This window comes from Streptomyces antarcticus (assembly GCF_026627255.1).
Lineage (GTDB): Bacteria > Actinomycetota > Actinomycetes > Streptomycetales > Streptomycetaceae > Streptomyces > Streptomyces antarcticus.
Genome location: NZ_JAPNLM010000035.1, coordinates 1 through 54,042, shown reverse-complemented (window position 1 = coordinate 54,042; position 54,042 = coordinate 1). Strand labels below are relative to the sequence as shown.

40 protein-coding genes and 1 pseudogene are annotated in these 54,042 nt (G+C 74.7%); 26 read left to right on the top strand and 15 right to left on the bottom strand.

The window, feature by feature from the left end:
* Positions 1–201: 201 nt before the first annotated feature.
* On the top strand, positions 202–402 hold the full coding sequence (locus tag OTB16_RS34345; protein WP_267726185.1) for a hypothetical protein: 201 nt from the start codon (positions 202–204) through the stop codon (positions 400–402).
* Positions 403–459: 57 nt separating this feature from the next.
* Here OTB16_RS34345 and OTB16_RS34340 read toward each other — a convergent pair whose 3' ends face one another.
* The gene (locus OTB16_RS34340; protein WP_267726183.1) at positions 460–861 is read right to left on the bottom strand and encodes a hypothetical protein; all 402 of its coding nucleotides are present in this window, start codon (positions 859–861) and stop codon (positions 460–462) included.
* A gap of 121 nt (positions 862–982) precedes the next feature.
* On the opposite strand from OTB16_RS34340, the gene OTB16_RS34335 reads away from it, so the two are divergent.
* Positions 983–1,354, top strand: coding sequence for a VOC family protein (locus OTB16_RS34335; protein WP_267726181.1), 372 nt, complete (start codon positions 983–985; stop codon positions 1,352–1,354).
* Between the two features lie 179 nt (positions 1,355–1,533).
* Positions 1,534–1,716, top strand: a complete 183-nt coding sequence (locus OTB16_RS34330; RefSeq protein ID WP_267726179.1) for a hypothetical protein — start codon at positions 1,534–1,536, stop codon at positions 1,714–1,716.
* A 30-nt stretch (positions 1,717–1,746) separates the two neighbouring features.
* On the opposite strand, the gene OTB16_RS34325 is transcribed toward OTB16_RS34330, so the two are convergent.
* Together OTB16_RS34325 and OTB16_RS34320 are read right to left on the bottom strand one after the other, a co-directional pair.
* Positions 1,747–3,114 carry a mycothione reductase gene (locus tag OTB16_RS34325; protein ID WP_267726177.1) on the bottom strand — a complete coding sequence of 456 codons (1,368 nt, stop codon included), beginning with the start codon at positions 3,112–3,114 and terminating at the stop codon, positions 1,747–1,749.
* Between the two features lie 94 nt (positions 3,115–3,208).
* The gene (locus OTB16_RS34320) at positions 3,209–3,439 is read right to left on the bottom strand and encodes an acyl carrier protein (protein ID WP_267726176.1); all 231 of its coding nucleotides are present in this window, start codon (positions 3,437–3,439) and stop codon (positions 3,209–3,211) included.
* A 180-nt stretch (positions 3,440–3,619) separates the two neighbouring features.
* Between OTB16_RS34320 and OTB16_RS34315 the strand changes: the two genes are divergently transcribed.
* Positions 3,620–3,793 (top strand): CsbD family protein, encoded by a 174-nt coding sequence (locus OTB16_RS34315; RefSeq protein WP_267726174.1) that lies wholly within the window; start codon positions 3,620–3,622, stop codon positions 3,791–3,793.
* Between the two features lie 147 nt (positions 3,794–3,940).
* Complete coding sequence (locus OTB16_RS34310; protein WP_267726172.1) at positions 3,941–5,134, top strand: MFS transporter; 1,194 nt, start codon at positions 3,941–3,943, stop codon at positions 5,132–5,134.
* Between the two features lie 73 nt (positions 5,135–5,207).
* Here the strand turns inward: OTB16_RS34310 and OTB16_RS34305 are convergent, their stop codons facing one another.
* Entirely contained in the window at positions 5,208–5,663 is a 456-nt protein-coding gene (locus OTB16_RS34305) for a hypothetical protein (RefSeq protein WP_420717855.1), read from the bottom strand.
* Between OTB16_RS34305 and OTB16_RS34300 the strand changes: the two genes are divergently transcribed.
* The 3 genes from OTB16_RS34300 to OTB16_RS34290 all read left to right on the top strand — a co-directional run bounded on the left by OTB16_RS34300 (position 5,647) and on the right by OTB16_RS34290 (position 7,959).
* Complete coding sequence (locus OTB16_RS34300) at positions 5,647–6,210, top strand: WYL domain-containing protein (protein ID WP_476470178.1); 564 nt, start codon at positions 5,647–5,649, stop codon at positions 6,208–6,210. The genes OTB16_RS34305 and OTB16_RS34300 overlap by 17 nt on opposite strands.
* A 171-nt stretch (positions 6,211–6,381) precedes the next feature.
* Complete coding sequence (locus OTB16_RS34295; protein WP_267726170.1) at positions 6,382–7,140, top strand: hypothetical protein; 759 nt, start codon at positions 6,382–6,384, stop codon at positions 7,138–7,140.
* 147 nt (positions 7,141–7,287) lie between these two features.
* Entirely contained in the window at positions 7,288–7,959 is a 672-nt protein-coding gene (locus tag OTB16_RS34290; protein ID WP_267726168.1) for a sigma-70 family RNA polymerase sigma factor, read from the top strand.
* A gap of 88 nt (positions 7,960–8,047) precedes the next feature.
* Here the strand turns inward: OTB16_RS34290 and OTB16_RS34285 are convergent, their stop codons facing one another.
* Positions 8,048–8,263, bottom strand: coding sequence for a hypothetical protein (locus OTB16_RS34285; protein ID WP_267726166.1), 216 nt, complete (start codon positions 8,261–8,263; stop codon positions 8,048–8,050).
* Positions 8,264–8,350: 87 nt separating this feature from the next.
* The gene (locus OTB16_RS34280) at positions 8,351–9,199 is read right to left on the bottom strand and encodes an aldo/keto reductase (RefSeq protein ID WP_267726164.1); all 849 of its coding nucleotides are present in this window, start codon (positions 9,197–9,199) and stop codon (positions 8,351–8,353) included.
* A 188-nt stretch (positions 9,200–9,387) separates the two neighbouring features.
* Between OTB16_RS34280 and OTB16_RS34275 the strand changes: the two genes are divergently transcribed.
* A complete protein-coding gene (locus tag OTB16_RS34275) occupies positions 9,388–9,921 on the top strand; it encodes an IPT/TIG domain-containing protein (protein WP_267726162.1) in 534 nt (177 codons plus the stop codon).
* 18 nt (positions 9,922–9,939) lie between these two features.
* Here OTB16_RS34275 and OTB16_RS34270 read toward each other — a convergent pair whose 3' ends face one another.
* Positions 9,940–10,305, bottom strand: coding sequence for a VOC family protein (locus tag OTB16_RS34270; protein ID WP_267726161.1), 366 nt, complete (start codon positions 10,303–10,305; stop codon positions 9,940–9,942).
* A gap of 56 nt (positions 10,306–10,361) precedes the next feature.
* Here OTB16_RS34270 and OTB16_RS34265 point away from each other — a divergent pair, with 56 nt between their 5' ends.
* The gene (locus OTB16_RS34265; RefSeq protein ID WP_267726159.1) at positions 10,362–12,647 is read left to right on the top strand and encodes a SpoIIE family protein phosphatase; all 2,286 of its coding nucleotides are present in this window, start codon (positions 10,362–10,364) and stop codon (positions 12,645–12,647) included.
* Here the strand turns inward: OTB16_RS34265 and OTB16_RS34260 are convergent.
* The 3 genes from OTB16_RS34260 to OTB16_RS34250 all read right to left on the bottom strand — a co-directional run bounded on the left by OTB16_RS34260 (position 12,625) and on the right by OTB16_RS34250 (position 15,363).
* A complete protein-coding gene (locus OTB16_RS34260; protein WP_267726157.1) occupies positions 12,625–12,885 on the bottom strand; it encodes a hypothetical protein in 261 nt (86 codons plus the stop codon). The two genes, OTB16_RS34265 and OTB16_RS34260, sit on opposite strands and share 23 nt — an antisense overlap.
* 118 nt (positions 12,886–13,003) lie before the next feature.
* On the bottom strand, positions 13,004–14,032 hold the full coding sequence (locus OTB16_RS34255; protein ID WP_267726156.1) for a hemolysin family protein: 1,029 nt from the start codon (positions 14,030–14,032) through the stop codon (positions 13,004–13,006).
* On the bottom strand, positions 14,029–15,363 hold the full coding sequence (locus OTB16_RS34250) for a hemolysin family protein (protein WP_267726154.1): 1,335 nt from the start codon (positions 15,361–15,363) through the stop codon (positions 14,029–14,031). Before OTB16_RS34250 ends, OTB16_RS34255 begins: the two co-directional genes overlap by 4 nt.
* A gap of 431 nt (positions 15,364–15,794) precedes the next feature.
* Here OTB16_RS34250 and OTB16_RS34245 point away from each other — a divergent pair, with 431 nt between their 5' ends.
* On the top strand, positions 15,795–16,340 hold the full coding sequence (locus tag OTB16_RS34245; protein ID WP_267726152.1) for a TlpA family protein disulfide reductase: 546 nt from the start codon (positions 15,795–15,797) through the stop codon (positions 16,338–16,340).
* Positions 16,341–16,452: 112 nt separating this feature from the next.
* Here the strand turns inward: OTB16_RS34245 and OTB16_RS34240 are convergent.
* The 3 genes and pseudogenes from OTB16_RS34240 to OTB16_RS34230 all read right to left on the bottom strand — a co-directional run.
* A pseudogene (locus OTB16_RS34240) lies at positions 16,453–16,849 on the bottom strand (M56 family peptidase); the annotation flags it as partial.
* A 24-nt stretch (positions 16,850–16,873) separates the two neighbouring features.
* On the bottom strand, positions 16,874–17,275 hold the full coding sequence (locus tag OTB16_RS34235) for a BlaI/MecI/CopY family transcriptional regulator (RefSeq protein WP_267726151.1): 402 nt from the start codon (positions 17,273–17,275) through the stop codon (positions 16,874–16,876).
* A 230-nt stretch (positions 17,276–17,505) separates the two neighbouring features.
* The gene (locus OTB16_RS34230) at positions 17,506–18,093 is read right to left on the bottom strand and encodes a histidine kinase (protein ID WP_267726149.1); all 588 of its coding nucleotides are present in this window, start codon (positions 18,091–18,093) and stop codon (positions 17,506–17,508) included.
* Positions 18,094–18,318: 225 nt separating this feature from the next.
* Between OTB16_RS34230 and OTB16_RS34225 the strand changes: the two genes are divergently transcribed.
* Both OTB16_RS34225 and OTB16_RS34220 read left to right on the top strand, forming a co-directional pair.
* Positions 18,319–19,611, top strand: coding sequence for an SAM-dependent methyltransferase (locus OTB16_RS34225; RefSeq protein ID WP_267726148.1), 1,293 nt, complete (start codon positions 18,319–18,321; stop codon positions 19,609–19,611).
* A gap of 35 nt (positions 19,612–19,646) precedes the next feature.
* Positions 19,647–20,327, top strand: a complete 681-nt coding sequence (locus tag OTB16_RS34220; protein ID WP_267726146.1) for an alpha/beta hydrolase — start codon at positions 19,647–19,649, stop codon at positions 20,325–20,327.
* Here OTB16_RS34220 and OTB16_RS34215 read toward each other — a convergent pair.
* The gene (locus OTB16_RS34215; RefSeq protein WP_267726144.1) at positions 20,306–20,638 is read right to left on the bottom strand and encodes a nuclear transport factor 2-like protein; all 333 of its coding nucleotides are present in this window, start codon (positions 20,636–20,638) and stop codon (positions 20,306–20,308) included. The genes OTB16_RS34220 and OTB16_RS34215 overlap by 22 nt on opposite strands.
* 298 nt (positions 20,639–20,936) lie before the next feature.
* Here OTB16_RS34215 and OTB16_RS34210 point away from each other — a divergent pair, with 298 nt between their 5' ends.
* Positions 20,937–24,266 carry an AfsR/SARP family transcriptional regulator gene (locus OTB16_RS34210; protein ID WP_267726142.1) on the top strand — a complete coding sequence of 1,110 codons (3,330 nt, stop codon included), beginning with the start codon at positions 20,937–20,939 and terminating at the stop codon, positions 24,264–24,266.
* A 41-nt stretch (positions 24,267–24,307) separates the two neighbouring features.
* Here the strand turns inward: OTB16_RS34210 and OTB16_RS34205 are convergent, their stop codons facing one another.
* A complete protein-coding gene (locus OTB16_RS34205; RefSeq protein ID WP_267726141.1) occupies positions 24,308–24,490 on the bottom strand; it encodes a hypothetical protein in 183 nt (60 codons plus the stop codon).
* 331 nt (positions 24,491–24,821) lie between these two features.
* Between OTB16_RS34205 and OTB16_RS34200 the strand changes: the two genes are divergently transcribed.
* From OTB16_RS34200 to OTB16_RS34145, 12 genes are all read left to right on the top strand, one after another.
* Positions 24,822–26,282 carry a helix-turn-helix domain-containing protein gene (locus OTB16_RS34200; RefSeq protein WP_267726139.1) on the top strand — a complete coding sequence of 487 codons (1,461 nt, stop codon included), beginning with the start codon at positions 24,822–24,824 and terminating at the stop codon, positions 26,280–26,282.
* Between the two features lie 148 nt (positions 26,283–26,430).
* Positions 26,431–32,892 carry a non-ribosomal peptide synthetase gene (locus OTB16_RS34195; RefSeq protein ID WP_267726137.1) on the top strand — a complete coding sequence of 2,154 codons (6,462 nt, stop codon included), beginning with the start codon at positions 26,431–26,433 and terminating at the stop codon, positions 32,890–32,892.
* Complete coding sequence (locus tag OTB16_RS34190) at positions 32,889–33,686, top strand: thioesterase II family protein (protein ID WP_267726135.1); 798 nt, start codon at positions 32,889–32,891, stop codon at positions 33,684–33,686. Before OTB16_RS34195 ends, OTB16_RS34190 begins: the two co-directional genes overlap by 4 nt.
* Before the next feature lie 51 nt (positions 33,687–33,737).
* The gene (locus tag OTB16_RS34185) at positions 33,738–34,778 is read left to right on the top strand and encodes a TauD/TfdA family dioxygenase (protein WP_267726133.1); all 1,041 of its coding nucleotides are present in this window, start codon (positions 33,738–33,740) and stop codon (positions 34,776–34,778) included.
* A gap of 5 nt (positions 34,779–34,783) precedes the next feature.
* On the top strand, positions 34,784–36,619 hold the full coding sequence (locus OTB16_RS34180) for a non-ribosomal peptide synthetase (RefSeq protein ID WP_267726131.1): 1,836 nt from the start codon (positions 34,784–34,786) through the stop codon (positions 36,617–36,619).
* 13 nt (positions 36,620–36,632) lie between these two features.
* Positions 36,633–41,930: a condensation domain-containing protein gene (locus tag OTB16_RS34175; RefSeq protein WP_267726129.1), complete on the top strand. Its 5,298-nt coding sequence runs from the start codon at positions 36,633–36,635 to the stop codon at positions 41,928–41,930.
* 337 nt (positions 41,931–42,267) lie between these two features.
* The gene (locus tag OTB16_RS34170) at positions 42,268–49,386 is read left to right on the top strand and encodes a non-ribosomal peptide synthetase (protein ID WP_267726127.1); all 7,119 of its coding nucleotides are present in this window, start codon (positions 42,268–42,270) and stop codon (positions 49,384–49,386) included.
* A complete protein-coding gene (locus tag OTB16_RS34165) occupies positions 49,383–49,589 on the top strand; it encodes an MbtH family protein (RefSeq protein WP_267726125.1) in 207 nt (68 codons plus the stop codon). Before OTB16_RS34170 ends, OTB16_RS34165 begins: the two co-directional genes overlap by 4 nt.
* Positions 49,590–49,757: 168 nt before the next feature.
* Positions 49,758–50,174: a cobalamin B12-binding domain-containing protein gene (locus OTB16_RS34160; RefSeq protein WP_267726123.1), complete on the top strand. Its 417-nt coding sequence runs from the start codon at positions 49,758–49,760 to the stop codon at positions 50,172–50,174.
* The gene (locus OTB16_RS34155) at positions 50,171–51,598 is read left to right on the top strand and encodes a methylaspartate mutase (RefSeq protein ID WP_267726121.1); all 1,428 of its coding nucleotides are present in this window, start codon (positions 50,171–50,173) and stop codon (positions 51,596–51,598) included. Before OTB16_RS34160 ends, OTB16_RS34155 begins: the two co-directional genes overlap by 4 nt.
* A 77-nt stretch (positions 51,599–51,675) precedes the next feature.
* Positions 51,676–52,659 (top strand): asparagine synthetase A, encoded by a 984-nt coding sequence (locus tag OTB16_RS34150; RefSeq protein ID WP_267726119.1) that lies wholly within the window; start codon positions 51,676–51,678, stop codon positions 52,657–52,659.
* Complete coding sequence (locus OTB16_RS34145) at positions 52,656–53,990, top strand: glutamate synthase-related protein (protein ID WP_267726117.1); 1,335 nt, start codon at positions 52,656–52,658, stop codon at positions 53,988–53,990. The genes OTB16_RS34150 and OTB16_RS34145 overlap by 4 nt, the downstream gene beginning before the upstream one ends.
* Positions 53,991–54,042 lie beyond the last annotated feature (52 nt).

The window sequence follows — 54,042 nt, the reverse complement described above, 5'->3', positions numbered from 1 at the left end:
GTTTCTGGGTGGGGGGGCCCCCGTTGGGGCGCCGCCCACCGCCGTGACCTGCCGGAACGGTCCGGGCGCGGGGCGCTCCCCGGGACCGGCGGCGCCCGGCGCACTCGGGCCGGGGGCGTGCGCCTGGAGCCGGGGTTCCCCCCCGGCGGAGCGGGGCAGGTGCGCTGAGGACCGTTCCTCCGCCCTGCCGAAGGACCCGTTGTGATCTTCGCCGTGCTGCTCGTGCCGCCTTTCCTCCTGTGCGTCCTGCTCGCGCTCGACCGCTACGAGGAGCGCATGCTCGACCCGCGGGGCGCCGGGTCCGCGCCCCGCAGGCGGCACCTGCGGGCCTTACCGGCTTCCGGCGGCCGGCACGCCGCCGAGCCGGCGCGGCGGGGGCGCCACGGCCGCCACGCGGCCTGAGGCCCGCACCGCAGGCTCACACCGGCAGGCTTACACCGGAGGCCTACACCGAAGGGCTCATACCGGCAGGTCGGGGGCGATCTTCTCCGCGTGCACGGTCAGCCGGTCGATGCGGGTCTCGTGGTTGGACGCCGTGGTGCTGTAGTCCCCGATGGCGCCCGGCCGGGCGTCACTGAGGTACCAGGTGGCCAGCGGGGCGGCCGCTTCACCGGCCGTGTCCCCGGCCGTCTCCTCGATCTTCACGTGCCGCACGACGGGGGACGCGTCGGCGGACAGCGCCCACTCCTGCGCCCTGGGTGTGTCGGTGAGAACGCAGTCGGTCAGGGTCACCGTGAGTACCTGTCCGGGCAGGTCGCCGTCCCCCTGCGGCCCCAGCCCGGACACCTCCCGACAGGTGAACCGTTCGCCGTGCACGGTGACGTGGTATCCGCTGGTCGTCTTCGTCTCGGAATCAGTCATGCCTGCCGCCTGCCCAGCCTCAGCCGCGCCAGACACCCGGGCCCGGGCCTTCGCTGGTCGCGGAAACCGGCCGCGGCGGGGAGCCCGGCCGGAGCGACGGCGGGTTTGCCAGAATCGGGTCATGCTGACCATCGGAACCATCGTCATGGGCGCCGCGGACGTGCGGCGGGCGGCCGACTTCTGGGGCGCGGCGCTGGGGTACGTCCCCCGCGACGGCGCCGTCGACGCCGACTGGGCCGTCCTGGTGCCCGCCGAGGGGCCCGGGCCCGGGCTGGCCCTGGGCCTGAGCACCTCGCCGGTGCAGGACCGTCCGCGCGTCCACCTCGACCTCTACGCTGCGGACGCGGCCGAGCAGGAGGCGGAGGTGGCACGCCTGCTGGCGCTCGGGGCGCGGCACGTGGACTGGGACTCGTATCCCGAGGACCCCGACTTCGTGGTGCTGGCCGATCCCGAGGGCAACCGGTTCTGCGTCATCGACGCCACCCACGGCTGAACTCCTCCCGCGCGGACGGGAATCAGAGCGGGAACCGGGGATGAAACCGGGGATGGAACCGGGGCGGGAACCGGGGCGGGAGCCACGGCGGAAACCCCGGCGGGAATCAGGCGGTCCAGCCGCTCATGGTCCGGCTCTGGCGGGGCACACGCCCCTCACCTACTGAGAGGGGCACCACCATGCTGGGCATAGCCGCCGCCGCACTGTTCTTCATCGCGTTCCTGATCAACGCGGCCGAGATCTCCACCAACAACATCTTCACCTCCACCAACTTCATGCTGATCGGTCTCGCCCTGCTGGCGCTGCACGTCGCCGGGGTCGCGAGCGGGCTGGCCGCGCGGGGCCGTGGCCGCAGACGATGACACTGCCCGCGGCCCGGCCGGCCGCCGCGCTCAGAGGCCGAGGTCGAGGAGGGCGTTCTCCACGACCTCGGTGAGCGCGGGGTGGATCCAGTACGGAGCCCGGGCGAGGGTGGACGCGTCGGTCCCCAGGGCCATCGCGAGGACGAGGGGCTGGATGAGCGTGGGGGCCTGGGGCCCCATCAGGTGGGCGCCGAGCAGCCGGCCGGTGCCGGGCTCGGCGAGCACCTTGCAGAACCCGGTGGCGTCCTCCATGGCCCAGCCGTAGGCGACGTCGGCGTAGCGCGCCGTGCCCGCCAGGTAGTCCACTCCCCGGTCCCGGCAGTCCTGTTCGGTCGCTCCGACCGAGGCGATCTGCGGGCGGGTGAAGACCGCCGCCGGGACGTTGCCGTGGTCGGCCGACGCGAGGTCGTGCGGGTGGCGGAGGTTGTGCGACACCACCTCCGCCTCCCGGTTGGCCACGTGCTTCAGCTGGACCGGCGTACAGATGTCGCCGAGCGCGAACACTCCGTCCGCGGTGGTCCGCTGGTGGGCGTCGACGACGATCCGGCCGTCGTCGTGGGTACGGATGCCGGCCGCTTCGAGGTTCAGCCGGTCGCTGTTGGGGACGCGTCCCGCGGCGATCAGCAGCATGTCGGCCTCGACGGTCGAACCGTCGTCCAGGGTCAGCCGCAGGGCGCCCGGCCGGCCGCCGACCGTCGTGACCTCCCGGCCGAGCCGCAGGTCGTAGCGGGAGCGCACCAGTTCGGTGAACCGTTCGGCGACCGTCTCGTCCTGCGGGCCGAGAAGCCGGTCCTCCTTCTCGACGATGACGACGGAGCTTCCCGCCGCCGCGAAGACCTCGGCGAGTTCGGCGGCGATGTAGCCCCCGCCGAGGACGGCCAGGCGCCGGGGCGGGGCGTCGACGCGCATGACGGTGTCGGACGTTTCGTACGGCAGGCCCGATGCGGCCACCGGCGCGGGCACCAGCGGGCGTCCGCCGGCCGCGACGACGATCTGCTCCGCGCTGATGTCGAGGGCGCCGTCGGGAAGCCCGATGCGCAGCTGCCGGGGTCCGGTGAAGTGCGCCCGGCCCTCGTACACGGTCACGAAGCCGGATTCCACACGGCCGCGGCGGCCCTCCTCGCGGTCGGCGTCAAGCCGCCCGAAGACCCGGTCGCGCAGCTCGCGCCAGCGGACGGCCCGCAGTTCGGCGTCCACGTCGTAGGTACCGGCCCCGCGGACGGTCTCGGCGACGTGTGCCGCGTAGGCGAGCATTTTGCTGGGGATGCAGCCGGCGTTCAGACAGGTTCCGCCGAACCACTTCTCCTCGACGACGGCCACGTCGAGGCCGGCGAACGACTCGTCGATGACGGCGTTGCCGGAACCCGCTCCGATGACGACAAGATCGTGATGACGCATCGGCTCAGCTACGAGGCCCGGCCCCGCCGTGGCGGGCCGCCGCGCTGGCGGTCGCGGCGCCCGGCTCACGGCCGGGGGCGGGGGGCCTGCGGGGTCATGACGTCGGGCTGACCGCGTCGATCAGGGCCTGCACCGTGGTGAGCCGGCCCAGGTCCACCCCGTCCCGGACGTGGAACCCGGCGGCCTTCAGCTCCCCGAGCATCCCGATCACCGCGGCGTCGTCGAGCCCCAGGTCTTCCGCCAGGTCGGTCTGCGGTTCCAGCTCCTCGACCGTGCGCCCGCTGCGTCTGGCCACGATCTGCCCCACCACGCTGTCCCACTCCACGATGTCTCCTCTGACCGGTCCGTTGTCGTCCCCCGCCCCTACCCCCGATGCGGGCCCGCACAACCGGGCGGGCCGTCGCTCTGGCCGACAACCGTCTCTTCCGTCCGCTCCGTTTGCGGGCCGGGATCCCGGTCAGACGGGAGGCGTACGTTGTTCCCATCCCCCAGGGAGTGATCAGCTGTGTCGGAGAACGAGAAGAGCCAGGCCAAGACCGAGCAGGCCAAGGGCAAGCTCAAGGAGACGGCCGGCCGCGCGGTGGGCAACGAGCAGCTGACGGCCGAGGGCCGCGCCGAACAGGCCAAGGGTGATGCCCGCCAGGCCAAGGAGAAGATGAAGGACATCTTCAAGCGCTGACCGGCACCCCGCACGAGCGCCGGGGACCAGGGTGACAGGGGCGCCGGGCCGGGCGCCCCGGGACGGACCGGCCGCTCCTCCCCCGCTCGCGGCGCGCCGGGCACGCCGCGCCGAGCCGCGGTGGGGCGCGGCGTTACCGTCGGCGGCATGGACGATGATCACCGGGGCTGGCGCCCGTGTGTGCTCGCCGCCGCGGTGTTCGCCGTGTGCATGGCCGGCACCACGCTGCCGACCCCGCTCTACGGCCTCTACCAGGAGAAGTTCGGGTTCTCCGAGCTGATGGTGACGGTCGTGTACGCCGTGTACGCCTTCGGGGTCATCGGGGTGCTGCTGCTGGCGGGCAACGCCTCGGACGCCGTGGGCCGGCGTCCGGTGCTGCTGGCGGGCCTGGCGTGTGCGACGGCGAGCGCCGTCTGTTTCCTGTGCGCCACCGGGCTGGGCTGGCTGTACACGGGCCGGCTGTTGTCGGGTTTGTCCGCCGGCCTGTTCACGGGGGCCGCAACGGCGTACGTGATGGAGCTGGCGCCGTCCGGCGGCGCCTCCCGGGCCACCTTCGTGGCGACCGCCGCCAACATGGGCGGCCTGGGCTGCGGTCCGCTGCTCGCCGGGGTACTGGCGCAGTACGCGCCCTGGCCGCTGTACCTGCCGTACGTGGTGCACCTCGTCCTGGTGGCCGGGTCGGCCGCCGTGCTCCTGTGGCTGCCGGAGACCGTACGGAAGCGGCGGCCGCTGAGCACGGTGCGTCCGCAGCGGCCCGGCCTGCCCGCGGGGGTGCGGGCGGTGTTCGCACCGGCGGCGATCGCCGCGTTCGTGGGGTTCGCGCTGTTCGGGGTGTTCACGTCGGTCAGCCCGGCGTTCCTCGCGGAGTCCCTGGACGTCCACAACCGCGCCGTGGTCGGGCTGATCGTCGCGCTGGCCTTCTTCGCCTCGACCGCCGGGCAGCTGGCGGTCGGCAGGATCGGGGTGGGGCGCTCGCTTCCGCTCGGCTGCGCCGTACTCCTCGGCGGGCTGGCGCTGCTCGCGGGAGCGCTGTGGTGGGACCTGCTGTCGCTGGTGGTGCTGAGCGCGCTGGTGGGCGGGGCCGGGCAGGGTCTGGCGTTCCGCGGCGCGCTGTCCGCGGTGGCCGGGGCCGCTCCCCCGGACCAGCGGGCGGCGGTGATCTCGACGCTGTTCGTGGTGGCGTACACCGGGATCTCGGTACCGGTGATCGGGGTCGGCGTGCTGTCGGGCCCGATGGGCCTGGAGGGAGCGGGGCTGGTGTTCATCGCCTGCATGGCCGTCCTGGTCACGGCCGCGGGCGCCTACCTGCTGCGCCGGCCGGTACGCGCCGCCGGGGCCTGAGCCCGTACGCCGCCACCTGAGCCCGTCCTCCTGGGGACGGGGCCCCACTCCGGCGCCCCGGCGCCTCCCGGCGCTACGCGTCCCGGGCGAGGCCGGCGAAGGACGCGCGGACGTCCTCGATCAGCAGGCCGGGCTCCTCCAGGGCGAGGAAGTTCCCGCCGCGCTCGAACTCGGTCCAGCGCACGACGTGGTGGTCGCGTGCGGCGTACCGGCGGATCGCGACGTCGGTGGGCAGGGCGACGGCCACGGCGGTCGGAACCGTTCCGGGGTCCTTGGGTGCCCAGGCGGCGGGGTCGTGGGCCGTCTCGTAGTAGAGGTGGGCGGAGGAAGCGGCGGTTCCGGTGAACCAGTAGACACTGACGTTGGTCAGCAGGGTGTCGCGGTCGACGGCGTCCTCGGGGAGTTCGTTCGCGGGGTCCGTCCACTCCTTGAACTTCTCGACGATCCAGGCGAGCTGGCCGACCGGCGAGTCGTGCAGGGCGTGTCCGACCGTCTCGGGGCGGGTGGACTGGATGGCGTTGAAGCCCATCTTGTCGTCGCGGAAGTCCTGGACTACCGCGGGGACGGCGACCCGGCGGCTGGTGGAGCCGCAGCGCGTCGTCAGCTGGGGGCGCCGCTGGTACCTCGTGGCCTGGGACGTCGACCGCGACGACTGGCGCCTGTTCCGGGTCGACCGCCTGATGCCCCGCAGCCCGGCGGGCGCCAGGTTCGCGCCCCGCGAGGACCCGGAGGGCGACGCCGCCCGGTACGTCGCGGGCAAGGCCTCCGCCGCCGCGTGGCGGCACCGGGCCCGGGTGACCGTACACGCGCCGGCCGCGGCCGTCCTGGAGCGCGTCAACCCGGCGGTGGGGGTGGTGGAGCCGGTGGACGCCGGCACGTGCGTACTGGAGACCGGGGCCGATTCGCTGGACAGTATCGCCGTGCACCTCGGGATGCTCGGGTACGAGTTCACGGTGACCGGTCCGCCGGAACTGGTGGCCCACCTGGAGGAACTGGCGGGACGTTACGCCCGGTCGACGCGCCCGCCGTCGCCTCCGGGGCCGGCTCCGCAGAAGTCCCCGTTCCCTGGACGTTGAACGTCTCGGCCGACCGGGTAGGCAGTCGGGTGGAGCGGCGGGTCGCCGCCCTCCGGCCGCCCCACCCCGCGCCCTCGCTCTTCGTTCAACACGAGCTCCACCACGGGAAGTTGTCCGGACGTGCGCACGACCGTGCGCGGCTCGAGAGGCTGGTGCGAGGATGAGCCCGCCATGAAGCCGGGCCGCTGTCTGCGCGGGTTACGGGCTGCGATGTTCGCGGCCCTCTGCGTGCTGCTCGCCGTCACCGGCCACCTCCTCATGTCGGGAATGGCGGTGCCCTGGTGGGCGATGGGCGCCGGGTTGGCGGGCACGGCGGGCACGGCCTGGGCGCTCGCCGGCCAGGAGCGCGGACCGCTCGCCGTCAGCGCGGTGGCCGTCGCCGTCCAGGCGGTGCTCCACACGGCGTTCTCGCTGGCCCAGTCGCTCGTCCACCCCTCCCTGCCGACCGGGACGTCACTGGCCCGCCAGTGGGCCGAGTACGTGACCTGCGGCAACGGGGCGCGGACCGCGCTCGGCGGCTTGGCGGCCCACCCGCTGGCGGTGTCCGCCGCCCACGCGCACCACACCGCCCCGCACGAGCCGGCGTCCGCCCTGACCGCGGGTGTCGCACTACTGCCGGGTACCGCACTGCCCGGCGGCGGCCACGGGGTGACGGCCCTGTCACCGGCCGGGATGCTCACCGCCCATCTGCTGGCCGCGGTGCTGTGCGGCCTGTGGCTGGCGTACGGGGAGCGCGCCGTGTTCCGCGTGCTGCGCGCCGTCGCCGGGCGGCTCGGTTCACCGCTGCGTCTGCTCCTCCACCGGTCGGCGACGCCGCTCCGGGCCTGCCCGTACGCCCGTCGCACCCACCAAGGCCGCGCGCCGCGGCGGCTGTTCCTCGTCCACGCCATCACCTCACGGGGTCCCCCGACGGGAACCGCTGTCACCTGACAGCCGGCTCCCCGAGCGCACACCGACGGCTCCCGTCCACCGCGCCTCGGGCATCGGCCCCGCCCCACGGCGGGCCGTACCCCCTTCACCGGCCCCGCGCCCCGCGCGCGACGCCGGACACCCCCCTGCCCGTGAGGACCTGTGGCGATGACCCCTGCCCTGACCACGCAGCACTGCCGGCACACCCCCGACTCCGACGCGGAAACCACCCGCCTCGCCCTCGACGCCCGCGACGGCGACCCCGAAAAAGCCGACCGCTTCGCCCGCGCCCTCCACCGCGACGTCTGGCGCTACGTCGCCTACCTCAGCGCCGACACCCAAGCCGCCGACGACCTCACCCAAGACGTCTTCCTCCGCGCACTCGGCAGCCTCCACCGCTTCGAAGGCCGCTCCTCCGCCCGCACCTGGATCCTCTCCATCGCCCGCCGCACCGTCATCGACAGCCTCCGCCACGCAGCCGCCCGCCCCAGACTCTCCCACCACCACGACTGGCAGACCGCCGCCGAACAAACCCAGCACCGCGACATCCCCGGCTTCGAAGACGGCATCGCCCTCGCCGAACTCCTCACCACCATCACCCCCGAACGCCGCGAAGCCTTCATCCTCACCCAACTCCTCGGCCTCCCCTACGCCGAAGCCGCCACCACCATCAACTGCCCCATCGGCACCGTCCGCTCCCGCGTAGCCCGCGCCCGCACCACCCTCATCACCCTCCTCACCGACACCACACCCCCGACCGTTCCACCCCCCACCACCCCGCACCGGAACCGGGGCGACCGGACAGCGCCCGGGCCCCGGCTGGTCGCATCACCGGTCTAGGGGGGTGTCGGCCCGCGCACATCGCGGGAGGGAGCGCCGGGTGCCGGCGGCTTTGGCCCCCTCCCGCAGAGGGCCCCGCGGGCGGGGGTCAGGCCCCGTCGTCCGCGCTGCCCGAAGAGCTCCGCGCGGAGCCGATCGCGCTGATCGCCGCCCCGGCGGAGAGCCCTATGGCGAGCCCGAGTCCCACGTTGTCGAGGAACACGCCCACCACCACTCCGGCCAGCAGGCCGAGCGGGATCGCGATGACGGACATGCCGCCGTCGTCCTGTCCGCCGTCTTCACCGCTGTCATTCCCTTGGGTCACGGGCTCATTATGCGACGCTACGTCAACAGGTACGCCACCCCTGGCCAGGGGTTTGCCGCCGGTGGTCGCCACACGGCGGCACGGGGGTCAGCCGTCCAGGGTGTGGGTGCCGAGCCGGCTGACCATGGCGGGGTCGCGGTGGTCGAAGAACAGCGACTGACCCGTGTCCAGGGCGGCGATGGCCGCCATCTCCCCGGCGGCGAGCTCGAAGTCGAAGACGTCGAGGTTCTCGGCCATGCGCTCGGCGCGCACCGACTTGGGGATCACCACGACGTCACGCTGGACGAGCCAGCGCAGGACGACCTGCGCCACGGACTTGCCGTGTGCGGCCGCGATCCCGCTGAGCTCGGGGTGGGTGAAGAGGTCGTTGCGACCCTCGGCGAAGGGGCCCCACGACTCGATCTGCACCCCGCGTTCGCGCATCAGCTCCTGGTCGGTGGTGCGCTGGTGGAAGGGGTGGGTCTCGACCTGGTTGACGGCGGGGGTGATCTCGTTGTGGTCGATCAGGTCGACGAGCCGGTCGCCGTGGAAGTTCGAGACTCCGATCGCCCGGACGAGGCCCTGATGGTGCAGGGCTTCCATGGCGCGCCAGGAACCGTACACGTCGCCGTAGGGCTGGTGGATCAGGTACAGGTCGAGGTGGTCCAGGCCCAGCTTGCGCAGTGAGGTGTCGAAGGCGCGCTTGGCCTTGTCCTCGCCGGCGTCCGAGACCCACAGCTTGGTGGTGACGAACAGGTCCTGGCGCGGGATCCCGCTGGACCTGATCGCACGGCCGACGGCCTCCTCGTTGCCGTAGGCGGCCGCGGTGTCCAGGGAGCGGTAACCGGCGGCGAGGGCGTCGCTGACGGCCCGCTCGGTCTGCTCGGCCTGGATCTGGTACACGCCGAAACCGAGGACGGGCATCTCTACGCCGTTGTTCAGGGTGACGGTCCGCATGCGGGGTTCCTTCCGTGCGGTGTGGAGTGGATGGGCGCGGGGACCGGCCTCGGGGCACGTGCCGTGCGGCTCCCGGGGTGGGTCTCGCCCGCGGCCGGGGCTTGTGCACCCGTACCCGCCACAGCGCGTAGCCTCCCGGACCGGTGCTCCATACGAGGCCCCGCGGGACCGTGGGCGACATTGGCGATTTGTCCTGGATTCACACGGTGCGGCTTCCCCATGATGGGGCGGGCCCGGGCTCCTCCGGTTCCGACCCCTCCCCGGAAGGCTCCGCCCTGACGACGCGTACCCGCCGCCGCACCGCGCTCCTGCTCGCCGCGCTGGCCCTGTGCACCCTGCCGCCGGTCCACTCGGCCCCGCGCGCCGAGGCCGCCGAACCCCTGCGCTGCGCCCCCGGCGCGTTCCCCGTCCGCCCCGGCACCCCGGACGGAGCCCCGCGGGGGCAGTTCGTCGCGCTCCTGCCGGACGCCGGCCCCCGCGGCGGCGGCACCCAGCTCACCCTCACCGGGACCGGCCTCACGCCGTACACCCGGGTGCTCTTCGGCACCCTGGGACCCGACGGCTGCTTCAGCGGACGGGAGGCCGCGGACGTGGTCGTACTCGGCGACACCTCCGTCTTCGCCGTCACTCCCCCGTGGCCCGCGGCAGCGACCGTCTCCGTCTACGCGGCCACCCCCTGCGGGCAGTTCACGAACCCGCTCCCCTTCACCTACCTCGACTGAGGGACCCCCACCGGCGCTTCAGGCTCCCGGCGGCGGCTGGTGCAGTCCGAACGGGGTCCCCTGGTCGTCCTGGCAGAGCTGGAAGCGGCCGAACCGGGCGACCGACTCGTCGCCGCCACCCAGCTCGACGTCGTCGACCGAGCCGCCGAGCTCGCGGACCCGGACGATCGCCGCCCGCATGTCGTCGACCCGGAAGAACAGGTAGGGGCTCGCGCCGGAGTCGTTGCCGTGCAGCCCGCCAGGCACGTTGGGCGTCCGGATCGCGAAACCGCCGCCGTCGGTCGTACCCGGCTCGAAGTCCCAGCCGAACAGCCCGCCGAAGAACGTACGGGCCTGCTCGGCATCGCCCACGCCGAGCTCGAAGAAGGAGACCTCACCGGCCATGTCGGACTCCCGTCACCCTGCGCGGAGGCTGCCGTCCCCACCGTACGCCGGGCCCCGTGCCCCTGCACCCGGCCGTACGGCGGCACCCGGCCGCGAGCGGCACCGCGCCGGAGCGCGGCCGGTGGAGCGTCTCCGCATACTGGATGGGACAGAACGACGGCTGGAAGGGGCGTCTCGTGCCATCGGTCCGGCGGGGGGACGACGCCCGCGGCGGGCCGTTCCGGTCCGAGCCGGGGACCCTGCTCGAGCACGTGGCGGTGGCCGTCTTCGGCCTCGATGACGACGGCCTCGTCTGCTACTGGGGGCCCGGCGCCCGGGACCTCTTCGGCCACGAGGCCGCCGCCGTCCTGGGACGGCCCGGCGCCCTGCTGTTCGCCGGCGGTCCGGCGGAGGCTGCCGTGACGGCCGCCGCCCTGGCGGAACGGGCCCGGGCGCAGGGGTACTGGCGGGGTCCGCTGACGGCGCGGCACCGGGACGGCACGGACTTCGCGTGCGGCTTCCGGGTCTTCCCCGTACAGGGCGCCGCAGGGCGGTCGGTGGTGATGGGCCTGGCGAGCCGGAGCAGCGAACTCGACCGGGTCAAGACCAATCTGGCCTTCCTCGACGCCCTCTTCGAGACCTGTCCCGTCGGACTGGTCATGCTCGATCAGGAACTGCGGTACGTCCACCTCAACCAGGCGCTGGCGGACATGGACGGGCTCCCCGTGGAGGAGCACATCGGGCGGCCCGTGGACGAGGTCATGATCATGGCCGACGGCGGCGAGTACCGGCGCATGGTCCGGGCGGTCGCCGAGGGCGGGGGCCCGGTGGTGGGAACGCTGGTGGGCCTGCGCCCGAAGGGGCATCCGGACCGTGACCAGGTGCGGTCGGTCACCTTCTTCCCGCTCAGCGGGGTGGCCGGCTCCCGCCCGGGAGTGGGCGGGCTGATGGTGGACGTGACCGACCGCGAGCGGGCCATTCTGGAAGCCACCGCCGCACGCCGGCGCCTCGCTCTGCTGGACCGGGCCTCCGCGCGCCTCGGCACCACCCTGGACGTGCGCCGCACGGCGCAGGAGCTGGTCGACGTCGTGATGCCCGACTTCTGCGACGGCGCCGTGGTCGAAGTGGTGGAGTGGATGGACGAGACGGAGCGGTTCGACCCCGACCGCCCGCTGATCACCCGACGGATCGCCTCGGGAACCGTCCTGCCGCCCCCGGCCACCGAACTCGTCAGCGGAGTGGAGCGGGTGCGCTACCCGCCCGGCTCGGTCATCCACGACATGCTGCGCACGGGCCGGCCGGTGTCCGCCGTGGTCGACGCGGACTTCCTCGCCCGCACCGTCCTCATCGAGTCCCGCGCCCGGCTGCTGTCCGACAGCGGGGTGGCCTGCCTCCTCGTCGCACCGCTCATCGCCCGGGACACGGTGCAGGGGCTCGCCGTCTTCGGCCGGTCCGCGGACCGGCCCGCCTTCACCGAGGACGACCTCGGCCTGGGCGGCGAACTCGCCTCGCGCGCCGCGATCTGTCTGGACAACGCCCGCCTCTACAGCCGCGTCCAGGACATATCGCTCACCCTCCAGCGGGCCCTGCTGCCCAGTGCCCTGGCCACGAGCCCGTACGTGGAGGTGGCCCACCGGTACCTGCCCGGCAGCCGCATCACCGAGGTCGGCGGCGACTGGTACGACGTGATCAGCCTGCCGGGTGACCGGGTCGCCCTCGTGGTCGGCGACGTGATGGGCCACGGCGTTCCCGCCGCCACCGACATGGGCCGGCTCCGCATCACCACCAAGGCGCTGGCCTCGCACCACGCCCGGCCGGACGCCCTGCTCGCCGAGCTCGACGCCTGCGCCCAGGAGTCCGGCATCGAGCTGGCCACGTGTCTCTACCTCGTCTACGACGCGACGACCGGCCGCGCCCGGATCGCCGGAGCCGGCCACCCCCCGCCGCTGGTCCTGCGGCCGGACGGGACCGTCGACACCGTCGACGAGGTCCTGGGCATCCCCCTCGGCGTGGGGGGCCTGCCCTTCCGGACGGTGGAGCGGGAACTGCCCGACGGCGCGGTCCTCGTCCTCTACACGGACGGCCTCATCGAGTCCCGCGGCCAGGACATCGACGCGGGCCTTGAGGCACTGCGCACCGAAGTCCGCCGGGCGGGCGGGCCGTTGGAGGTGATGGCGGACCGCATCCTGACGAACCTGCTGCCCGACCCGCCCACCGACGACACCGTCCTCGTCCTGGCCCGCGTCCACCGCGCGGGGGCCCGCCCGGAAGCGGGCCCGGCAGCAGGCCCGGAAGCGGGGCCGACAGCAGGCCCGGACGCGGGGCCCGGCGCGGGCGCGGCTACAGGCTCAGCCGGGCGTTGACCAGGTAGCGGACCTGCTCGGACAGCTCCTCCCGGCGGGCACCCCCCTCGACGCACCGCAGCTCACCCTGGAGGGCCTGCTCGGTGCGCAGCACCGTGTTGCGGGGCACCGGCACGCGCTGTCCGGGCTTCTCGGTGAACGGCTGGAGCTCCGCGGCCACGACCTGGGCGTCGTCGGAAGCGCCGTGGCGGAGCGAGAGGAACACCCGGGAGAGCCAGTCGGCCGGGATCTTCACCATGAAATCATCCATGGCGGCACAACGACCGACCGACGTGCGCGTGACGCACCGGTCCCCGCTCGCCGGTACGGCCGACGGCCGGCACCGCGGGGGCGGTACCGGCCGTCGGGCGGCAGGGTCAGGCGTCGCCGTCCTGGGCGGCGGCGCCGACGAGCTCTTCGAGCAGGTCTTCCATGGTGACGAAGCCGATCACGGCGTCGGCGTCGCCCGTGACGGCGGCCAGGTGCGTGCCCGCCGTCCGCATCGCGGTCATCGTGTCGTCGAGCGGGGTGCCGAGGGACACCTTGGTGATCGGGTGGAGGGCGCTGCGCGGGAAGGGCGCGGTGCGGTCGGCCGCCGCGAGGGCGTCCTTGATGTGCAGGTAGCCCAGGATCTCCGCGTCGGGTCCGGCGACGGGCAGACGGGAGTACCCGTACTGTGCGGCGGTCCGTTCCAGGGCGCGGGGGGTGATGTCGTGGCCGACCGTCACGACGCGGTCCAGCGGGACCATGATGTCGCCCACCGGCCGGGTGCCGAGTTCGAGCGCGTCCCGCAGGCGCTCCCCGTCCTCAGGGCCGAGGAGGCCGGCGGCGCTGGAGTCCTTGACGAGGCGGGCGAGCTCGTCGTCGGTGAAGACCGCGCCGACCTCGCCCTTCGGCTCGACCTTGAGCAGGCGCAGCAGGACGTTGGCGAAGGCGTTGATGCCGAAGACGAACGGACGCAGCGCCCTGGTGAGGGCGACCAGCGGCGGGCCCAGGAGCAGCGCGGTGGGCGCCGGAGCAGCGAGCGCGATGTTCTTGGGGACCATCTCGCCGACCAGCATGTGCAGGTACGTCGCCACGGTGAGCGCGATGACGAACGCGATGGGGTGGATCAGCCCCTCGGGTACGCCGAGGGCCTCGAAGGGGGGTTCCAGCAGGTGCGCGATGGCCGGTTCGGCGACGGCGCCCAGGACCAGTGAGGAGACGGTGATGCCGAGCTGGGCGGTGGCCATCACCGCGGAGAGGTGTTGGAGCCCCCACAGGGTGGTCCTCGCGCGGAGGTCGCCCTTGACCGCCGCCGGTTCGATCTGGCTGCGGCGTACGGAGATGAGGGCGAACTCGGCGCCGACGAAGAAGGCGTTGGTGATCAGGGTGAAGGCACCGATCAGCAGTTGGATCGCGGTCATCGGCCCTGCTCCTCGGTGGCGGCGGCATCCGCCGGGGGCGCCATGACGGTGACCCGGTCGGCGCGGTGGTGGTCGACGTCGAGCACGGACAGCCGCCAGCCGTCGACGGTGACGGTGTCGCCTTCGGCGGGGATCCGCGCCAGCTCGGTGGCGATGAGCCCGGCGAGGGTCTCGTAGGGGCCCTCGGGTACGTCGAATCCGATCTCTTCGAGCTCGTCGAGCCGGACGCTCCCGTCGGCCTCCCACACGCGGCGGCCGTCGTGTTCCGGGGCTTCGATGAGGTCGGGGACCTCCATCGGGTCGTGCTCGTCGCGGACCTCGCCGACGACCTCCTCGACGATGTCCTCGACCGTGGCGACGCCAGCGGTGCCGCCGTACTCGTCGATGATCACGGCCATGGTGCGGGACCTGCGCAGCCGCCCGAGCAGGGTGTCGACCGGCAGGGAGTGCGGCACCATCAGCGCGGACGTCATGAGGTCGGCGACCGGGGTGACCGGGCGCATGTCCTCGTCCAGGGCCAGGACGTCGCGGATGTGGACGGTGCCGACCACCTCGTCCAGGGTGTCGCGGTAGACGGGGAACCGGGACAGGCCGGTGGCCAGCGTCAGCTTCGCGGCGTCGGAGGCAGCCGCGCGCAGTTCCAGGGCCTGGACGTCGACGCGCGGGGTCATCACGTTCTCGGCGGTCAGGTCGGCCAGGTGCAGGGTCTTCACGAAGAGCTCGGCCGAGTCCGCCTCGATCACGCCCTCGCGGGCGGAGTGCCGGGCGAGGGCCACCAGCTCCTCCGGGGTGCGGGCGGAGGCCAGCTCCTCGGCGGGCTCCAGGCCGAAGCGTCGTACGAGGCGGTTGGCGGTGTTGTTCAGGTGGCGGATCAGCGGGGCGAAGGCGGCCGTGAAACCGCGCTGCGGGCCCGCGACGACCTTGGCGACGGCCAGCGGGCGGGAGATCGCCCAGTTCTTCGGAACCAGCTCGCCGATCACCATCAGGACGACGGTGGACAGGGCCACTCCGAGCAGGGTCGCCGTGGTCGCCACGGCCCCCTCGGGCAGGCCGAGCGCGGTCAGCGGGCCGCGCAGCAGCGCGGAGACGGACGGCTCGGCGAGCATGCCGATCACCAGGGAGGTCACGGTGATGCCCAGCTGGGCGCCGGACAGCTGGAAGGTGAGGCGCTTCGCGGCCTTCAGGGCGCCTTCGGCGCCGCGCTCGCCGGCCTCGGCGGCGCGTTCGAGTTCACCGCGCTCGACCGTGGTCAGCGAGAACTCGGCCGCGACGAACACCGCGCACATCAGCGTCAGGGCGAAGGCCAGGAGCAGCAACAGGATCTCGGTCACCGTGCCACCCCCGTTCCCGTCGCGAGAATCTGCGGGCAGGTCGTGGCACGGCTCGGACTGGGAGGTTCACCCATTGCGGGTCTGCTGCTCCTTCTTCACTCGGCGGGCGCCGTACGGCGGCCCCGCGGGGTTGCGTGGCGGGGAGGGCCCCCCGCCACAATCGTAAAGGGCGGGCAAAGGTGCCCCGTCAGGCACCCCGCTCCGGCCCATGTTTCTACAGCTGTGTAGAAAAGGCGAGAGCGGATCGGGTTCCCTGTCCGCCGACCGGGTGAAGCGGGCCCCGGAGTCGCGTCTCATAGCATCATATTTTCTTCATATGACTACATTCTCTGCTTGTCCGGGCACCCCGGGCCGAGGGCCGGCCGGGACGGCGGCGCCCCGGCCCTGGTTGCCGGTGTTGCGGTCCGAACCCGACCGGGAGAGTGCCACCCATGCGTTCCCGTATCGCCGCGGCTGCCCTGTTCGCCGCCCTGTGCCTGCCCCTCACCGCGTGCACGTCGCCCGAGACCACCGGCCCCCTTCTGGGGGCCGCGGGGCCTCAGGCCCGGCCGGCGGAGCGGGCCGTCCCGGACGCGCTCCGCTTCGCGGCCAAGACCGTCGACGGCTCGGACTTCGACACCGCGTCACTGGCGGGCAAACCCGTCCTGCTGTGGTTCTACGGGGCGACCTGCGCGGAGTGCCCCGCCCAGGCCTTCGAGACCGCCGCACTGGCCGACCGCCACCTGGGCCGCGTCCACGTCGTCGCCGTGGCCGGGCCGGGCGCCGGTGCGGGGCTCCAGGGCTTCGCCGCCCCCGCGGCGGGCGGCCCCCTGACCCACCTCGCCGACGCGCAGCACGCGCTGCGCGACCGGTTCCGCGCCGCTGGCGTCAACACGTACGTGCTCCTCGACGAGGACGGGGAGGACGTCTACCGGGGCAGCGGAGCGGACACCGGGAGCCTGGACCGCGAGTTGGCCGCCCTCGTCGGCGAGGACTGACCGCGCGAAGCCGTCCGTACGGGGCAACCGCTGCCGGTAATTTCTACAGTGTTGTAGAAACCGGCGGCCCGGACCGGCACCCCGGCTCGGGACCGCCACCGGCGAACACGGAGACGGCATGGCCCTGTGGGCCCGGGAGCGCGTACGCGTACGCCGCGTCTTCGGGCAGCACGGCCACCGCGCGGTCGGGCAGCCCGGCGAGGGCGCGCAGCGCGTCGCGGCGCACGCGGAAGTGGCGCCAGGCGATGGCGGCGCGTCCGGCCAGTACGGCGAGGAGCGCCGGGATGGCGTCCATGCCGGCCACCTCGTCGTACGGCACCGCGTCGCGCACCTCCGGGTCCGACCAGCTGGGCGGTGCCGACCACCATCAGCAGCGCGAGGCACAGGGTGCTGCACACCGCGAGGACCGCGGCGATGGCGGACAGCAGCCGGGTCGCCGTCCGCGGGTGGAGGTGGTGCTCGGCCAGCCGGGCGATGGGCCAGGCGGTGAAGGGCAGGACCAGGGGCAGGAAGACGAAGACTCCCCTGGGAGTTCAGCCGCCCCCTTCGTCGTCGGTCTGCGCGAGCAGGCCGCGCAACAGCTGCTCGTCCCCGGGCGGGAGCAAGGAGACGAAGCTGGCGAGCACCGCCTGCCGGTCGGCCCCGCCGTCGAGCACCTTGCGCATCCGCAGGGCCGCAAGCCCCGCCTCGTCGGCCACGGGAACCCACTGGAACGAACGGCCCGCGCGCTCGCGGTCGACCGCGCCCTTGACGTGCAGGCGGGTCAGGATCGTCATCACCGTGGTGTAGGCGAGGGTTCCGGGGAGGCGCTCCTGCACCCAGCCCGCGGTGACCGGCCCCGGCGCGCCGCCGAGTACGGCGAGGACCTGGGCCTCCAGCTCGCCCTGACCCCGTCGTGGGGGCAGCGCGTCCCCCGTGCCGTGCCGGGTTCTCATCCTCAGGCCTCCCGTCCGGGGATCGCGTGTCCCACGTGAAGTGCGGCCCATCGTACGGAGCCCGCGGCGACCGGCCGCCCGTACGGAGCCCGCGGCGACCGGCCGCCGGACCGCGGGCACGGACGCGCGGCCGGGCTCTCCCGGCGCCCCGAGCCCCGGCACCCCGAGCCACGACGCCCTGGCTCCCATGCTCCCGCGCTTCCGTACCCGTACGGCGTGCCGGGCGGGGGTCAGGAGGGCCGCTCCTCCCCTTCGGCCGGCTCGCCGTCGGCCGGCCGGCCCGTCTGCCCTGCGGTCCCCCCGTCCGTCCTCGCCGCCCGCCCCTCGCCGGGCTCCTCCGCCGCTTCCTCCGCGGCGCGGACCTGCGCCGCGAACTCCTTCTCCGAGACGCGCTCCAGCGTGCCGCCGTGGCGCCGCGCGAGGTCGTCTCCGGGCTGCGGCGAGGACTCGCGCAGGTCCACCACGAGCAGCGACGCCCCCTCTTCGACCCGGCTGCTCAGCATGATCAGGCCCGCACCGCCCTCCAGCCGCTGCTGGTTCTCGGCGGCGCCGCCGAGGGCCGCGCCCGCCGCCGTTCCCAGCAGCACGCCGAGCGGGCCGCCCAGCAGGCCGACGAGACCGCCGACCAGCCCGGCGCCCGCCGTCGCGACCCCGGCGCCGCTGACATGGCTCTCCGGTACGTCGAGCAGGCCGTCGGCCGAGCGTTCCACCACCGCCGCCTGCCGCAGCCCCGGCAGGTCGAGCGCCTCCCGGAACGCCGCACGGCCGGTGGCCGGCCCCGTGAACGAGATCAGCAGCACCTGATGGGTCTCCGTCATGTCGCCTGTCCTCCCGCACTGCCCGCCGACGCACTCCCTGGTCCCCCCAGTGGAACCCGCGTCCGCGCCGCCCGCCTCCCGTGACGTGCCACCGGCCTTCCCGGCCGGCCGGGGTCTGCCCGCGGCATCCACCAATCCGCGGCGTCCGGCGCTACGAAGAACGGAGGAACGGGCCGCCGGGCATCCGGCAAGGCGACAGCCGCCCCGGATGCTGGAGGACGTGTGATGAGGGCCGTTGCCGACCGGTTGGCGGAGCTGCTGGACCACTTCTTCGCCGGTCCGCTCCCCGTGCGCCTGCGCGCGTGGGACGGGACGGAGGCGGGCCCCGCGGACGCCCCCGTGATCGTCCTGCGTTCGCCGCGGGCCCTGCGCCGGCTGCTGTGGCAGCCGGGTGAACTGGGTCTCGCCGAGGCCTACATCACCGGCGAGCTCGACATCGAGGGGGACCTGGCCGAGGGCCTCGGCGCTGCCTGGCAGTCCGTGCGCGACCACGGCCGCGTCAAACCCACCGCTGCCGGATGGGCGCAGGTCACCAGCCTCGCCGTGGGACTGGGGGTGGTCGGCCTGCCTCCCCGCGCGCCCGACGCCCCGCGGGCCCGGCTCGGCGGGCGGTTGCACAGCTCCGCGCGCGACCGGGCCGCGATCAGCCACCACTACGACCTGTCGAACGAGTTCTACGCCCTCCTCCTCGACCCGTCGATGGCCTACTCGTGCGCCTACTGGACCCGCCCCGAGGAACCCGGCTACGGCCTGGAGCAGGCGCAGCACGACAAGCTGGAGCTGGTCTGCCGCAAGCTCGGCCTCCACGAGGGGTCCCGGCTCCTCGACGTCGGCTGCGGCTGGGGCTCCCTGAGCCTGCACGCCGCCCGCGCCCACAAGACGCGGGTGACGGCGGTGACCCTGTCCCGACAGCAGCGTGACTTCGTGGCGGACCGGGTGGCCCGGGAGGGGCTCGGCGACCTCGTCGACGTCCAGCTGCGCCACTACCGGAACATCGACGCCGGCGGGTACGACGCCGTCACGGCCATCGAGATGAGCGAGCACGTCGGTGACGCCGAGTACCCGGCCTTCGCCTCGCTGCTGCACGGCGCCCTGCGGCCGCGGGGCCGCCTGCTGGTCCAGCAGATGTCCCGGGGTGCCAACGCTCCGGGCGGCGGCGCGTTCATCGAGGCGTACATCGCCCCCGACATGCACATGCGCCCCGTGGGCCGGACCGTGGGCGTCCTGGAGGAGGCCGGTCTCGAGGTCCGCTCGGTCGAATCCCTGCGCGAGCACTACACCCGTACCATCGACGCCTGGCGCGACACCCTCGAAGAGCGGTGGAGCGCGTTCGACTCCCTGGCCGGCGAGACGACCGCCCGCGTCTGGCGGCTGTACCTGGCGGGCAGCTCGCTGGCCTTCGCCGAACGGCGCATGGGGGTGGACCAGATCCTCGCCGTACGGCCCGCGCGCGACGGCGGGTCCGGCATGCCGCCCACACCGGCGGACTGGTACCCGGCCGCGGAGGGGGCGAGTTGAGACGTACGGGAACACGGGAGAACGGAGCGGGGCCCATGACGGCGGACGCGCACGACACCCTGGCAGTCCGCTGGGCGCCCTTCACGCCGCGGGCCGCCGTGCTGGTGCTCAACGGCGGACGGGCGGACGCCCTGGAGGCACCGCCCCGGCTGAACCTGCCCGCCCTGCGGATGCGGCCGTTCGCGACCGGCGTCATCCGCGCCACCGCGCACGACCACGTCCTGGTCGGGCACGTCCGCTACCGGCACCGGGGCTGGAACGGCGGGCGCGAGGACGCCCTCCAGGACGCCCGGGAGGCCCTGCGGGCCCTGCTGCGCGCGGCGGGCGACGTCCCGGTGGTGCTCGTGGGCCACTCCATGGGGGGCCGCGCGGCCCTGCGGCTGGCCGGCGACCCGCACGTGTGCGGTGTCGTCGCCCTCGCGCCCTGGTGCCCGCCCGGCGAACCGGTCGGCCGGCTGCGCGGCCGGCGGGTGGCCGCCCTTCACGACCCGGCCGACCGGGTGACGTCGGCGCGGGAGACCTGGGACTTCCTCGACCGCGCCGAACGGGCCGGCGCGCACACCCTCGCGGTTCCCATGACTGCCGGGGGCCACGCCATGCTGCGCGACGCCCGGGCCTGGCACCGCACCGCCACCTCCCTGACCCTCGGGTTCCTCGGCCTGGCCCCGCTGCCGGCCGCCCTGGCCGGCCGGGTTCAGCGGGGCAGCGCGGAGTAGTAGCGGCGGCAGGCCCGGAGCATCCCCTCGTCGGAGAGGGTGAACACGTCGACGAAGTCCCGCTGCTGCGGCGAGAGCCGGCCCATCGCGACGACGCAGTCCCCCTCCGCGACGATCCGGATGATGTCGTGGCGCGCGCCGCGGGCACCGGGGCCCTCCAGGTCGGGCCCCAGCGGACCTGCGTGCAGGAGGGAGCCGTAGCCGTCGAGGTCACCGTTGTCGAGGTAGTGGTACGCCAGGCGCACGTGGTCGACCCCTGAGTCGGTGATGACGGAGCTGGGCGGGATCCGCCTGGTGTACCGACCGTTCATGGGACGTCCTTTCGTACGGCCGCGTCCCCTCCGGGAGGCGGCAGGTACACCCTGCGCCAGGCGCGCAACCCGGGGCTATCCCCGCCTTATCACCGAAGCGGGCGCTCGCGGAGCCGCCCCTCGGCCACGATGGCCGGAACTGGTGCCTCCTGTCGGCCCCCACGGAATCTCCACACCATGGACAACCGGAGACGTGTTCGGGAAGACTGAGCCCCCGCTCCACCCGTGTTCCCTCCCGGCTCGACCGTGTCGTGCACACGGTGCGAGCGGGATCAGGCATGCCCCAGCTGGGAGACTCATGACCGTTTCGCCCGGCGGGGGTGCGCCGACCCCGGACGCGGTGGTTTTCCGGATCCTCGGACCGTTACAGGTGACCGGCCACGCGGGGCAGGTCCGCATCCCCCCGGGCCGGCAGGAAGTCATCCTCGCCGCGCTGCTCCTCGAGGCGAACCGTGTGGTGAGCACGGACTACCTGGTCGACCTGATCTGGGACGACGAACCCCCGGACACGGCACGCACCCAGGTGCAGATCTGCGTGTCCCGGCTGCGCAAGCTGTTCAGCTCGGCGGCCATCGCCGCCGCCATCACCACCCGGCCGCCGGGGTACGTCCTCAAGACCGAGGGCGACCTCGTCGACGCCGCGCTGTTCGCCCGTACGGTCGCCGACGCCCGGACGCTGGCCAAACAGGGCCAACTGGCCGGAGCGGCGGAACTGCTGCGCGCGGCCGCCGAGTTGTGGCAGGGCGACTGCCTGAGCGGGGTGTCCAGTGAGACGCTGCGCAGCAAGGCCCTGCAACTGGACGAGGAACGGCTCACCGCGACCGAGACACGGATCGAGCTGGAACTCGACCTGGGCCGCCACCACCAGCTGGTCGGGGAGATCCAGCTGCTGGTACGGGTCCATCCGCTGCGGGAGCGGCTGCGCGGGCAGCTGATGCTGGCCCTGTACCGGTCGGGCCGGCAGGCCGAGGCCCTGGAGAGCTACCGGGTCGGGCGCGAGCTGCTGGTGGAGGAGCTCGGCCTGGAGCCGGGCGGTGAGCTGCGGGCACTGGAGTCGGCGATCCTGGCGGGCGAGGTACCGCCGCCGTCCCGTCCGGCCGCCGGCGGCTACGGCCGCGCGGTGGAGGCCGCGGGCACCGACGCGGAGCCGGGAGCGGGGGCTGGGCCTGGGCCGGGGCCGGCCTCCGAACCGGGCCCGGGCGCGGGTTCCGCGGGGGCGGCCGCGGAGCCGCGGCGGCCCGCCGCCGCGGGTGAGCCGTCCGGTGCGGAGCCGGGCCGGGCGTCCGCGCCCCCGGCGCCGGACGGGGCGGCCGCGTACCGGGAGGAGATCCCGCGCCAACTCCCGTCCGACACCTCCGACTTCGTCGGAGACGAGGCACAGATCGCCCGGATCGAGCGGACGCTCCTCGGCGACGGCGGACAGCGGGCGGTCGGGCTGGCCGTGGTGGTGGGCAAGCCGGGCACCGGCAAGTCCACCCTGGCCACGCACATCGCCCACCGGCTCAGCGAAACCGGCTTCCCCGACGGCCAGTTGTACTGCGACCTGCGCGGTACGGGCTCTCCCGCGACCTCGGCCGAGGTACTGGGCCGGTTCCTGCGGGCGCTCGGCATTCCCGGTGCGGTGATCCCCGAGTCGCAGGACGAGCGGGCCGAGATGTACCGGACCCTGCTGGCCTCCCGCCGGATGCTGGTGGTGCTGGACGACGCGGCGTCCGAGAGCCAGATCCGGCCGCTGCTGCCGGGCAGCCGCAACTGCGCGGTGCTGGTCACCAGCCGGGTCCGGCTCACCGGGCTGCCCGGTGCGCACCGGATCGAGCTCGACGTCATGAGCACCGAGCACGCGCTGGAGCTGCTGGTCCGGGTGATCGGCGCGGACCGGGTGGAGCGCGAGGGGGCGGCGGCCGAGGCGCTGATCCGGACCGTGGGCGGGCTGCCGCTGGCGCTGCGGATCGTGGCCGCCCGGCTGGCGGCCCGCGCGCACTGGACACTGGCCTCGATGGTGCACCGGCTCGCCAACGAGCGGCACCGGCTGGACGAGCTGACCCACGGCGAGATGACGATGCGGGCCAGCCTCTCGCTCACCCACGACGGGCTGGCCGCGCCGGACCGCCGGCTGCTGCGGCTGCTGAGCCTCGCGAAGGGACCGACGCTGCCGGGCTGGCTTCCCGGGGCGCTGCTCGACGACGACCGGCCCTTCCCCTCCGACCTCCTCGAACCGCTGGTCGACGTACAGATGCTGGACGTCGTCGGGGTCGAGTCCACCGGCGGCTTCCGCTACCGGTTCCACGAGATCATCCGGGTGTTCGCGCGGGAGCAGCTCGCCGAGCACGACGAGCCGGCCGCTCAGACGGCGGCGCTCGGCCGGATGCTGGGCGGCTGGCTGTCGCTGGCCGAACAGGCCCACCGGCGCATCTACGGCGGGGACTTCACGGTGCTGCACGGCAGCGCTCCGCGCTGGGAGCCGCCGCCCGCATGCGTCGACGAGTTGCTGGTGGACCCGCTGGAGTGGCTGGAGAGCGAGCACGCCAACCTGGTCCAGGCGGTCGAGCACGCCGCCGAGGCCCGGATGGACGAGCTGTGCTGGGACCTGGCGACGACCCTGACGACCCTGTTCGAGGGCCGGGGCTACTTCGACGAGTGGGAGCGTACGCACCGGCTGGCGCTGGAAGCCGTCCGGGCCGCCGGGAACAAGCGCGGCACGGCCGCTCTGCTCAGCTCGCTCGGCGTCCTCCACCTCGGCCGCAGCCAGAAGGAGGAGTCGCGGACGGCGCTGACCTCGGCGCTCGGGCTGTTCCGGGAACTCGACGACCGCCACGGGCTGGCGCTGTGCCACCGGGACCTGGCGCTGCTGGAGCGGATGCGGGGCAACGAGGAGCACGCACTCACCCTGTACGACCGGGCGCTGCGGGATTTCGACCGGGTCGGTGACGTGGTGGGCCGGGCCATCGTCCTGACGCAGAGCGCGCAGATCTGGATGGTGCGCGGACAGTCCTCGGCCGCGCAGGACCGGCTGGACGAGGCGCTCGGCATCTACCGTTCGGTGGGGTACACGGGCGGCCAGGCACGGACGCTGCGCCGGGCGGGGCAGCTGTCGCAGTCCCGGGGCGAGCACGAGCGTGCGGTGCGGACGTTCAGCGAGGTGCTGGAGCTGTGCCGGGACAGCGGTGACGTGATCGGCGAGGGGCACCTGCTGCGGGACCTGGGTCACGCGCACGCGGAGCTGGGGCGGGGAGAGTCCGCCCGGGGGTTCTACGCGCAGGCGCTGTCGGTACGCGAGCAGATCATGGACCAGGGCGGCGCGGCGGTGGTGCGGCTGGACCTGGCGCGGCTGCTGCTGGCGGGGGGCAACTCCCGTGAGCGCTCCCGCTCCCGGGAACTGCTGGAGAGCTCGGTCCGGGTCTTCCGCGAGCGGCGGATGGACGCTGAACTGGCCGAGGCGGAGCGGCTGTTGGGTTCCGACCCGCTGCCCTCTCGGGTGATCGGTCCGGTGCTGGGCCAGGCGTTCGTCCCGCTCGTGGGGTCGGCGCCGGCTGCGGCCCTGGGCTCGGCGTCGGGTCCGTCCGTGAACCCTGCCCCGGGCTCGGGCGCCGTCCGCGCACCGGCTGCGGGATCCGCGGCCGGGGTGTGACGTCGGGGGTGTGTCGTCAGGGGACCGGGTCGGGGGTTGCGTCAGTCCCACGGGTTGGTGTCGGTGGAGGTGCTCGGCGACGGGGTGGCCGTCGGTCCGGTGACGCCGGCCGTGGTGGCGGGGGTGGCCGTGCCGTCGGCCTGGGCGACCTGGGTGCCGAGCACGGCCGCTCCGGTGATGGCGACGGTGACGAGGGCGGTGCGGAAGGCGGCGGCGAGCGTCATTTCTGATTCCCTTTCATCGGTGCGCTCCGGGTTTTCCGGGGCGCTTCCTTCGTTCTGGGCATCACGTTAGGAACAGCCGGAATCCCCGCACCGGCCCCGCTCCTATCCCCGCGCTATCACGCTTCTGGAGAGGTGATGGGGACGGCGTAGACCGGTGATAGCGGCGTCGTAGGCGGGTGGGGAGCGGGGCTCCGGGGGTGATAGGAGCGCCTGCCGGGGGCTGTTCGCGCGGGGATGCCGGGGCGATAGCGCGCTGCCGACGATGGGAAGCAGGAACCGGGCCGGGCCACGCGGGCCCAGCCGTTCCCCACCACCACCGCCGGGAGCGCACATGAACAGCACGGCCGCCGTCGACGCCGCCCTCACTCCGGTACGGGACACCCCCCGCCTGGGCATGCTGATCAGGACCCACAGACTGCGGATCGGCCTCACCCAGCGGGAGCTGGCCGACCTCTCCACGATCAGCGTGCGGGCCATCCGCGATCTGGAGCAGGGCAAGGCGAGACGGCCCCGCCCCGACACGGTCCGTCTGATGGCCGACGCGCTGCGGCTGGGCGCCCGGGCCCGGACCGCTCTGGAGGCCGCCGCGCAGCAGGGCCGGGCGACCGGAGCGGGCTGGGAGCGGCCGCCGGCGCCGCCGACCGCCCTGCACCCGATGGTGGGCCGGGACGCCGAGGCATCGCTACTGGAACGGGAACTCGCCTCGGGGGCGGAACGGCTGGTGCACCTGGTGGGGCTGACCGGGGTGGGCAAGACGCGGCTGGCGCTGTCGGTCGCCGAACGGCTGCACGGCGCCGGGATACCGGTGCTCTGGTACGCCTTCCCCGGCGCGGCGGCCGATCACCTGGGCTGCGCCGAGGGCGAGTCGGCGGTCCTGGTCGCCTCGGCGGTGGCCGAGCTGTACTCCCCCGCCTCCGCACCGTGCGGAGACGGCGGCACCTCTCCGCTCGACGGCGGCCGTGCGGACGGCTTCGGCGGCGGCACCGCCGACAGGTCCCCCGTCGCGGGTGCGGTCGACCCCCTCGCCGGCGGCGTCGACTCCCTCGCCGAACTGCTGGGAGACCAGACGGCGTTGCTGGTGCTCGACGGCGCCCCCACGGGCCCGCTCCGGTTCGACCGGCTGACCGGGCTGCTGCGCGCTTGCCCCGGGCTGCGGCTGCTGGTGACGTCGGACCAGCCGTGGGAGGTGCCCGGCGAGCGGATCTTCCTGCTGGCGCCGCTGGAGGTGCCGGCCGACGGATCGGTGGACCCGGCGGCCCCGGCGGTCCGGGTCTTCCTCGACCATGTCCGGCGGGTGCGGCCGGAGTTCGCGCCGACGGCGGCCGACGCGGAACGTGCCGCGTGGGTCTGCCGGCGGCTGGACGGACACCCGGGGGCACTGGCCGCGGCCGCCTCCTGGCTGGTGGTGTGCGACCTGACCGCCCTGTGCCGTGGTCTCGACGAGGACCCGGTGGCCCTGCTCGACCACCTCGGCGGGCGGGCGGGCACGGCCGGCTTCCGGGGTGCCCTGGGGCGCCGACTGGACCGGCTCTCACCCGGCGCCCGCGGGCTGCTGGAGGCACTGTGCGAAGGCGCCGGGGACGAGTTCGACCTGGCCGGGATCACCGCCCTGGCCGATGCCACGGGCAGACCGGGCACCGGTCTGGCGGAGGCCGGCCGGATGCTGCGCGAGCTGCTGATCAGCGGTGTCGTACGGGCCGCGCACGAGGGCGGCAGCTCCCGCTTCCGGGTGCTGGGCCTGGTCCGGGCCGCCTGCCGGGCGCCGCGCGCGGCTGCCGCCACTGCCGCCTGAACTGCTCGCCGAGTGCCGGAGCAACTGCCGCAGGGCCGGGGGGCCCGCCGGTTGGATGACGTAGGGCCGGACCACGCAGCAGATCTCGTACCAGCACGTGAACAGATCTCGACCGCCCGCCACGGAGACCATTTTGAGGAGCCCGCGCATGTCCACCGAGCCGTCTGAACAGAGCAGCACCGCGCACGGGCCGGCCGCTGTGCGGCTGCCGCTGTCGGCGGCGCAGCGCGACATCTGGATGGCCCACGGGCTGGACGCGTCCGGCTGCCGCTACAACATCGGGGAGTACCGGGAGATCCTGGGCGATCTGGACCCGGGGCTGCTCGCCCGGGCCTGGTACCAGCTGGCCCGCGAGGCGGACTGCCTGCGCATCCGCGGCACCGGTTCGGACGAGGACGGGAGCGGAGGCGGGAACCGCGCCGGGGACGGCACGGGCAACGGTGACGGCACGGGGAACGGTGACGGCGGCCTGTGGCAGCTGGTCCACCCCGAACCGGGCTCGCGGGAACTGGAGTTGCTGGACCTGAGCGGAGAGGCGGACCCCGCCGCGGCCGGCCGGGCCTGGATGGCGGCGGAGCTGGCCCGCCCGTTCGACCTGGAGGGCGGCTGGCTGACCCGGCACGTCCTGATCGCCGTGGGCACGACGGAGCGGGGCGAGCGCCGCTGGTTCTACTTCCACGCCTTCCACCACCTGGCCGTCGACGGCATGGGCATCGCTCTGATGGACCGGCGGCTGGTGGAGCTGTACGAGCGGGCCGCGGCCGGTGAGCCGTGGGGGCCGAGCCCGTTCGGGTCGATGGCGGAGCTGCTGGCCGAGGACGAGGCGTACCGGACGTCGCCGGAGGCCGCCGCGGACCGGGCGCACTGGGCGGCGCACCTGGCCGTGCTGCCGCAGACGCCGCGGCTCGGCGAGGGCCGCAGCGGCCGTACGGCGCCGGGCGCGCTGCCGTTCGTACGGCGCACGGTGGTACTGCCGGCGGCGCGGGCGGACCGGCTGCGCGAGGTGGCGCGGGCGCACCGGGCACCGTGGACGATGCTGGTGATCGCGCTGGTCGGGGCCTACGTGCACCGGGTGGGCGGGAGCACCGAACCGGTGCTGGGCCTGCCGGTGACGGGCCGGCGTACGGAGCTGGCGCGGCGCACGCCGGGCATGATGTCGAACGTGGTGCCCCTGCGGGTGCCGGTGGCGCCGGACGGGACGCTGGCCGAGCTGCTGTCGGCGGTGGTCGCGGAGACCCGGCAGGGGCTGGCGCACCAGCGCACCCGGTACGAGGACATCTGCCGGGACCTGGGTCTGGGCGAGGCGGAGCGGCGGATCTCGGCTCCGCTGGTCAACATCATGGCGTTCACGCCCGGGATGCGTTTCTGCGGGTTCCCGACCACGCAACACAACCTCAGCAACGGTCCGGTGGAGGACCTGGCGGTCGGCGTGTACGACCTGGGTCCGGAGGGCGGGCTGCGGATCGACTTCGACGCGGCTCCGGAGGTGTGCGACCTCGCGGCCGTGGCCGGGCATCAGGACCGGTTCCTGCGGTTCGTGGAGCAGGCCATGGAGTCGGTGGAACTGCCGCTGTCGGGGCTGGAGTTGCTGGGTGAGGCCGAGCGGCGCCAGGTGCTGGAGGAGTGGACGGGCACGCGGGCGGACATCGGCGCGGCGACCCTCGTGGACCGGTTCGAGGAGCAGGTACGCCTGCGCCCGGACGCCCGCGCCGTCGTCTTCGGCGACGAGGAGCTCACGTACGCGGAGCTGGATTCCCGCGCCAACCGGCTCGCCCGCCACCTCGCCGGACACGGCCTGGGCCGGGGGGACTTGGCGGGGGTCCTGCTGGACCGCGGCACCGACTTCGCCGTCGCCCTCCTCGCCGTCGTCAAGACCGGCGCCGGCTACGCCCTCCTCGACCCCGAGTTCCCCGACGAACGCCTGGCGGGGACGGCCGCCGAGGCGGGGGTGCGGGTGCTGGTGACCGACGCCGCCCACCGGGGGCGGATCTCCGGCCCGTGGGCCACGGTGCCGGTCGATGCCGACCGGGCAGCCGTCGCCGCCCGCGCGGACGGGCCCCTGCGGGTCCGGCTGACCCCGGCGGACGTGGCGTGCGTGATGTTCACCTCCGGCTCCACCGGACGCCCCAAGGGCATCCTGTCCTCCCACCGCAACCTCGTCTCCACGCTCACCGCCCAGACCTACGCCGACTTCGGCCCGGGCGAAGTGTTCCTCCAATGCTCCCCCGTCTCCTGGGACGCCTTCAGCCTCGAATTCTGGGGAGCCCTCCTCCACGGCGGCACCACCGTCCTGCAACCCGGACAGCGACCCGAACCCGCGCTCATCGCCGCACTGTCGCCGCGGTGGGGCGTCACCATGCTCCAGCTGTCGTCCAGCCTCTTCAACTTCCTCACGGACGAGCACCCGGAGTCCTTCACCACCACGCGAATCGTGTACACGGGCGGCGAACCCGCCTCACCCACCCACGTCCACCGCCTCCACACCCTCTACCCGGCGCTCGCCGTCACCAACGGCTACGGCCCCGCCGAGTCCATGGGATTCACCACCACCCACCCCATCCCCGTCTCGGACCGGCCGACCGCCACCGTGTCCATCGGGCGCCCGCTCACCAACAAGCAGGCGTACGTCCTCGACGGCCACCTGCGCCCCAGCCCACCCGGCGTCACCGGCGAGCTGTACCTCACCGGCGACGGACTGGCCCACGGCTACCTCGCCCAACCCGCCACCACCGCCGCCAGCTTCATCCCCAACCCGTACGGCACACCCGGCTCACGCCTCTACCGCACCGGCGACCAAGCCCACTGGGACACCCACGGAAACCTCCACTACACCGGCCGCACCGACACCCAGATCAAAATCCGCGGCTTCCGCATCGAACCCACCGAAATCGAAACCGTCCTCACCACCCACCCCCGGGTCGCCCGGGCCACCCTCGTCCACTCCACCGACCTGACGGCCTACGTCACCCTCACCCCCGGCCCGGGTCTCGCCCCCGCCGCCCTGCGCAGCTGGCTGCGCGAGCAGCTGCCCGAGCACATGGTGCCCGCGCGGTTCGCCGTACTGGACCGGCTGCCGCTCACCGCCAACGGGAAGATCGACAAGCGGGCCCTGCCCGCCGTCGAAGCACCGCTCACCACGGGGGGCCGCCAGCCGCGGACCGAGCTGGAGGAGATCGTACGGACGCTGGTCGGCGAGGTCCTGGAGGCCCCCGTACCGCTGTCGGTCGACGACAGCTTCTTCGACCACGGCGGCCACTCCCTGCTCGCCGCCCGCCTCGCCAACCGCATCGGCGCCACCCTCGGCGTCACCCTCACCCTCCGCGACGTCTTCCAGCACCCCACGCCGGCCGCGCTGGCGCGGCAGATCGGCGCCGCGTCGGGCCGGCCCGTGCTTCCGCCGCTCACCCGTGCCGCGGTGCGGCCCGAGCGGCCGCCGCTCTCCTTCGCCCAGCAGCGCCTCTGGCTGGTGTCCGGGCTCCAGGACGGGGGGACCTCGTACAACGTGCCGATGGCGGTCCGGCTGGACGGGGTCGCGGACGTCGGGGCGCTGCGCGCCGCCTTCGCCGATCTGGTGGGCCGGCACGAGCCGCTGCGGACCCGGTTCACCACCGTGGACGGCGAGCCGCGGCAGGTCGTCGACCCGGTCGGCGAGCCGGTCTTCGAGGTCCGTACGGTCGCGCCGTCGGAGCGGGAGGCCGAGCTGCTGGCGGCCGCCCGGCACCCGTTCGACCTGGCCGCGGAGCATCCGCTGCGGGTGACGCTGGTGCGGACCGGGGAGGCGGAGTCCACCCTCCTGGTCCTGCTGCACCACATCGCGACCGACGGGCAGTCGCTGCGCCCGCTGTTCGACGACCTTTCCGCCGCCTACGCGGCCCGGCTGGCGGGCCGCGCCCCCGACTGGGCGCCGCTGCCGGCGGACTACACCGACTACGCGCTGTGGCAGCGGGCCGCCCTGGCCGACGGCGGGGCCCTGGAGGACCAGCTCGCCTACTGGAAGACCGCCCTGGCGGGTCTGCCGGAGGAGCTCGGGCTGGTCCACGACCGGCCGAGGCCCGCGGTGGCGGGGCAGCGGGGCGGGGCGGTGCACGTCGACTTCGGACCGCACCTGCACAAGCGGATCGTGGAGCTGGCGCGCGCCGAGCGGTGCACGCCGTTCATGGTGCTTCAGGCGGCGCTCGCCGCCCTGCTGACCCGGCTGGGTGCGGGGACCGACGTCCCCCTCGGCTCGCCGGTCGCGGGGCGCTCGGACGAGGCGCTGTCCGGGCTGGTGGGGTTCTTCGTCAACACCCTCGTGCTGCGGACCGACACCTCGGGCGATCCCGTCTTCCGGGAGCTCCTGGCCCGGGTGCGCGCCGCCGACCTGGACGCCTTCGCCCACCAGGAGGTCCCCTTCGATCTGGTGCTGGAGGCCGTGAACCCGGCCCGCTCGCTGGCCCGGCACCCGCTGTTCCAGGTCTGCCTGGCGCTGGAGTCGGGGCCGGCGGTGGCGCCGGACCTGCCGGGCCTGCGGGCCGGGGCCGCGGAGCCGCTGGTGACGGGGGCCGTCAAGTTCGATCTGGAGTTCCTGCTGCGGGCCGAGCCGGACGGGCCGCTGACGGGTGCGGTGCTGTACAGCTCCGACGTGTACGAGGCGTCGACGGTCGAGCGGCTGACGGACATGCTGCGCCGCGCCCTGGAACACGTGGTCGCGGCCCCCGACGTACCGCTGTCGGAGCTGGAGTTGCTGGGTGAGGCCGAGCGGCGCCAGGTGCTGGAGGAGTGGACGGGCACGCGGGCGGACATCGGCGCGGCGACCCTCGTGGACCGGTTCGAGGAGCAGGTACGCCTGCGCCCGGACGCCCGCGCCGTCGTCTTCGGCGACGAGGAGCTGTCGTACGCGGAGCTGGATTCCCGCGCCAACCGGCTCGCCCGCCACCTCGCCGGACACGGCCTGGGCCGGGGGGACTTGGCGGGGGTCCTGCTGGACCGCGGCACCGACTTCGCCGTCGCCCTCCTCGCCGTCGTCAAGACCGGCGCCGGCTACGCCCTCCTCGACCCCGAGTTCCCCGACGAACGCCTCACCGGGACCGCGCGGGACGCGGCGGTCGGCGTCCTCGTCACGGACGCCCGGCACGGGGACCGGGTGATCGGCCCCTGGACGGCCGTGCTGGTCGACGCCGACCGCGAGGCCATCGGCCGGCAGGACTCCGGGAGCCCGGACGTCGGCCTCACGCCGGCGGACGTGGCGTGCGTGATGTTCACCTCCGGCTCCACCGGACGCCCCAAGGGCATCCTGTCCTCCCACCGCAACCTCGTCTCCACGCTCACCGCCCAGACGTACGCCACCTTCGGGCCCGGCGAGGTGTTCCTCCAGTGCTCACCGGTCTCCTGGGACGCCTTCAGCCTCGAGTTCTGGGGAGCCCTCCTCCACGGCGGCACCACCGTCCTCCAGCCCGGACAACGACCCGAACCCGCACTCATCGCCGCACTGTCACGGCGCCACGCGGTGACGATGCTCCAGCTGTCCTCCAGCCTCTTCAACTACCTCACGGACGAGCACCCCGACACCTTCACCACCACGCGGATCGTGTACACGGGCGGCGAACCCGCCTCCCCCACCCACGTCACCCGCCTCCACACCCTCGATCCGGACCTCGCCATCACCAACGGCTACGGCCCCGCCGAGTCCATGGGCTTCACCACCACCCACCCCATCCCCGTCTCGGACCGGCCGACCGCCACCGTGTCCATCGGGCGCCCGCTCACCAACAAGCAGGCGTACGTCCTCGACGGCCACCTGCGCCCCAGCCCACCCGGCGTCACCGGCGAGCTGTACCTCACCGGCGACGGACTGGCCCACGGCTACCTCGCCCAACCCGCCACCACCGCCGCCAGCTTCATCCCCAACCCGTACGGCACACCCGGCTCACGCCTCTACCGCACCGGCGACCAAGCCCACTGGGACACCCACGGAAACCTCCACTACACCGGCCGCACCGACACCCAGATCAAAATCCGCGGCTTCCGCATCGAACCCACCGAAATCGAAACCGTCCTCACCACCCACCCGGAGATCACGCAGGCCACCCTGTCGACCCATCCCGACCACCACAACACGCCCCAGCTGACGGCCTACCTCGTCTCCACCGCTCCGGACCTCTCCGGCCAGGACGTCCGGCTCTGGCTGCGCACGCTGCTGCCCGACCACATGGTCCCGGCCTTCGTCGTCCTGCTCGACCGGCTGCCGCTGACCCCCAACGGGAAGATCGACAAGCAGGCGCTGCCCGTCCCGCAGGCCGCGGCCACGGTCGGCGGGCGCGGCCCGCGCACCGAGCTGGAGGCGTCCGTCGTCGCGTACTTCGCCGAGGCCCTGAACACGACGGAGCCGCTCTCCATCGACGACGGCTTCTTCGACCTCGGCGGCCACTCCCTGCTCGCCGCCCGCCTCACCAACCGCATCGGCGCCACCCTCGGCGTCACCCTCACCCTCCGCGACGTCTTCCAGCACCCCACCCCCGCCACCCTCGCCCAGCACATCGAGGGCCTGCGGCGGTCCGAGCCTGCGGCGCCCCGGAGGGCCCGGCCCGCGCTGCGCCGCCGCACCCCCGACCAGGAACGGAGTTCCTCATGAGCAACGACACCTATCCGGACTTCACCCCCGCGCCCGACGACGTGGTGTGGGACCTGCCGGGCGAGGGCCCGCAGCGCACGTCGCTGCTGGTCCTGCCGCACGCCGGCGGAAACGCGCACGCGTACGCCGAGTGGCGCGCGCACCTGCCCGCCGACGTGCGGCTGCTCATCGGCCAGTACCCGGGCCGCGGTGCCCGCTTCGCGGAGGACCTGCCCCGCACCATCGGTGACCTGGCCGGCCCGGTCGTGGCGTCGCTGCCCGCCGGAACCACCGACGACCTGGTGGTCCTCGGGCACAGCATGGGCTCGCTCGTCGCCTTCGAGGTGGTACGGGCCCTGCAGGCGGCCGGCCGGACCCCGCGGGCCCTGGTCGCCTCGGCGTGCCGGGCGCCCTTCCTGGCCAACCCGTGCGCGGTCCACCCCGAGCGGCTGGACGACGACCAGCTCGTCGCCGCCATCAAGGAGCGCGGCGGCACCGACGACGGGATCCTCGACGAGCCCGATCTGCGGGAGATCATCATCCCGTCGATCCGCGCCGACTTCGCCATCGACGACGTGTACCGCTGTGAGGAGTCCGCGGCCCGGGTGGACTGCCCGGTGACGGTGATCGGCGGCGACGCCGACCCGGTCGCGCCGGCCACGACGCTGGGCCGCTGGGCACAGATCACCGACCGGCCCTTCGACTCGTACGTCCTGCCGGGCGGTCACTTCTACTTCCAGCAGCGGCTGCCCGAGTTCTTCGCCGTACTGGCCCCGGTCGTCGGCGGCCACCTGCCGGCGCGCGCCGCCGCCTGACCGCGGCCGCTCCCTCTCTCCCCGACTCCGTACCGTTTTGAGGACTTTGCCATGACCACGTTCGCAGACGCCCCCACCGAGACCGGTATCAGCCCGATCCGCGAGGCCGGCAAGCCGGTCGTCGTCCAGACCCCGGCCGGCGCCGACCTGGAGACGGCCGTCGCCTGGCTGAACGCCCACCGCGCCGGCATCCAGGCCGAGCTGCACCGCTCCGGCGCCGTCCTGCTGCGCGGGCTTCCCGTGTCGGACGCCTCCTCCTTCGCCGCCGCCCGCGACGCGCTGATCCAGCGGCGCGCCGGATACAAGGAGAAGGCCACCCCGCGCACCGACTTCGGCGAGGGCGTCTTCTCCTCCACCGACCTGCCGGCCGTGCAGCCGATCCGGCTCCACAACGAGAACAGCTACACCCTCGACTTCCCCGGCGTGCTGCTGTTCGGCTGCGTGACCGCGCCCGAGGAGGGCGGCGCCACCACCGTCGGCGACATGCGCGAGGCGCTGCGCCTGCTGCCGCCGGAGCTGGTCGAGCGGTTCGCGCGGGCCGGCTGGCTGCTCGTGCGCAACTACTCGGAGCTGGCCGGGCTGCCCTGGTACAAGACGTTCGCGACCGAGGACAAGGCGGTGGCGGAGGCGTACTGCGAGGAGAACACGGTCGGGTACGAGTGGGTGGACGAGGACGACTCGATGATCACCCGGCAGCGCCGGTCCGCGATCGTCACGCACCCCGTGACCGGCGAGGAGAGCTGGTTCAACCACTTCGCCTTCTGGAACAGCCGCACCCTCGACCCGGACATCCGGGAAGTGCTCGTGGAGACCTACGGCGAGGACGGTCTCCCCTTCAACACCTACCTGGGCGACGGCACCGCGCTCACCGACGCCGAGGTCGACGCGATCAACGCCGTCTACGACCGGGTCACGGTGCGCGAGACCTGGCAGCAGGGCGACCTGATGATCGTCGACAACATCCTGTGCGCCCACGGCCGCGAGGCCTACAAGGGCGACCGCAAGATCCTGGTCGCCATGGGGGATCCGGTCGCACTGGCCGACTGCGCCCCCGCCACCCAGCCGTCCACGACCGCGTTCGCCGGGGAGTGAGCACCATGACCGCCGTACTTCCCGAGCGCTCCCGCACCGAGGAGACCCCGCGCCCCGCCGCGGACCTGCTGGCGCGCCTCGCGCTGGCCCCCGCCGGCCGCACCGCCGTCGTCGCGGGCGACCGCGAGCTGAGCTTCGGCGCCCTGCGTGCCGAGGCCATGCGGATCGCCGCCCGCCTCGCGGCCCGCGGCATCGGCCCCGAGAGCGTGGTCGCGCTGGCCCTGCCGCGCGGCGCCGACCTCGTGGCCGCGCTGATCGGCACCCTGACCGCGGGCGCCGCGTACCTGCCGGTGGACCCGAAGCTGCCCGCCGAGCGGCGCCGCTACCTGGTCGAGGACTCCGGCGCCGACCTGGTCGTCACGGCCGGCCCGGACGCCGAGCCGCTCGCCGCGGGCGTCGCACACCTGGCCGTGGCCGAACTGACCGCGCCGGGCGAGGGGTCCGACCCCGCCTACGCCCCCGTGGCCGTCCGGGGCGATACCCTCGCCTACGTCATCTACACCTCCGGCTCCACCGGCCGCCCCAAGGGGGTGGAGATCGGCCGGGCCGCCGTCTCGGCGCTGCTCGCCGAGCTGGAGGGCGCGGGCATCGCCGTCACCGACGGCGGGCGCGTCGGCTGGAACGCCTCCCCGTCCTTCGACGCCTCCGTGCAGCAGTGGGTGCGCGTCTGCCGCGGCGACACCCTCGTGATGATCGACGAGGAGACCCGCGCCGACCCGGCCCTGCTGGCCCGGTTCGTGGACGAGCAGGCGCTGACCGACCTCGACATCACCCCCTCGCACGCCGACCCGCTGCTGGACCTGCTCACCGCCGAGGGCGGGCCCCGCCCGCTGACCCTCCTCATCGGCGGCGAGGCCGTCGCCCCGGCGCTCTGGGCCCGCCTCGCCGAGAAGGGCGCGCAGGGCGTGCTGCGTACGGTGAACCTGTACGGGCCCACCGAGTGCACCGTGGACTCCACGGCCGGCTGGGTCGACGGGGCCGACGCCCCCCACATCGGCGGTGTGCTGCCGGGCCTGCAGATGCGGGTGCTGGACGAGAAGCTGAACCCGGTCGGCGTGGGCGAGGGCGGCGAACTGTACCTGGCGGGCCCGCGCGTGGGCCGCGGCTACCGGCGCCGGCCCGCGCTGACGGCGGAGCGCTTCAGCGCCGACTCCGGCGAGGGGGCCGCGTACGGCGGCCGGATGTACCGCACCGGCGACCTGGTACGGCTGCTGCCGGGCGGCCGGCTGGGCTACCTGGGCCGGGCCGACGGGCAGGTCAAGCTGCGCGGGCACCGCATCGAACTCCCCGAGATCGAGGCCGCGATGACCGCGGTCGAGGGGGTCGCGGAGGCGGCCGTGCTGCTGCTCGACGAGGTGCACGGGGCTCCCGGGCTGGTGGCGTACTACCGGCCGGCGGACGACCGGGCCACCGAGGGCGCGCTGCGCGAGCACCTCGGGGCGGCGCTGCCCGCCTACATGCTCCCGGCGGCCTTCGTGGCGCTGGACCGCTTCCCGACGACCACCAACGGCAAGCTGGACCGGGCGGCGCTGCCCGCCCCGGCCGCCGGCCCGGCGCCGGCCGCCGCGGCCGAGGGCCTGACCCGCTCGCAGGAGCTGATCGCGGGCGTGTGGGCGGCGGTGCTCGGCGCCTCGCGCATCGGGCCCGACGACAACTTCTTCAAGTTGGGCGGGCATTCGCTCCTCGCGATCAAGCTCGTGTCCCGGGTCCGGGCCGAACTCGGCGTCGCGCTCCCGGTGAAGGCCGTCTACGCCCACCCCCGCCTGCGGGACCTCGCCGCCCACCTCGACACGCTCGTCGCGGTGGCCGCCGACGCGGCCGCCGCGCGCCAGGACAGTTAGGACCGTCACGGACATGACCGAGATCCCGTTGTCGTTCGCCCAGCGCCGGCTGTGGTTCCTGAGCCGGCTGCACGGCCCGTCGGCCACGTACAACGCCCCCGTCGTCCTGGACCTGGACGGGGAGCCCGACGCCGGGGCCCTCCGCGCGGCGCTGGCCGACGTGGTGGAGCGGCACGAGGTGCTGCGCACCGTCCTGCCGGCCGGGCCCGACGCCGAGCCGTACCAGCGGGTGCTGGCCGCGGCCGCCGTTCCCGCGCTGACCAGCGCGGTGTGCGCGCCGGGCGAAGTGGACGCGGCCGTGGCCGCGTTCACCCGGCAGCCGATCGACATCACCGCCGAGCCGCCCCTGCGGGCCCGGCTGCTGCTCCCGGGTGACGGGACCTCGGTTCTGGTACTGCTGATCCACCACGTCGCCACCGACGGCTGGTCCGTACGCCCCCTGCTGCGCGACCTGTCGCTGGCGTACACGGCCCGGCTGGCGGGCCGGGCCCCGGAGCAGGAGCCGCTGCCGGTCCAGTACGCGGACTACGGCGTGTGGCAGCACGAGCTGCTGGGCGACCCCGCCGACCCGCAGAGCCTGGCGTACGAGCAGGCCGAGCACTGGCGGGGCGTTCTGGCCGGGGCTCCCGCCCTGATCGCGCTGCCCGCCGACCGGCCGCGCCCGGCGGAGCCCTCCGGCCGGGGCGCCACCGTGACGGCCCGGCTGGACGCGGCGGCGCACACCGGCCTGCTCGACCTGGCCCGGGGGCACCGGGCCAGCCTGACGATGGCGGCCCGGGCGGCGCTGGCGGCGGCGCTGTCCGCCGCCGGGGCCGGCGAGGACGTGGTGATCGGGGCGCCGGTCGCGGGCCGGCCCGACGAGGACCTGTACGACCTGGTCGGATTCTTCGTGAACTCCCTGGCGCTGCGCACCGACCTGTCGGGCGACCCGCCGGTCGGGGAGCTGCTGGACCGGGTCCGGGAGGCGGACCTCGCGGCGTACGAGAACCAGGAGCTCCCCTTCGACCTGCTGGTGGAGCGGCTCGCACCGGACAGGGCGCTGGGGCACCACCCGTTCTTCCAGGTGATGCTGACCGTGGACGCGGGCGGCGGGCCGGCCGCGCCGGTGGAGCTGGGCGGCGGGATCGCCGGCCGGCTCGCGGACGTGGGCCTGGACTCCGCCAAGTTCGACCTGACCTGGTACTGCGCGGAGCGGCACACCGCGCAGGGGCGCCCGGACGGCATCGACATCGCTCTCCAGTACGCGGTGGACCTCTTCGACGAGGCGACGGCGCGGCTCCTGCTGGAGGTGTACGTACGGGCCCTGGCAACCTTCGCCGGCGGCTCGGAGCGGCGGCTCGGGGAGCTCGCGCTGGTGACCGCGCAGGAGGCGCGGGGGCTTGCCGGGCGCCGCGCGGCCGTACCGGCCGGGACCGGGACCGCCCCGGCGGCGGCCGGGCCCGTACGGCGGGACGTCCTGTCGCCGCGCGAGGAGATCCTGTGCGGACTGTTCGCGGAGGTACTGAACCGCGAGACGCTCGCCGCGGACGCCAACTTCTTCAAGTCGGGCGGGCATTCGCTGCTGGCCGGCAAGCTCGTCAACCGGATCCGGGGCGCGCTCGGGCTGGAGCTGGGCATGCGCGACCTGTTCCTGGCGCCGACGCCGACCGCCCTGCACCGGCGCCTCGCCGAGCTGGGCGGCGCGGCGACGACCCGGCCGGCGCTGGCGCCCGTGGCGGAGCGGCCCGGGCGGCTGCCGCTGTCGGCGGCGCAGCGGGCCCTGTGGCTCCTCGACCGGATCGAGGGCCCGTCGGCCACCTACAACGCCCCGCTGGTGCTGCGCCTGGAGCGGGAGCCGGACCGGGCGGCGCTGGCGGCCGCGCTGGCCGACGTACGGGAGCGGCACGAGGTGCTGCGCACGGTGTACGGGGCCGAGGGCGGCGAGCCGTACCAGCGGGTGCTGCCCGCGGCCGGGGAACCGCTGGAGGTGGAGCCGTGCACCCCGGACGCGCTGGAGGGGCTGGTCGCCGGATTCGCCCGGGAGCCCTTCGACCTCGCCGCCCGCCCGCCGCTGCGGGCCCGGCTGTTCCTGCCGGGTGACGGCGGCTGCGTCCTGGTGCTGCTGGTGCACCACATCGCCACCGACGGCTGGTCGCTCGCGCCGCTGCTGCGGGACCTGGACGAGGCGTACGCGGCCCGGTGCGCGGGCCGTGCGCCGCGGTGGCGGGCGCTGCCGGTGCAGTACGCCGACTACGCCCTGTGGCAGCGCGACCTGCTGGCCGACCCGGACCGGCTGCTCGGGTTCTGGCGGACATCGCTGGAGGGGATGCCGGCCCGGACGGAGCTGCCCGCGGACCGGCCGCGTCCGGCCGAGCCCTCGGGGCGCGCGGTGACGGTGTCGGCGGACCTCGACGCGGGCGCGCACCGGGCGCTGCTCGCTCTGGCCCGCGGACGGCGCGCCAGCCTGTTCATGGTGGCCCGGGCGGCCCTGTCCGCGGCCCTGTCGGCCACCGGCGGCGGTCAGGACCTGGCCATCGGCACCCCGGTGGCGGGCCGGCCCGACCAGGACCTGCACGACCTCGTGGGCTGCTTCGTCAACTCCCTCGTGCTGCGCACCGACCTGTCCGGCGACCCGGCGGTCGGGGCGCTCGTCGAACGGGTGCGGGACGCCGACCTGGCGGCCTTCGACCACCAGGACCTGCCCTTCGACGTCCTGGTGGAGAAGCTCGCCGAACCGGGGCGGGCACTGGGCGAGCACCCGTTCTTCCAGGTGATGCTGACCGTGCAGGAGACGGCCGACGACCGGATGCGCCTCGGCGGCATCCCCGGGCGGGCCACCAGCACGGACCTGGGCGCCGCGAAGTTCGACCTCAGCTTCCACTGCGCGCAGCGGCGGGACGCGGACGGCGGCCCGGACGGGCTGGACGTGCACGTGCAGTACGCCGAGGACCTGTTCGACGGGGAGACGGCGCGGCTGCTGCTGGAGGTGTACGTACGGGCGCTGCGCGCCTTCGCTGCCTCGGCCGAGACCCGGCTGGGCGAGTTGGCGCTGGTGACCGGGCCGGAGGAGCAGGACCTCGCCCGGCGCCGGGAGCGCCGCGAGCAGCTCGCGGCCGCGGCAGCCGCCGCGGCGGCGGCACAGACGCCGCCGGGGGCGGCCGCGGCGGCACTGTCGCCGCGGGAGGAGATCCTGTGCGGGCTGTTCGCGCAGGCGCTGGGCCGGGAGCGGATCGCCGCCGACGCCAACTTCTTCAAGTCCGGCGGGCACTCGCTGCTGGCCAGCAAGCTCGTCAACCGGATCCGGAGCGTGCTGGGCATGGAGGCCGGCATCCGGGACCTGTTCCTGGCCCCGACGGCGACGGCCCTGCACCGGCGGCTGGGCGCTGCCTCCGCGGCATCCGGGCGGCCCGCGCTGGAGGCCGTACGGCGGCGGCCCGAGCGGCTGCCGGTGTCGTACGCGCAGCGCCGGCTGTGGTTCGTCGACCAGTTGGAGGGGCCCTCCCCCGCCTACAACATCGCGCTGGTGCGGCGGCTGGACCGGCCGCTGGACCCGGCGGCCCTCACCGAGGCGCTGGCCGATGTCGCCGAGCGGCACGAGGTGCTGCGCACGGTGTACGGGACCGAGGGCGGCGAGCCGTACCAGCGGGTGCTGGAGCGGGCCCGGCCGCAGCTGGAGCTGGCGCGACCGGACGACGTGGCGGCGGCAGTGGACGAGGCCGCCCGGCACGTGTTCGACCTGACGCGGGACCTGCCGCTGCGGGCCTGGCTGTTCCTGCCGGACGGCGGGGGCCCGCAGACGCTGGTCCTGCTGCTGCACCACATCGCGGCCGACGGCTGGTCCACGGGCACCCTGCTCGCCGACCTGTCCGAGGCGTACGAGGCCCGGCGGGCCGGGCGCGCGCCCGGCTGGCAGCCGCTGCCCGTGCAGTACGCCGACTACACGCTGTGGCAGCGCGGGCTGCTCGCCGCGGCCGGGCCGGAACTGGACTTCTGGCAGCGGACGCTGGAGGACCTGCCGCCGCTGATCGACCTGCCGGCGGACCGGCACCGGCCGGCCGAGCCCTCGGGGCGCGGCGCGCTCACCGGGTTCGCCGTGTCCCCGGACGCGCACCGGCGCCTGGTCCGGATCGCGCACGCGCAGGGGGCCACCCTGTTCATGGTGGTGCAGGCGGCGCTGGCCACGGCCCTGACGCGGCTCGGCGCGGGCCCGGACCTCGCCCTCGGCACCACGGTGGCCGGGCGCGGCGACGACGCCCTGTCGGGGCTGGTGGGCTTCTTCGTGAACACCCTCGTCCTGCGCACCGACACGGGCGGGGACCCGACGTTCGAGGAGCTGGTGGGCCGGGTCCGGGAAGCGGACCTGGCGGCGTACGCCCACCAGGACCTGCCGTTCGACCGGCTGGTGGAGCACGTCAACCCGCACCGGTCCGCGGCCCACCACCCGCTGGTGCAGGTGATGCTCCAGGTCAACCCGGCGGCCGCGGCGGATGCCCCCGGGGGTCCGCTGGCGGGTACGGAACTCCCGTACGGGTCGGACACGGCCAAGGCGGACCTGACGTTCGCCCTGACGGAACGCGCGGACGGCGGCGGCCTGTCCGGGGTGCTGGAGTACGCCACCGATCTGTACGGGGAGGCGGGCGCGCAGCGGCTGGCCGGGCTCCTCGTGGCGGCACTGGAGCTGTTCGCCGCGGACCCGGGGCAGCGGATCGGGAACCTGCCGGCGCCCGCCGACCGGCGCGGCGAACGCCCCCTGGTCGGCGGCTACCGGATCGACCTGGACCACGTCGCGGCGGTGCTGGCCGAGCACCCGGCGGTGGGCAGGGCCCGGGCCCGGGTGGTGGACGGCCGGCTGGTCGCCGAGGTGCTGAACCGGCCGACGGTGGCCGGGGAGGCCGGGGTGGCGGCCCTGCAGGAGTGGGCGGCCGAGCGGCTGCCGGAGTACGCGGTCCCGTCATCGGTGCGCCTGCTGTCGGGGGCGCCGTCCGCCCCGGAGCCCGCCGCCGTCCTGCCCGGGGCGTCCGTCTCCGGCTCCCGCGGGGACGACGTGCTGACGGCGGCCGTGCTGCGGCTGTTCGCGGAGGTGCTGGAGCGGGGCCGGCTCGGCCCGGACGACAACTTCTTCAAGTCCGGCGGGCATTCGCTGCTGGCGGTACGGCTGGTGAACCGGGTCAAGGCGGAGCTGGGCCGCGAGCTCACCCTGCGCGAGGTGTTCCGCCACCCGACCCCGGCCCGGCTGGCGGCGCTCCTGGCGTCGGCGGCCCCGACGCCGCCGACGCCTCCCCCGGCGCTGCGCCGCCGGACGCGCGCGGGCTCCCGGGTCCGCCAGCCGTAGGGCGCGCGCCCCCGCCAGGATCCGGCCGGGTCCTGCCGGGTTCTCCGGGTTCTCCGGGTCCTGCCCGTTCCCCCCTCGGGCCGAAGGCCGTCCGCCCCGCGTCGCCGCGGGGCGGACGGCCTTCCCGCGTCGGCCCACCGGAGCAGGCGCAGGCTCCGTACCCCGGCCCCCTCCGGGCCGGGCTCCCCTGCGGCGGCGGAGGTCGGCGGCAGCCGACGGCGGCAGCCGGGCGGGGCGGAAGCTGCCGCGGGGACTGCCGACCGGTGCCGGACCGGGTGCCTAGCGTGTGGGTCACGGAGTCCCCTCCGCACCCCACCCCTCGCCTGGAGGCCCCGCGATGCCCTCGACCGCCCCCACCGCCTCCGCCGTCCTGGACGGCGGCCCGGCGATCACCCCGGCGCCCCGTGTGCTCGACCGGATCGACGCCCAGGTCACCGGCGGTCCCGAGCGGACCGCGCTGGTGCACGGCGAGCGGCGGATGACGTACGGGCAGCTGGCCCTCGCCGTCGCGTTCCGTGCCGAGGAGCTGGCGGCCGAGGGGGCCGGCCCCGGGCGGCTGGTGGCCGTGCACCGGCCGCGCGGGATCGACGCGGTCGTGGGGCTGCTGGCCGCCCTGCGGACGGGCGCCGCCTACCTGCCGCTGGACCCGGGCGCGCCGGCCTCCCGTACGGCGGCCATCCTGGCCGACTGCGCCGGACCGGACGTGCGGGCGGTGGCGGGCGAGTTCGTCCTCCCGGGGACCGGTGTGCCGCGGGACACCGCGTACGTCATCTACACGTCCGGATCCACCGGCACCCCGAACGGCGTGGCCGTCGGGCAGGACGCGCTCGCGCACTTCACGGCCGGCGCGACCGTGCGCTACGGGATCACCGCCGAGGACCGGGTGCTCCAGTTCGCTCCGCTGCACTTCGACGCGAGCGTCGAGGAGGTCTTCCTGACCCTCGGCGCCGGCGCCGCCCTGGTCCTGCGCGACGAGGAGATGCTCGACGTGCCCGGGCTGCTGGCGGGCTGCGCCGCGCACGGGGTGACCGTGCTGGACCTGCCCACCGCCTACTGGCACGAGCTGGCGCACGCGCTCGCCGCCGGAGTCGCCGAACTTCCCGCCGCCGTCCGCACGGTGGTCATCGGCGGCGAGGCCGCGCTGCCGGAGCGGGTGGCGCAGTGGTGCCGGGCCGTGGACCCCGACCGGGTGCGGCTGCTGAACACGTACGGGCCGACCGAGGCCACCGTCGTCGCGACCGTCGCCGACCTGTCGCGGCACCCCGGCGGCCCGGTGCCGATCGGCGAACCGCTGCCGGGGGTGCGAGCGGCCGTGGTCGACGGCGAACTCTGGCTGCTGGGCGGGGGCCTGGCCCTCGGCTACCTCGGCCGCCCCGAGCTGACCGGGCGGCGCTTCTCGGCGCTGGGCCCGGAGCGCGCGTACCGCACCGGCGACATGGTGTTCGTGCGGCCCGACGGGCAGCTCGGCTTCCGGGGGCGCGCCGACGACGAGGTCAAGATCAACGGCCATCGGGTGGACCCCGCTTCGGTGGAGTCCGTGCTCACCGCGCACCCCGGGGTCCGCGAGGCGGCCGTGGTACCGCTGGAGACCCCGGACGGGGCGAAGAGGCTGGCCGCCTTCGTGGTCGCCGACGACGGGGTCGAAGCGGGTGAGCTGCGGGACCGGGTACGGGCCGAACTGCCCGCCGCCGCCGTCCCGTCCACGGTGACGCTGCTGGCCGCGGCGCTGCCCCGCACCCCCTCCGGCAAGATCGACCGCAAGCTGCTGCGCGCCCCCGTGCGGGAGACCGACGCCGACGCGGTCTTCGACGGGTCGGTGCTGCCCGCCGAGGACCGGGTCCCGTTGTCCTTCGCGCAGCGCCGGCTGTGGTTCCTGGCCGGGCTGGAGGGCCCGTCCACCACCTACAACCTGCCGCTCGTGCTGCGGCTGGACGCGGTCCCGGACGCGGCCGCGCTGGCCGCCGCCCTCGCCGACGTCGTGGACCGGCACGAGGTGCTGCGCACCGTGTACCCGGCGGTGGACGCGGAGCCGTACCAGCACGTCCTGGACGCGCCCCCGGTCCCGCTGCCGGTCCGGGAGTGCCTCCCCGCCCAACTCGATTCCCTCGTGGCCGAGTTCACCGCCGGCACCTTCGACCTCGCCGCTCACCTCCCCCTCCGCGCCCGGCTGTTCACGACCGGGGACGGCAGCGCCACCCTCGCGCTGCTGACCCACCACATCGCCACCGACGGCTGGTCGGTGGGCCCGCTGCTGCGCGACCTGGGCGAGGCGTACGCGGCCCGGCTGGCCGGCGGCGCACCCGACTGGGAGCCGCTGCCGGTCCAGTACGCCGACTACACCCTGTGGCAGCACGAGCTGCTGGAACGGCCGGATGCCCCGCTCGACCACTGGCGGGCGGCCCTGGAGGGGATGCCGACCGTACTGGACCTGCCGGCCGACCGGCCGCGGCCCGCCGAGCCGACCGGGCGGGGCGAGAGCCTGACCGCCACGCTGGACGCGGACGCGTTCGGACGGCTCGCCGCGCTCGGCGAGGAGCGCGGCGCCAGCCTGCTGATGGTGCTCCAGCCGGCCCTGGCACAGGCGCTGGCCGCCGTCGGCGCCGGGACGGACATCGCGATCGGCACCCCGGTCGCGGGGCGCGGGGACGAGGCCCTGGACGGCCTGGTGGGCTTCTTCGTGAACACGCTGGTGCTGCGCACGGACGTCTCCGGCGACGCCCCGTACGCGGAGCTGGTGGACCGGGCCCGGGACGCCGACCTGGCCGCTTACGCCCACCAGGAGCTGCCGTTCGACCTGCTGGTGGAGCACCTGGCCCCGGAGCGCGCGCTCGCCGTCAACCCGTTCTTCCAGGTGATGCTGACCGCCGAGGAACAGGAAGGCGGCGGGGCCGTCGCACTAGGCGGCGGCCTCACCGGCCGCTTCGCCGAAACCGGCCTGGAGGCGGCCAAGTTCGATCTGAGCGCCTCGTGCGTGGCCGTGCCCGGTGGCGGGCTGGAGGTGTGGTGGCAGTACGCGGCGGACCTGTTCGACCGGGAGACCGCGCGGCTGCTGCTGGACGTGTTCGTACGGGCCCTGGCGCGGGCCGCGGCCGACCCCGACGGGCCGCCCTCCGCGCACCCCCTGCTCAGCGGGGCGGAACAGGCCGGCATCGCGGAGCGCCGGGCCCGGCTCGCCGCCGCCCGCGAGGCGGCGGCCGAGGCGGCCGCGGCCGCGCCGGCCGCCCCGCGCTCCCCCGCCGAGGACGTCCTGCGCACCCTGTTCGCCGAGGTCATCGGCATCGACCGGGTGGGACCGGACGACAACTTCTTCTCGGTCGGCGGGCACTCCATGATGGGCGTGCGGCTGGTGAACCGGATCCGGGCCGTGCTCGGCCTGGAGGCGCGCATCCGCGACCTGTTCCTCGCCCCGACACCGGCCGGGCTGGCCGTACGGCTGACGCGGGAGGGCGCCGGTTCCGGGCGGGCCGCGCTGGTCCCGGTCCCGCCGTCGGAGCGGCCGGATCCGGTGCCGTTGTCGTACGCGCAGCGGCGGCTGTGGTTCGTCGACCAGCTGGAGGGCCCGAGCCGTTCCTACACCATCCCCTTCGCGCTGCGCCTGGACCACCCGCTGGACCCGGCCGCGCTGGCCGAGGCCCTCGCCGACGTAGCCGGGCGGCACGAGGTGCTGCGGACGGTGTACCCGGCGGTGGACGGGCAGCCGCACCAGCGGGTGCTGGACGCGGCGCGACCGGTGCTGGACCTGGTCGCCGTCGCGCCGGAGGGCCTCGACGCGGCCGTCGACGCGGCGGCCGGGCACGTCTTCGACCTCGCGGCAGACCTGCCCTTCCGGGCCACATTGATCGACGTAGCGGACCCCTCGGACCCCGCGGACCCCGCTGCCCCGGCCGGGGGCGGCGGCGGCCGAGTGCTGGTGCTGCTCGTACACCACATCGCCGCCGACGGCTGGTCCACGGGGCCGCTGCTGGCCGACCTGGCAACCGCCTACGAGGCCCGCCTGGACGGCCGTGCTCCCCACTGGCGGCCGCTGCCCGTGCAGTACACCGACTACACCCTGTGGGAACGGGCGGCCCTCGACGGCGAGGCCGCCGCCGGACACATCTCCTTCTGGAAGCGGACTCTGGCCGACGCGCCCCCGGTGCTGTCGCTGACCGCCGCCCGCACCCGGCCCGCCGAGGCCTCGCACCGGGGCGCCGCGACCCCGCTGGACCTGGACGCCGCCACGCACGCCCGGCTGGAGCGCCTGGCCCTGGACCACGGCGCGACCCTGTTCATGGTGGTGCAGGCGGCCCTGGCGGCCACCCTGACGCGGCACGGCGCCGGCACCGACCTGCCGCTGGGCACGGTGATCGCCGGGCGCGACGACGAGGCCCTGGACGACCTGGTCGGCTTCTTCGTCAACACCCTGGCCCTGCGCTGCGACACCTCCGGGGACCCCGGGTTCGACGAGCTTCTGCTGCGGGTGCGGGAGACCGACCTCGCCGCGTACGCCCACCAGGACCTCCCCTTCGACCTGGTCGTGGAGCAGCTGAACCCGGTTCGCTCCACCGCCCACCACCCGCTGGTCCAGGCCGTGGTCCAGGTCCATCCGGCCGAGCCGCAGACTCCGCCGGGGACGGCCCTGGCCGGAACCCCGCTCGGGTCGGCGTCGGGGTTCACCAAGTTCGACCTGACCGTGTCGCTGCGCGAGTCGCGGACCGCCGACGGGGCCCCGGCCGGGCTGGCCGGCGTACTGGAGTACGCGACGGACCTCTACGACGCGGCGACCGCCGCCCAGCTGGCCGCGCACCTGGAGCGGACGCTGCGGGCGGTGGCCGAGGACCCGGGGCAGCGCATCGGGGGCATCCGGCTCCTCTCCGCCGAGGAGGAGTTCCGCCTGGTGAGCGAGTACAACGACACGGCGACCCCGCGGGCCGGGTGCGGGCTGGTGCACGAGCGGTTCGCCGCACAGGCCCGCCGCACCCCGGACCGGATCGCCGTGTCGTACGAGGAGGAGACGCTCACCTACGCGGCGCTGGACGCCCGGGCCAACGCCCTCGCCCACCGGCTGCTCGCGGCGGGCGTGGGCCGGGACGCGGCGGTCGGCGTCCTGATGGACCGGACCCCGCGGCTGCTGGTGTCGGTGCTCGCGGTGCTCAAGTGCGGGGCCGCTTATGTGCCGCTGGATCCGCGGCTGCCCGACACCCGGGTCCGCATGATCATGGAGGACGTGGCGGCGGAGGTCCTGCTGACGCAGCGGGCGCACCTCGGCAAGGAGGCGGTGCGGCGGGAGGAGGCGGCCGGGGTCCGGGTGCTGGCCGTGGACGCGCCGGAGACGGGCGGGGCGCGGCCCGACGTCTCGGATCCGGGGGTCGCCGTCGGCGAGGACGCCCTGACGTACGTGATGTTCACCTCCGGCTCCACCGGCCGGCCCAAGGGGGTGGGCGTCACCCACCGCAACGTGGTGGAGCTGGTCACGGACCGCTGCTGGAGCCGGGCCAACCACCGCCGGATGCTGGTCCACTCGGCGATCGGCTTCGACGCCTCGACGTACGAGCTGTGGGTTCCGCTGCTGAGCGGCGGCCAGTTGGTCATCGCCCCGGGAGACGGGACCGACGTCGCCGAGCTGGACCACACCATCCGCACCTACGACGTCAGCGCCGCCTACTTCACCATGGGCCTCTTCCACATCATGGCCGACGAGGGCCTGGACACCCTCAAGCTCCTCGACGAGGTGTGGACCGGCGGTGACGTCGCCTCCCCCAGCGCCCTCCAACGGGTCCTGGACCACTGCCCCGACACGGTCCTCGTGCACTCGTACGGGCCCACCGAGACCACCTTCGCCTCCCACCAGCAGCGCATCCCCGTGGGGCAGCGCACCCTCCCCGGCGTCTACCTGGGCGCGGCGCTGGACAACACCCGGATCCACGTCCTGGACGCGCGGCTGCGGCCGGTGCCGATCGGGGTGGCCGGCGAGATGTACATCGCGGGGACGCAGGTGGCGCGCGGTTACCTCGGCCGTCCCGGGCTGACCGCCGAGCGGTTCGTCGCCGACCCGTTCGGCGCGGACGGCGGCCGGATGTACCGCACCGGCGACCTGGTGCACTGGACCCCGGAGGGCGAACTGCGCTTCATCGGGCGGGCCGACGGCCAGATCAAGCTGCGCGGCTTCCGGATCGAGCCCGGGGAGATCGAGGAGACCCTCGCCCGCCACCCGGGCGTCGGGCAGGTCGCGGTGGTCGTCTTCGAGGACGGTCCGGGCGGCAAGCGGCTCGTGGCGTACGCCGTACCGCGCGCCGGCCACGGCCTGACCGGCGAGGAGCTGCTGCGCTGGGCGGCGGGCGAACTCCCCGAGCACATGGTGCCGTCGGCGGCGGTGCTGCTCGACACGATCCCGCTGACGGTGAACGGCAAACCGGACCGCAAGGCCCTGCCGGCGCCCGCCGTCGCCGTACGCCCCTCGGGCCGGCCCCCGCGCACTCCGCGCGAGGAAGTCCTGTGCGGGCTGTTCGCGGAGGTCCTGGGCGTGGAAGGGGTCGGCATCGACGACAACTTCTTCGGCCTGGGCGGGCATTCGCTGCTCGGGGTGCGCCTGGTCAGCCGGATGCGGACCGTACTGGGCCTGGAGCGCGGGGTGCGCGACCTGTTCCGCACCCCGACGGTGGCGGGGCTGCTGGGCGACGAGCCGACCGGCTTCGACCCGATGGGGGTGCTGCTGCCGCTGAGCACCCGCGGATCGCGGCCGCCGCTGTTCTGCGTGCACCCCGGAACGGGCGTGGGCTGGCCGTACGCGGGCCTGGCCCAGCACCTGGGGCCGGACCAGCCGCTGTACGCGATCCAGGCCCGGGCGCTCAGCGAGCTGGGCCACTCCCCCGGGTCGGTCGAGGAGATGGTCGCGGACTACCTGCCGCTGATCCGGGAGGTCCAGCCGCACGGCCCGTACCGCTTCCTGGGCTGGTCCTTCGGCGGCACGGTCGCCCACGCGCTGGCCGTACGGCTCGCGGAGCTGGGGGAACGCACGGACCTGCTGGCCATGATGGACGTCCACCTGCTGCCCACCGAGCCGGTGCGGCGCCGGATGACCCCGGCGCAGAAGCGGGACATGCTCGTCGGCGACGCCGCGGACGGGCCGGCCGACTCGCCGTTCGACGTGGACGCGCTGATCGGCCTGGTACGGCTGAAGGACCCGGTGCTCGGGGCTTTCTCGGACGCCGAGATCCGCTCCGTGATCGGCGCCTCCATCAACCACGCCGAAATCATGAACCTGTACTCCCCGCGTCCGGTCGCCACCGACATGCTTTTCCTGGCGGCACTGGAGGACGGGGAAACGGAGAACACCCTCACGCAGCACTGGATTCCCTATGTGGAAGGCCGCGTGGAGAATCACCTCATCGGGGTCCCGCACACCAGAATGGGCGAACCCGAACCGCTTTCCCGGATCGGCCGTATTCTTTCCGACAAATTGAGGAGCCTGTCATGACCAATCCTTTCGACGACACCGAGGGCACGTTCCGCGTCGTGGTCAACGCCGAGGGGCAGCACGCCCTGTGGCCCGACTTCGCCGAGGTCCCCGCAGGCTGGGACAACGTCTGGGGTGCGGGAACGCGTGCGGACGCCCTCGCGTACGTGGAGCTGAACTGGACGGACATCCGCCCGAAGAGCCTGGTGAGCCAATACGCCTGACCGTTCCGGTTCGACCGGAAAGGCCGTGCCCCGCAGTGCGGGGCACGGCCTTTCCGCATTCCCGGCCGGCACGGATCAGACCCCTTGCCCGTTCCGCAATCCTGCCGGTCCGACTGCCCCTCGGCGGGCGCGCGGCTTCCTATATTGATCCGTATGCGAAGAAGGAATGTGAACATCTTGCTGACGGGTACGGCTTCGGATTCCCACACCTGGAATCTCGTCTATCTTCAGCTGCTCCTGGAGGAGCTCGGGCACCCGGTCCGCAATCTGGGTCCCTGCGTCACGGGCGAGCTGCTCACCGGCGCCTGCGCGGCCGAGGAGCCCGGTCTCGTGGTCATCAGCAGTGTGAACGGGCACGGCTACCGGGACGGCCTCAGCGCCGTGCGCGCGCTGCGCGGGGCCGGCTTCACCCTCCCGGTCGTCATCGGCGGCAAGCTCGGCGTGGCCGGCACGGCCGACCCCGAGCAGCGCCGTCGCCTCCTCGACGCCGGCTGCGACGCCGTCTTCGACGACGGCGACGTCAACGCGCTGCGTGCCTTCCTCACCTCGCTCGACGCCGCTGCCGCCGCCCGGGCCGTCGCATGACCGCCGCCACGCTCGCCGCACCGAACGTGGCCCCCCTGCCCGTACCACCGCCCGGCCCGTCCTTCGGCGCGTTCGTCGCCGCCGCCGCCGCGTCCGGACAGCTCGTCGTACAGCCCCGCATGGGCTTCGGCGACCCGCGCCGGATGCGGGCGGGGCTGGAGCGCACGAAGTCCGCCGTGGCCACCACCGTCGGCACCCTGACCATCGACAGCTACACCCGGGTCGGGGACCACGCCGCCGCGCGCGCCGCCCTCACGGAGGGCACCCCGCTCAACGGCTACCCGATCGCCACCCACTCCGCCGAGCTGACCCGGGGCCTGCTGGCGGGCGTGCTGGACGCCGGATTCCCCGTCCAGGTGCGGCACGGGTCCTCCCGGCCCGAGGCGATCGTCCGGGCGCTGGCCGCCGCCGGGCTGGACGCCACCGAGGGGGGACCGGTCTCGTACTGCCTGCCCTACGGGCGGACCCCGCTCGCCGAGTCCGTGGACAACTGGGCGCGCTGCTGCGAGCTGCTGGCCACCCTGGTGCCCGCGGCGCGCGTCCCGCACCTGGAGAGCTTCGGCGGCTGCATGCTCGGCCAGCTCTGCCCGCCCGGACTGCTGGTGGCGATCAGCCTGCTGGAGGGGATGTTCTTCGTCCGGCACGGCATCCGCAGCGTGTCCCTCAGCTACGCCCAGCAGACCGACCCCGCGCAGGACGCGGAAGCCGTACGGGCGCTGCGCCGGCTGGCCGGCGAGTTCCTGCCGCCGGACGTGGACCGGCACGTCGTGCTCTACACCTACATGGGGGTCTTCCCGCACACCGGGCGCGGGGCGACCCGGCTGCTGGAGGCCTCGGCTCGGCTCGCGGTGTCGGCCGGGGCGCAGCGGCTGATCGTGAAGACCGCGGCCGAGGCCCGCCGGATCCCGACGGTGCTGGAGAACGTACGGGCGCTGGAGACGGCCGCGGCCACCGCGGCGCTCACGGCCCCGCCGCGGGAACCGGCGCAGCCGGCGGACAGCGAGGTGTACCGCGAGGCGCGGGCCTTCGTGGAAGCCGTGCTGGAGCTCGGCGAGGACCTCGGCCGGGCCCTGCGGACCGCCTTCGCCCGGGGCGTACTGGACGTCCCGTACTGCCTGCACCCGGACAACGCGGGGCGCTCGCGCAGCTTCGTCGACGCGGCCGGGCGGCTGCGGTGGTCGCAGACCGGGGCGATGCCGGTGGCCCCGTACGCGCCGCCGGGCGGGCGGGCAATGGCGCCCGTGCGGTCGATGACCTCGGACGGGCTGCTGGCCGCCCTGGGCCGGGTGGCCCGGCGCTACGACGACGCTGCCGACAGCGCGCCCCGTACCGAACCTGAAACCGAACCCGAACCCGAACCCGAGTCCGAAACCGGGCCCGCCACCGCTGCCGCCGGCCCCGGCGGCGCGCGGAGTCCGGCGTGAACGGCTTCGCGCACGCCCCACCGGGCCGCTCCCTGCCCGCCCGGCCTCGACCGACACCCAGACGAACAGGAGCCGACATGGACCTCCCGACCCCTCCCCCGCTGGCCGCACACCTGCGCTCGCCGCAGCTGCGGTCCGCGATGCTCGTCCAGCAGGAAGCCCTCCACGCCGCACGGGAGTTCCTGCGCGGCGAGGGCTTCGTGGAGCTGCTGCCGCCGCTGGTGGGCCCGGTCACCGACCCGGGCGGACGCGGCGCCAAGGCGCTGGACGTCGACTACTACGGGCAGCCGTACAAGCTGATGACGAGCGCCATCCTCTACAAGCAGGCCTCGCTGCAGGGCTTTCCGCGCCTCTTCTACATCGCCCCGAACGTCCGGGTGGAACCGCCGGAGACCGCGGCGACCGGCCGGCACCTGGTGGAGTTCCACCAGATCGACGTGGAGCTGGCAGGCGGCAGCCGCGCCGACGTCCAGGAGCTGGCGGCCGGTCTGCTGACCAGCGTGGTGGACCACGTGTGGACGGCCGTGCCCGAAGTACTGCGCGAACTGGGCCGCGACGAGCTGGACTTCGCGGAGCTGCGGTCGGGGAAGTTCGACTTCTGCACGCACGAGGAGGCGGTGGCGCGGCTCGTCGGGCAGGGCCATCCGCAGAGCCCGGACGCGGAGATCGACTGGGCGGGCGAGAAGGTCCTCTCCCTGGAGGCCGACCGGCCGTTCTTCATCAACGACTATCCCAAGGGATCGCGCGGCTTCTACGACCGCGAGGACCCGGAACGCCCCGGCGTGCTCCGCAACTTCGACCTGATCGCGCACGGCGGCTTCGGCGAGCTGGTCAGCGGCAGCGAGCGCGAGTCCGGCTACGCCACGATCGTGACCCGGATGCGGGAGAGCGGGGAGAACCCGGCGAAGTACGCCTGGTACCTGGAGATGGCCCGCGAGGGCATCGAGCCCAGCGCCGGCTTCGGGATGGGCCTGCAGCGCCTCGTCCGGTTCCTGACCGGGCTGGACGCGCTCTGGCAGGTCAGCGCCTACCCGAAGCTGCCGGGGGTGATCGCGCCGTGAGCGGGCTGGGTGCGCCGGGCTTCCCGGAGCGGGCGGTACGGGCCCGGGCCCGGGCGGGCACCGCCGAGGTGTTCCCGGCGGCGGACGCCTACGGGTCGGAGCTGTTCGGGGCGGGCGGCGCGCAGGGACCGGCCGGTACGGGGGGCGCGCCGGACGTGCCGGACGCGCCGGGTGTACTGGACGCGCTGGACGCGCTGCGGATCGCGCCGCCGGTGTTCATGCCGCGGCGGCTGGAGAAGCTGATCGACCTGGGCCGCGAGCCCTCGTACGAGGACGTGGACCTGCACACCTCGGTCGGCGGCTTCGCGGCCCGGCTCCCTCTGTACCTCTCGGCGTTCGGGTCGACCCGGGCCGGCAGCGGGGACCTCGGGGTGGCGGCCGGCCGGCAGGCGGCCCGGCTCGGCATCCCGATGGTGATCGGCGAGAACATGGTGCCGGTGCACGGGTACGCCCGGGGCGGCGCGGACGGGGCCTCCCGCTCGGCGCTGCTGGAGCGCGTGGCGGCGTACGCGGAGGCCGCGCCGGACGGGATCGGCGGCGTCGTGGTCCAGCAGTCCACCGAGGACGCCGACTCCGAGGTGTGGAACCTCCTCTACAGCGACCCGGGAACCCGGGCGCTGCGGGACTCGGGCCGGCTCGGCTTCGAGCTGAAGGTCGGCCAGGGCGCCAAGCCCGGGCTCGGCGGGATGACGGTGGTGGGCGCGGCCGAAGCGGGCCGCCTGGCCGGGCAGTTCGCCGTACGGGACCTGCTGGGCGACGGGGCGGGCCGGCGGTTGCGCTGCGCGACGCCGGGCACCTTCACCGAGGAGATCGTCCGCCAGCAGCTGCGGTTCATGCGGAACAACTTCCCGCTGGCCCGCACCTGGGTGAAGTTCCACCCGGGCCGGGACATCGCGCGGGCCGCCGCGACCGCGTGGGCGGCGGGCGCCGACGCGGTCACCGTGGACGGCGCCGAGGGCGGCACCGGGTGGGCGCCGAAGGTGTTCCTGGACCAGGTCGGGCTGCCGCTCGGGGAGTGCCTGCGCCGGATCGGCCGGCCGGGCGGGGACCTCCTCGCCACGGGGCGGATCTGGGAGGGCGGCCGCGCGGTACGGGCGCTGGCGCTCGGCGCGACGGCGGTGGGCCTGGGCCGGGCGGCGCTGCTGGCGGTGGACGAGGACGGCGAGGCGGGCCTGGTCCGCCTGGCGGAGGCCCTGGCGCTGGAACTGCGGCTGCTGGTCAGCGCGGTCGGGAAGTACCGCGTCGGCGACCTGGACCCCGCGGACCTGTGGTCCCCGGACGACCCGGTCCACGCCGCACCCCCGTCGGTCCCCGTCGGGAACCCGGCATGAACGCCCCCCGCCCCACCGCGAGGGCCGCCGCGAACCCCGCACGCCCCGCGCC

Bases quoted from the DNA above. Each gene is read 5' to 3' on its own strand.
- OTB16_RS34170 (WP_267726127.1), top strand. From the start codon at position 42,268: ATGCCCTCGACCGCCCCCACCGCCTCCGCCGTCCTGGACGGCGGCCCG.
- OTB16_RS34190 (WP_267726135.1), top strand. From the start codon at position 32,889: ATGAGCAACGACACCTATCCGGACTTCACCCCCGCGCCCGACGACGTG.
- OTB16_RS34255 (WP_267726156.1), bottom strand. From the start codon at position 14,032: ATGACCGCGATCCAACTGCTGATCGGTGCCTTCACCCTGATCACCAAC.
- OTB16_RS34200 (WP_267726139.1), top strand. From the start codon at position 24,822: ATGAACAGCACGGCCGCCGTCGACGCCGCCCTCACTCCGGTACGGGAC.
- OTB16_RS34180 (WP_267726131.1), top strand. From the start codon at position 34,784: ATGACCGCCGTACTTCCCGAGCGCTCCCGCACCGAGGAGACCCCGCGC.
- OTB16_RS34295 (WP_267726170.1), top strand. From the start codon at position 6,382: ATGAAGCCGGGCCGCTGTCTGCGCGGGTTACGGGCTGCGATGTTCGCG.
- OTB16_RS34210 (WP_267726142.1), top strand. From the start codon at position 20,937: ATGACCGTTTCGCCCGGCGGGGGTGCGCCGACCCCGGACGCGGTGGTT.
- OTB16_RS34150 (WP_267726119.1), top strand. From the start codon at position 51,676: ATGGACCTCCCGACCCCTCCCCCGCTGGCCGCACACCTGCGCTCGCCG.
- OTB16_RS34195 (WP_267726137.1), top strand. From the start codon at position 26,431: ATGTCCACCGAGCCGTCTGAACAGAGCAGCACCGCGCACGGGCCGGCC.
- OTB16_RS34235 (WP_267726151.1), bottom strand. From the start codon at position 17,275: ATGAGAACCCGGCACGGCACGGGGGACGCGCTGCCCCCACGACGGGGT.
- OTB16_RS34165 (WP_267726125.1), top strand. From the start codon at position 49,383: ATGACCAATCCTTTCGACGACACCGAGGGCACGTTCCGCGTCGTGGTC.
- OTB16_RS34205 (WP_267726141.1), bottom strand. From the start codon at position 24,490: ATGACGCTCGCCGCCGCCTTCCGCACCGCCCTCGTCACCGTCGCCATC.
- OTB16_RS34270 (WP_267726161.1), bottom strand. From the start codon at position 10,305: ATGGCCGGTGAGGTCTCCTTCTTCGAGCTCGGCGTGGGCGATGCCGAG.
- OTB16_RS34325 (WP_267726177.1), bottom strand. From the start codon at position 3,114: ATGCGTCATCACGATCTTGTCGTCATCGGAGCGGGTTCCGGCAACGCC.
- OTB16_RS34300 (WP_476470178.1), top strand. From the start codon at position 5,647: ATGGCGTTGAAGCCCATCTTGTCGTCGCGGAAGTCCTGGACTACCGCG.
- OTB16_RS34310 (WP_267726172.1), top strand. From the start codon at position 3,941: ATGGACGATGATCACCGGGGCTGGCGCCCGTGTGTGCTCGCCGCCGCG.
- OTB16_RS34290 (WP_267726168.1), top strand. From the start codon at position 7,288: ATGACCCCTGCCCTGACCACGCAGCACTGCCGGCACACCCCCGACTCC.
- OTB16_RS34260 (WP_267726157.1), bottom strand. From the start codon at position 12,885: ATGGTGAAGATCCCGGCCGACTGGCTCTCCCGGGTGTTCCTCTCGCTC.
- OTB16_RS34185 (WP_267726133.1), top strand. From the start codon at position 33,738: ATGACCACGTTCGCAGACGCCCCCACCGAGACCGGTATCAGCCCGATC.
- OTB16_RS34335 (WP_267726181.1), top strand. From the start codon at position 983: ATGCTGACCATCGGAACCATCGTCATGGGCGCCGCGGACGTGCGGCGG.
- OTB16_RS34230 (WP_267726149.1), bottom strand. From the start codon at position 18,093: ATGACGGAGACCCATCAGGTGCTGCTGATCTCGTTCACGGGGCCGGCC.
- OTB16_RS34280 (WP_267726164.1), bottom strand. From the start codon at position 9,199: ATGCGGACCGTCACCCTGAACAACGGCGTAGAGATGCCCGTCCTCGGT.
- OTB16_RS34225 (WP_267726148.1), top strand. From the start codon at position 18,319: ATGAGGGCCGTTGCCGACCGGTTGGCGGAGCTGCTGGACCACTTCTTC.
- OTB16_RS34340 (WP_267726183.1), bottom strand. From the start codon at position 861: ATGACTGATTCCGAGACGAAGACGACCAGCGGATACCACGTCACCGTG.
- OTB16_RS34175 (WP_267726129.1), top strand. From the start codon at position 36,633: ATGACCGAGATCCCGTTGTCGTTCGCCCAGCGCCGGCTGTGGTTCCTG.
- OTB16_RS34245 (WP_267726152.1), top strand. From the start codon at position 15,795: ATGCGTTCCCGTATCGCCGCGGCTGCCCTGTTCGCCGCCCTGTGCCTG.
- OTB16_RS34305 (WP_420717855.1), bottom strand. From the start codon at position 5,663: ATGGGCTTCAACGCCATCCAGTCCACCCGCCCCGAGACGGTCGGACAC.
- OTB16_RS34330 (WP_267726179.1), top strand. From the start codon at position 1,534: ATGCTGGGCATAGCCGCCGCCGCACTGTTCTTCATCGCGTTCCTGATC.
- OTB16_RS34215 (WP_267726144.1), bottom strand. From the start codon at position 20,638: ATGAACGGTCGGTACACCAGGCGGATCCCGCCCAGCTCCGTCATCACC.
- OTB16_RS34155 (WP_267726121.1), top strand. From the start codon at position 50,171: ATGACCGCCGCCACGCTCGCCGCACCGAACGTGGCCCCCCTGCCCGTA.
- OTB16_RS34220 (WP_267726146.1), top strand. From the start codon at position 19,647: ATGACGGCGGACGCGCACGACACCCTGGCAGTCCGCTGGGCGCCCTTC.